This window comes from Actinoallomurus rhizosphaericola (assembly GCF_024055675.1).
GTDB classification, from domain to species: domain Bacteria; phylum Actinomycetota; class Actinomycetes; order Streptosporangiales; family Streptosporangiaceae; genus Actinoallomurus; species Actinoallomurus soli.
On the sequence record NZ_JAMXMW010000024.1, the window covers coordinates 113,762 to 169,212 of the forward strand.

At 70.6% G+C, this 55,451-nt stretch carries 46 protein-coding genes and 1 pseudogene (1 of these 47 cut by a window edge); 27 read left to right on the forward strand and 20 right to left on the reverse strand.

Translation table 11 applies throughout. The features are described 5' to 3' along the window. A protein-coding gene (locus NE234_RS38205) for a gamma-glutamylcyclotransferase (protein ID WP_252785849.1) crosses the window boundary here: on the reverse strand, positions 1 to 80 show its start. The gene continues 373 nt to the left of window position 1, outside the view; the window shows 80 of its 453 coding nt (coding positions 1-80); its start codon is at positions 78 to 80; the stop codon falls past the left edge of the window. A 70-nt stretch (positions 81 to 150) separates the two neighbouring features. On the opposite strand from NE234_RS38205, the gene NE234_RS38210 reads away from it, so the two are divergent. Both NE234_RS38210 and ggt read left to right on the forward strand, forming a co-directional pair. Next, entirely contained in the window at positions 151 to 1,536 is a 1,386-nt protein-coding gene (locus NE234_RS38210) for an NAD(P)H-quinone dehydrogenase (protein ID WP_252785850.1), read from the forward strand. A gap of 283 nt (positions 1,537 to 1,819) precedes the next feature. Next, positions 1,820 to 3,691, forward strand: a complete 1,872-nt coding sequence (ggt, locus tag NE234_RS38215; RefSeq protein WP_252785851.1) for a gamma-glutamyltransferase — start codon at positions 1,820 to 1,822, stop codon at positions 3,689 to 3,691. Positions 3,692 to 3,737: 46 nt separating this feature from the next. Here ggt and NE234_RS38220 read toward each other — a convergent pair whose 3' ends face one another. The 6 genes from NE234_RS38220 to NE234_RS38245 all read right to left on the reverse strand — a co-directional run bounded on the left by NE234_RS38220 (position 3,738) and on the right by NE234_RS38245 (position 10,420). After that, positions 3,738 to 4,496 carry a GntR family transcriptional regulator gene (locus NE234_RS38220; protein WP_252785852.1) on the reverse strand — a complete coding sequence of 253 codons (759 nt, stop codon included), beginning with the start codon at positions 4,494 to 4,496 and terminating at the stop codon, positions 3,738 to 3,740. 35 nt (positions 4,497 to 4,531) lie between these two features. Further along, positions 4,532 to 5,332: a tryptophan synthase subunit alpha gene (trpA, locus tag NE234_RS38225; RefSeq protein WP_252785853.1), complete on the reverse strand. Its 801-nt coding sequence runs from the start codon at positions 5,330 to 5,332 to the stop codon at positions 4,532 to 4,534. Continuing rightward, the gene (trpB, locus tag NE234_RS38230) at positions 5,329 to 6,546 is read right to left on the reverse strand and encodes a tryptophan synthase subunit beta (RefSeq protein ID WP_454923408.1); all 1,218 of its coding nucleotides are present in this window, start codon (positions 6,544 to 6,546) and stop codon (positions 5,329 to 5,331) included. Before trpB ends, trpA begins: the two co-directional genes overlap by 4 nt. 225 nt (positions 6,547 to 6,771) lie before the next feature. Beyond that, positions 6,772 to 7,113, reverse strand: a complete 342-nt coding sequence (locus NE234_RS38235; protein WP_256530106.1) for a DUF5313 family protein — start codon at positions 7,111 to 7,113, stop codon at positions 6,772 to 6,774. Positions 7,114 to 7,125: 12 nt separating this feature from the next. Further along, positions 7,126 to 8,475: a hypothetical protein gene (locus NE234_RS38240; RefSeq protein ID WP_252785855.1), complete on the reverse strand. Its 1,350-nt coding sequence runs from the start codon at positions 8,473 to 8,475 to the stop codon at positions 7,126 to 7,128. Between the two features lie 181 nt (positions 8,476 to 8,656). After that, positions 8,657 to 10,420 carry an acetyl/propionyl/methylcrotonyl-CoA carboxylase subunit alpha gene (locus NE234_RS38245; RefSeq protein WP_252785898.1) on the reverse strand — a complete coding sequence of 588 codons (1,764 nt, stop codon included), beginning with the start codon at positions 10,418 to 10,420 and terminating at the stop codon, positions 8,657 to 8,659. A gap of 345 nt (positions 10,421 to 10,765) precedes the next feature. On the opposite strand from NE234_RS38245, the gene NE234_RS38250 reads away from it, so the two are divergent. Both NE234_RS38250 and NE234_RS38255 read left to right on the forward strand, forming a co-directional pair. Further along, on the forward strand, positions 10,766 to 12,025 hold the full coding sequence (locus NE234_RS38250) for an MFS transporter (protein WP_252785856.1): 1,260 nt from the start codon (positions 10,766 to 10,768) through the stop codon (positions 12,023 to 12,025). 136 nt (positions 12,026 to 12,161) lie between these two features. Next, positions 12,162 to 12,431, forward strand: a complete 270-nt coding sequence (locus tag NE234_RS38255) for a WXG100 family type VII secretion target (protein WP_252785857.1) — start codon at positions 12,162 to 12,164, stop codon at positions 12,429 to 12,431. A 61-nt stretch (positions 12,432 to 12,492) separates the two neighbouring features. Here the strand turns inward: NE234_RS38255 and NE234_RS38260 are convergent, their stop codons facing one another. From NE234_RS38260 to NE234_RS38270, 3 genes are all read right to left on the reverse strand, one after another. Beyond that, positions 12,493 to 13,119 carry an ATP-binding cassette domain-containing protein gene (locus tag NE234_RS38260; protein ID WP_252785858.1) on the reverse strand — a complete coding sequence of 209 codons (627 nt, stop codon included), beginning with the start codon at positions 13,117 to 13,119 and terminating at the stop codon, positions 12,493 to 12,495. A 19-nt stretch (positions 13,120 to 13,138) separates the two neighbouring features. Next, the gene (locus NE234_RS38265; protein WP_252785859.1) at positions 13,139 to 15,295 is read right to left on the reverse strand and encodes a hypothetical protein; all 2,157 of its coding nucleotides are present in this window, start codon (positions 15,293 to 15,295) and stop codon (positions 13,139 to 13,141) included. 63 nt (positions 15,296 to 15,358) lie between these two features. Then, a complete protein-coding gene (locus NE234_RS38270; protein WP_252785860.1) occupies positions 15,359 to 15,715 on the reverse strand; it encodes a lactococcin 972 family bacteriocin in 357 nt (118 codons plus the stop codon). Positions 15,716 to 16,112: 397 nt separating this feature from the next. On the opposite strand from NE234_RS38270, the pseudogene NE234_RS38275 reads away from it, so the two are divergent. After that, positions 16,113 to 16,238, forward strand: a pseudogene (locus tag NE234_RS38275) (helix-turn-helix domain-containing protein); the annotation flags it as partial. Then, entirely contained in the window at positions 16,235 to 17,110 is an 876-nt protein-coding gene (locus NE234_RS38280) for an IS3 family transposase (RefSeq protein ID WP_252785862.1), read from the forward strand. The pseudogene NE234_RS38275 and the gene NE234_RS38280, both read left to right, overlap by 4 nt. 402 nt (positions 17,111 to 17,512) lie before the next feature. On the opposite strand, the gene NE234_RS38285 is transcribed toward NE234_RS38280, so the two are convergent. After that, positions 17,513 to 17,875 (reverse strand): beta/gamma crystallin domain-containing protein, encoded by a 363-nt coding sequence (locus tag NE234_RS38285; protein ID WP_252785863.1) that lies wholly within the window; start codon positions 17,873 to 17,875, stop codon positions 17,513 to 17,515. A gap of 363 nt (positions 17,876 to 18,238) precedes the next feature. Between NE234_RS38285 and NE234_RS38290 the strand changes: the two genes are divergently transcribed. After that, positions 18,239 to 18,490, forward strand: coding sequence for a hypothetical protein (locus NE234_RS38290; RefSeq protein ID WP_252785864.1), 252 nt, complete (start codon positions 18,239 to 18,241; stop codon positions 18,488 to 18,490). 484 nt (positions 18,491 to 18,974) lie between these two features. On the opposite strand, the gene NE234_RS38295 is transcribed toward NE234_RS38290, so the two are convergent. Next, positions 18,975 to 23,300, reverse strand: a complete 4,326-nt coding sequence (locus NE234_RS38295; protein WP_308206977.1) for an FtsK/SpoIIIE domain-containing protein — start codon at positions 23,298 to 23,300, stop codon at positions 18,975 to 18,977. Positions 23,301 to 23,696: 396 nt separating this feature from the next. Between NE234_RS38295 and NE234_RS38300 the strand changes: the two genes are divergently transcribed. From NE234_RS38300 to NE234_RS38345, 10 genes are read left to right on the forward strand one after another with little or no spacing between them, the layout of a single operon-like run. Beyond that, positions 23,697 to 24,545 (forward strand): CpaB family protein, encoded by an 849-nt coding sequence (locus tag NE234_RS38300; RefSeq protein WP_252785866.1) that lies wholly within the window; start codon positions 23,697 to 23,699, stop codon positions 24,543 to 24,545. Next, positions 24,545 to 25,540 (forward strand): hypothetical protein, encoded by a 996-nt coding sequence (locus NE234_RS38305; protein ID WP_252785867.1) that lies wholly within the window; start codon positions 24,545 to 24,547, stop codon positions 25,538 to 25,540. Before NE234_RS38300 ends, NE234_RS38305 begins: the two co-directional genes overlap by 1 nt. Beyond that, positions 25,521 to 26,822, forward strand: a complete 1,302-nt coding sequence (locus tag NE234_RS38310; RefSeq protein WP_252785868.1) for a CpaF family protein — start codon at positions 25,521 to 25,523, stop codon at positions 26,820 to 26,822. The genes NE234_RS38305 and NE234_RS38310 overlap by 20 nt, the downstream gene beginning before the upstream one ends. Beyond that, positions 26,819 to 27,784, forward strand: a complete 966-nt coding sequence (locus NE234_RS38315; RefSeq protein WP_252785869.1) for a type II secretion system F family protein — start codon at positions 26,819 to 26,821, stop codon at positions 27,782 to 27,784. Before NE234_RS38310 ends, NE234_RS38315 begins: the two co-directional genes overlap by 4 nt. A 46-nt stretch (positions 27,785 to 27,830) precedes the next feature. Further along, positions 27,831 to 28,748 (forward strand): type II secretion system F family protein, encoded by a 918-nt coding sequence (locus NE234_RS38320; RefSeq protein ID WP_252785870.1) that lies wholly within the window; start codon positions 27,831 to 27,833, stop codon positions 28,746 to 28,748. Positions 28,749 to 28,786: 38 nt separating this feature from the next. Further along, entirely contained in the window at positions 28,787 to 29,023 is a 237-nt protein-coding gene (locus NE234_RS38325) for a Flp family type IVb pilin (protein WP_252785871.1), read from the forward strand. A gap of 1 nt (position 29,024) precedes the next feature. After that, positions 29,025 to 29,462 (forward strand): TadE/TadG family type IV pilus assembly protein, encoded by a 438-nt coding sequence (locus tag NE234_RS38330; protein ID WP_252785872.1) that lies wholly within the window; start codon positions 29,025 to 29,027, stop codon positions 29,460 to 29,462. Further along, positions 29,459 to 29,953 (forward strand): TadE family protein, encoded by a 495-nt coding sequence (locus NE234_RS38335; protein ID WP_252785873.1) that lies wholly within the window; start codon positions 29,459 to 29,461, stop codon positions 29,951 to 29,953. Before NE234_RS38330 ends, NE234_RS38335 begins: the two co-directional genes overlap by 4 nt. Beyond that, positions 29,950 to 30,390 carry a TadE/TadG family type IV pilus assembly protein gene (locus NE234_RS38340; RefSeq protein ID WP_252785874.1) on the forward strand — a complete coding sequence of 147 codons (441 nt, stop codon included), beginning with the start codon at positions 29,950 to 29,952 and terminating at the stop codon, positions 30,388 to 30,390. The genes NE234_RS38335 and NE234_RS38340 overlap by 4 nt, the downstream gene beginning before the upstream one ends. Before the next feature lie 34 nt (positions 30,391 to 30,424). Further along, on the forward strand, positions 30,425 to 33,478 hold the full coding sequence (locus NE234_RS38345; RefSeq protein ID WP_252785875.1) for a bacterial transcriptional activator domain-containing protein: 3,054 nt from the start codon (positions 30,425 to 30,427) through the stop codon (positions 33,476 to 33,478). 6 nt (positions 33,479 to 33,484) lie between these two features. On the opposite strand, the gene NE234_RS38350 is transcribed toward NE234_RS38345, so the two are convergent. Genes NE234_RS38350 through NE234_RS38360 form a run of 3 tightly spaced genes read right to left on the reverse strand, consistent with a single transcriptional unit; the run spans position 33,485 to position 35,443 of the window. Beyond that, positions 33,485 to 34,678: a YncE family protein gene (locus NE234_RS38350; protein WP_252785876.1), complete on the reverse strand. Its 1,194-nt coding sequence runs from the start codon at positions 34,676 to 34,678 to the stop codon at positions 33,485 to 33,487. A gap of 43 nt (positions 34,679 to 34,721) precedes the next feature. After that, a complete protein-coding gene (locus NE234_RS38355; protein ID WP_252785877.1) occupies positions 34,722 to 35,150 on the reverse strand; it encodes a type II toxin-antitoxin system VapC family toxin in 429 nt (142 codons plus the stop codon). A 2-nt stretch (positions 35,151 to 35,152) separates the two neighbouring features. Then, on the reverse strand, positions 35,153 to 35,443 hold the full coding sequence (locus tag NE234_RS38360) for a type II toxin-antitoxin system Phd/YefM family antitoxin (RefSeq protein ID WP_252785878.1): 291 nt from the start codon (positions 35,441 to 35,443) through the stop codon (positions 35,153 to 35,155). A 151-nt stretch (positions 35,444 to 35,594) separates the two neighbouring features. Here NE234_RS38360 and NE234_RS38365 point away from each other — a divergent pair, with 151 nt between their 5' ends. From NE234_RS38365 to NE234_RS38390, 6 genes are all read left to right on the forward strand, one after another. Next, positions 35,595 to 37,061, forward strand: coding sequence for a helix-turn-helix domain-containing protein (locus NE234_RS38365; protein WP_252785879.1), 1,467 nt, complete (start codon positions 35,595 to 35,597; stop codon positions 37,059 to 37,061). Between the two features lie 592 nt (positions 37,062 to 37,653). Beyond that, positions 37,654 to 38,703, forward strand: a complete 1,050-nt coding sequence (locus NE234_RS38370; protein ID WP_252785880.1) for a WD40 repeat domain-containing protein — start codon at positions 37,654 to 37,656, stop codon at positions 38,701 to 38,703. A gap of 161 nt (positions 38,704 to 38,864) precedes the next feature. Continuing rightward, positions 38,865 to 39,161, forward strand: a complete 297-nt coding sequence (locus tag NE234_RS38375; protein ID WP_252785881.1) for a hypothetical protein — start codon at positions 38,865 to 38,867, stop codon at positions 39,159 to 39,161. After that, positions 39,158 to 40,618 (forward strand): PrsW family glutamic-type intramembrane protease, encoded by a 1,461-nt coding sequence (locus NE234_RS38380; protein ID WP_252785882.1) that lies wholly within the window; start codon positions 39,158 to 39,160, stop codon positions 40,616 to 40,618. Before NE234_RS38375 ends, NE234_RS38380 begins: the two co-directional genes overlap by 4 nt. Positions 40,619 to 40,689: 71 nt before the next feature. After that, complete coding sequence (locus NE234_RS38385; RefSeq protein ID WP_252785883.1) at positions 40,690 to 41,001, forward strand: hypothetical protein; 312 nt, start codon at positions 40,690 to 40,692, stop codon at positions 40,999 to 41,001. A gap of 58 nt (positions 41,002 to 41,059) precedes the next feature. Further along, positions 41,060 to 43,660: a hypothetical protein gene (locus tag NE234_RS38390; RefSeq protein ID WP_252785884.1), complete on the forward strand. Its 2,601-nt coding sequence runs from the start codon at positions 41,060 to 41,062 to the stop codon at positions 43,658 to 43,660. Positions 43,661 to 43,747: 87 nt separating this feature from the next. Here the strand turns inward: NE234_RS38390 and NE234_RS38395 are convergent, their stop codons facing one another. After that, complete coding sequence (locus NE234_RS38395; protein WP_252785885.1) at positions 43,748 to 43,963, reverse strand: acyl-CoA carboxylase subunit epsilon; 216 nt, start codon at positions 43,961 to 43,963, stop codon at positions 43,748 to 43,750. 11 nt (positions 43,964 to 43,974) lie between these two features. Then, positions 43,975 to 45,579, reverse strand: coding sequence for an acyl-CoA carboxylase subunit beta (locus NE234_RS38400; protein ID WP_252785886.1), 1,605 nt, complete (start codon positions 45,577 to 45,579; stop codon positions 43,975 to 43,977). Between the two features lie 155 nt (positions 45,580 to 45,734). On the opposite strand from NE234_RS38400, the gene NE234_RS38405 reads away from it, so the two are divergent. Beyond that, positions 45,735 to 48,311, forward strand: coding sequence for a phosphoenolpyruvate carboxylase (locus NE234_RS38405; RefSeq protein WP_252785899.1), 2,577 nt, complete (start codon positions 45,735 to 45,737; stop codon positions 48,309 to 48,311). Positions 48,312 to 48,433: 122 nt separating this feature from the next. Here the strand turns inward: NE234_RS38405 and NE234_RS38410 are convergent, their stop codons facing one another. Together NE234_RS38410 and NE234_RS38415 are read right to left on the reverse strand one after the other, a co-directional pair. Next, positions 48,434 to 49,042, reverse strand: a complete 609-nt coding sequence (locus NE234_RS38410; RefSeq protein ID WP_252785900.1) for a response regulator transcription factor — start codon at positions 49,040 to 49,042, stop codon at positions 48,434 to 48,436. Beyond that, complete coding sequence (locus tag NE234_RS38415; protein ID WP_252785887.1) at positions 49,042 to 50,337, reverse strand: sensor histidine kinase; 1,296 nt, start codon at positions 50,335 to 50,337, stop codon at positions 49,042 to 49,044. The genes NE234_RS38410 and NE234_RS38415 overlap by 1 nt, the downstream gene beginning before the upstream one ends. Before the next feature lie 133 nt (positions 50,338 to 50,470). On the opposite strand from NE234_RS38415, the gene NE234_RS38420 reads away from it, so the two are divergent. Together NE234_RS38420 and NE234_RS38425 are read left to right on the forward strand one after the other, a co-directional pair. Next, positions 50,471 to 51,220, forward strand: a complete 750-nt coding sequence (locus tag NE234_RS38420; RefSeq protein ID WP_252785888.1) for an ABC transporter ATP-binding protein — start codon at positions 50,471 to 50,473, stop codon at positions 51,218 to 51,220. Continuing rightward, positions 51,214 to 53,577, forward strand: coding sequence for an FtsX-like permease family protein (locus NE234_RS38425; protein ID WP_252785889.1), 2,364 nt, complete (start codon positions 51,214 to 51,216; stop codon positions 53,575 to 53,577). Before NE234_RS38420 ends, NE234_RS38425 begins: the two co-directional genes overlap by 7 nt. Before the next feature lie 229 nt (positions 53,578 to 53,806). On the opposite strand, the gene NE234_RS38430 is transcribed toward NE234_RS38425, so the two are convergent. Further along, positions 53,807 to 54,562 carry a GntR family transcriptional regulator gene (locus tag NE234_RS38430; protein ID WP_308206978.1) on the reverse strand — a complete coding sequence of 252 codons (756 nt, stop codon included), beginning with the start codon at positions 54,560 to 54,562 and terminating at the stop codon, positions 53,807 to 53,809. A gap of 127 nt (positions 54,563 to 54,689) precedes the next feature. Here NE234_RS38430 and NE234_RS38440 point away from each other — a divergent pair, with 127 nt between their 5' ends. After that, complete coding sequence (locus tag NE234_RS38440; protein WP_252785890.1) at positions 54,690 to 55,073, forward strand: ATP-binding protein; 384 nt, start codon at positions 54,690 to 54,692, stop codon at positions 55,071 to 55,073. The last annotated feature ends 378 nt before the right edge of the window (positions 55,074 to 55,451 follow it).

Sequence of the window (55,451 nt, forward strand, 5' to 3'; positions counted from 1 at the left end):
GTGCGCAGGGGCGAGTGCGGAGCCCGCTGCGCCATCTGCGCGGGATCCATGTTGGAGGCGTACGCCGCGTACAAGGCCACGGTCGCCCAGCGTACGGCCTGGGCGGGCGCGGCGGCGTGTCAACCCCGGGAGTGCGGGAGAATGACCGATATGACACGCGTAGCCATTCTCGGAGGCGGCCCCGGCGGCTACGAATCCGCCCTGGTCGCGGCACAACTGGGCGCGGACGTCACGCTCGTGGAGCGCGACGGGCCCGGAGGGGCCTGTGTCCTCACCGACTGCGTCCCTTCCAAGACGCTCATCGCGACCTCGACGCGCATGGCGGTGCTGTCGGAGTCGGCGTCCCTCGGCGTGCGGTTCTCCGGCGGCCCGGACGGCGAGGTCGGCGGGCCCGAGGTCGACCTTCCCCTGGTCAACAAGCGGGTGAAGGAGCTGGCCTGGGCCCAGTCCGCCGACATCGAGAGCCGGGTCGCGGACGAGGGCGTACGGATCGTCCGCGGGGAGGGCCGCCTCGTCGACCCGCAGATCGTGGCCGTCGGCGACGAGCGGATCCACGCCGACGTCGTCCTGATCGCCACCGGCGCGACGCCGCGGGTCCTGCCCGGCGCCGAGCCCGACGGCGAGCGCATCCTGAACTGGCGCCAGCTCTACGACCTGCCCGAACTGCCCGAGGACCTGATCGTCGTCGGCTCCGGCGTCACCGGCGCCGAGTTCGCCGGCGCGTACCTCGCCCTCGGTTCCCGCGTCACGCTCGTCTCATCCCGCGACCACGTCCTGCCGAACGAGGACGAGGACGCCGCGCGGGTCCTGGAGGAGGTCTTCCAGCGCCGCGGCATGAACCTCCTCGCCCGCTCCCGCGCCGCCGGGGTCAAGCGCACCGGCGACGGCGTCGAGGTGACGCTCACCGACGGCCGTACGGTCACCGGCTCGCACTGCCTCATGACGGTCGGCATGGAGCCCAACACCCGTGGGATGGGCCTCGAGGAGGCCGGCGTACGGCTGGACGAGCGTGGGTTCGTGCAGGTGGACAAGGTGTCCCGCACGTCCGCGCCCCACGTGTACGCCGCCGGGGACTGCACCGGCGTGCTGATGCTCGCCTCGGTCGCCGCCATGCAGGGCCGGATCGCCATGTGGCACGCCCTCGGCGAGGCCGTGCAGCCGCTCAAGCTCGGCTGGGTCGCCGCGAACATCTTCACCGACCCGGAGGTCGCCACGGTCGGCGTGTCCCAGGCGCAGATCGACTCGGGCGAGGTCCCGGCCCGGATCGTGAAGCTGCCCCTCTCGACCAACCCGCGCGCGAAGATGCAGGGCTTCCTGGACGGCTTCGTGAAGATCTTCTGCCGGCCGGCCACCGGCATCGTGCTCGGCGGCGTGATCGTCGCGCCCCGGGCCAGCGAGCTGATCCTCGGCCTGTCGATCGCCGTGCAGCAGCACCTGACCGTCGACCAGGTCGCCCACACGTTCGCGGTGTACCCGTCCGTGTCCGGCAGCATCACCGAGGCCGCCCGCCGCCTCATGCAGGAGTCGGCCTACTGATCGATCCGCGGGCGAACTGCCCGACGCTCGGTATGCGGCTTCTTTCGCGGTCGGGTCATAGAGACTCCCAGATCCGCGTCAAGGAATCTTCGCCGTCACTCTCAGTCGATCGGGGAAGACGGCGCCTGAGCTAACGTCCTGTGCTCCGACCATGGCCAAGGTCGTCCAGGAAGGAAGCCCGATGCCCGAGAGCTCGGCCGGTGGAACGCCACGCCGTTCATTCCTGAGAGCAGGCGGCGCCGCGATGGGGCTGGCGGCATTGGGCGGTGCGGTCGATCGAGGCGTGGGGAGTGCGTCAGGCGCGACGCGGCCCACCACCGGTGCCGGAGGCCCGAGCCCGACGCCGTTCGGCCGGCCGACCGATGCGATTCCCAATCCGGGGGCCCGGATCACGGCCGTACGCGGAGACCGCGCGAGCAACTGGCCGAACCAGACCCGATCAGAGGTCGTCGCGCGGCACGGCGCCGTCGCGACCAGCCAGCCCATCGCCGCGCAGGCGGGCCTGCGAATCCTGCAGCAGGGCGGGAACGCCGTGGACGCGGCAGTGGCGACCGCGGCCGTCCTCGGATTGGTCGAGCCCGAGAGCGCGGGACTGGGCGCCGACCTGTTCGCCATCTACTATTCGGCGGAACACCGGAAGCTGTTCGGGCTGAACTCCAGTGGCTGGTCGCCCGAAGCCTGGGACCTCGACTATTTCCACGCCCGTGGTTTCGACGAGAAGACCGGGATGCCGGAGCGCGGCGTGAACAGCGTCAGCGTGCCCGGCGCCGTCGAAGGCTGGCATCGGCTGCTCGAGCGGTTCGGCACCCGCGGCTTCGACGTCGTCCTGGAACCCGCCGTGACGCTCGCCGAGCAGGGCTTCGGAGTCACCGAGCAGATCCACACCGACTGGCAGGACGGTGTGGACGTGCTGAAGACCGACCCCGACTCGGTCCGGGTGTTCCTCCGCGACGGCAAGGCCCCGCCGCTCTACGGCGTCTTCCGCAATCCGGATTTCGCACATGCCCTCCGGGTCCTGCAGAGAAAGGGCCGTGACGCCTACTACACCGGCGAGATCGCGGACGCCATCGTGGCCAAGGTCAAGCGGCTGAACGGAGCGATGACCGCGGCGGACCTCGCGGAGTTCCGCGCCGAATGGGTCGACCCCATCAGCGTCGACTACCACGGCTACGACGTGTACGAGATCCCGCCGAACACCCAGGGCTTCGCCACCCTGGAGATGCTCAACATCCTGCAGCAGTGCGGGCCCGTCCTCGGCCTGAACCTCGCCGACCTCGGGCCGCGCTCACCGGAATTCTGGCACCTGCTGGTCGAAGCCAAGAAGCTCGCCTACGACGACCTCAACACCTACAACGGCGATCCGAGATTCACGTCGGTTCCGCTCGACCGGCTCCTCTCGAAGGAATACGCGATGGCCCAGTGCGAGAGGATCGACCCACGCCGGGCCACGCCGCCGCGCGTCAGGGCGTCGAATGGTTCGGGGACCGTGTATCTCACGGTGGCCGACCGGTGGGGCAACATGGTCTCGTTCATCTACAGCCTCTTCGAACTGTTCGGGTCGGGCATCACGGTTCCCGGCTACGGATTCCCTCTTCAGAACCGCGGGTCACAGTTCTCCCTGGACCCGTCGTCGCCGAACGTCGTCGCCCCCCGTAAGCGCCCCTTCCACACGCTCATCCCCGCTTTCGTGATGCAGGACGGCCATCCCGTCATGGCGTTCGGGAACGTGGGCGGCAGTGAACAGGCCCAGGCGCAGGCCACCGAGATCGTCAACATGGTCGATCTGGGAATGAACCCCCAGGCCGCCGCCGACGCGGCGAGGTTCAGCCATGACCAGAAGACCGATGTCCTCCAGCTGGAACCCGAGCTGTTCGACCTGGTGGGCAAGCGGCTCTCCGCAATGGGCCATCACGTCACGAGGTCGACCGGCAGCGCCATGGGCGGATTCCAGGCGATCGTGTTCGACCGGGAGATCGCCGGCGACCGGAGCGATCAGACCCGAGCCCAGGCGCAGGTCCAATCCCAGGCGCAGGGCCAAACGCAGATGCAGGCCGCCGGGCGGGCGGCGACCGGAGGGGCCTCGCCGTCCCCGGTCAACGGTGTCTACCGGGTCGCCTCCGACCACAGGAAGGACGGCAGCGCCGTCGGCTGGTGAGCGCACCTCCTCCGAGCCGAGGAACCGCGGGTGAACACGGAGGGCACTAGCGGCCCGTGGCACCCCACGTCAGGGACAGGCCGGTCGCGGCGCGGTCGGTGCTGATCTCCATCATGCTGCCGAGGATGGTGGCGTGGTCGTCGACGATCGCGGTGCCGTCCAGCGTGTACGTGATCCGCTCGCTCGTGAACACCGGGCTGCCCGCGGGCTCCTCCAGGTGCCGCGCGAGGGCGGCGTCCAGCAGCCCGGGGCGGATCGTCTCGGCGGCGCGGGCCACCGCCACCCCGGCGTCGGCGAGGGCACCGTACAGCGAGACGCCGGTGAAGTCCCGGTCGCGCACCGCCTCGGCGTGCGGCTGCCGGACCCAGGACACCTGGTGGATCGCGGGGCGCCCCGCGAACTCGCGGAGCCGCTCCAGCCGCAGCGCCGTCTCGCCGGGACGGCTGCGGAGCCGCGCGGCGACGCCCGCCGGAACCTTCCGCACCGACCGCCCGAGCACCACCGTGCGCACCTCGTGGCCCTGCTCCCGCAGGTCGTCGGCGAGGCTTCGGAGCGACCCGAGCTGGTACGCCAGGTGCGGCGGCGCGACGTACGTCCCGCGCCCGTGCCGCTGCACGATCAGCCCTTCGTCGCTCAGCCGCCGCAGCGCCTGCCGGAGCGTCATCAGCGTCACCCCGTACGAGGCGCTCAGCTCGCGCTGCGGCGGGAGGGCCTCGCCCGGGGCGTAGTGACCCGCGCGGATCTTCGCGGCGAGGTCGGCGGCGATGGTGCGGTACCTCGCCTCGTGGCCGGTGTCGCGGACCATCGCCCTCCCTCTCCTCCGTGCGGTTCGCCCTGCGCTCAGGTCTCCTCGTCGAGTGCTCGGCGAATCTTAGCCAGGAAGGCCCCGACGTCGTCCGGCCCGGACCCGTCCAGCACCTGCCGCATCAGCGCCGCGCCGATGACGACCCCGTCCGCGCCGCGGGCGGCCGCCACCGCCTGTTCGGGGGTCGAGATGCCGAACCCGAGGAGCACGGGACGGTCGGTGCCGCGCCGGATCCGCTCGGCCGTCGTCGTCGCCGACGCGGCGAGTGCGGACCGTTCGCCGGTCGTGCCCATCAGCGAGACGGCGTAGACGAACCCGCGGCTGCGCCGGCCGATCTCCGCCAGCCGTGGTTCCGGGGTGGCCGGGGAGGCGAGCAGCGCCAGGTCGACGCCCGCGGCGGCCGCCACGTCCGTCAGCTCACCGGCCTCGTCCACCGGCAGGTCCGGGACGATCAGCCCGGTGACCCCGGCCTCCCGCAGCGCCGCGCAGAACGCCTCGGGCCCGTCCCGCAGGACCAGGTTGTAGTAGGTGCTGGCGACCAGCGGCACGGCCGGCTCGCCCAGCGCGGCGAGGTCGGCGAGGATCCCGCGCACCGAGGTCCCGCGCGCCAGCGCCGCGTTCGAGGCCTCCTGGATGGTGGCGCCGTCGAGGGTCGGATCGCTGAACGGCAGCCCGACCTCGATCGCGTCGGCCCCCGCCTCAGCGAACGCCCGCAGGTACGCGGTCCAGTCCGGGGTGATCCCGCCGGTGAGGTACGGCATCAGCAGCGTACGGCCCGCGTCGCGGCGTGCCCGCAGGCGCCGCTCCAGCGACCCGAGCGTCGTCGTGCCGGTCATGCCATGACCTCCATCAGCGTCGAGATGTCCTTGTCGCCCCGGCCCGACAGCGTGAGCATCACGGTCGCGCCGGGCGGCAGCTCACCGTCGCCCGCCGCCCGGATCACCCACGCGACCGCGTGCGCGGACTCCAGCGCGGGCACGATCCCCTCGGTGCGGGCCAGCCGTACCGCCGCGTCGACCACCTCCGCGTCGGTGACCGTGACGTACCGGGCGCGGCCCAGGTCGCGCAGGTGGGCGTGTTCCGGGCCGACCCCGGGGTAGTCCAGGCCGGCCGCGATGGAGTGGGCCTCGGTGATCTGGCCGTCGTCGTCCTGCAGGAACAGCGAGCGGAAGCCGTGCAGCACGCCGGCCCGGCCACGCGTCGCGCCGGCGCCGCCCTCGGCCTCGACCCCGACGAGCCGCGCGGGGCCGTCGGCGAACCCGGCGAAGGTGCCCGCGGCGTTCGACCCTCCTCCGACGCAGGCCACGACGTGGTCCGGCGCGCCGGAGGGCAGTTCGGCGGCGCACTGGCCGCGCGCCTCGTCACCGATCACCCGCTGGAACTCCCGGACCATCCACGGGTACGGGTGCGGCCCGACGACCGAGCCCATGCAGTAGTGGGAGTCCTCCAGCGCGCCCACCCAGTGGCGCATCGCCTCGCTCGTGGCGTCCTTGAGCGTGCGGCTGCCCGTCGTCACCGGGACCACCTCGGCGCCGAGCAGGCGCATCCGGAAGACGTTCAGCGCCTGGCGCTCGATGTCCTTCTCGCCCATGAACACCGTGGCCCGCAGGCCCAGCAGCGCCGCGGCGGTCGCGGTCGCCACCCCGTGCTGCCCGGCGCCCGTCTCGGCGATCAACCGGGTGCGGCCCATCCGGACGGCCAGCAGTGCCTGCCCCATCACGTTGTTGATCTTGTGGGAGCCCGTGTGGGCCAGGTCCTCGCGCTTGAGCAGGACCTCGACGCCCAGCTCGGCGGACAGGCGCCGCGCCCGCGTCAGCGGCGTCGGCCGTCCGACGTGCTCGGCCAGCAGCGCCGCGAGGGCGGCGCGGAAGGCCGGGTCCGCCCACGCCGCCCGGAAGGCGTCCTCCACCTCGCCGCACGCCGCCACCAGCGACTCCGGCACGTACCGGCCGCCGTGACCGCCGAACCTGCCGCGCACCCCGGGATCGCCCATCGCCGTGCCGCGGGGGACCGTCTCCCGCGCCGGCCGCGGCCGTACGTCCGTCGCCATGTCGCCTCCTCTGAGATGTAGAACTCGGGCAATGAGTTCTATAACTCTTCGAGTGTGGCACAGGACGCGCCGGACGCGCCAGCGCGTTACGCGGGCGGCGCGGTCCGCGGGAACGCGGGCATGACAAAGACCCGGCCGGGAATCGGCCGGGCCTTGGGGAAAAGTCGTCCACAGGTTGTGGACAGGTGCTGTGGACGAGCCCTGTGGATTACGCGTAACGCCAGGTCAGTGCGGTGGATGACCGCGCCGCGGGTCGTCGGGTACAGGCAGGCCGTGCTGCCGCAGCCGGGCCTGCCGGATGTCCGCCGAATTGATCGCGACCACGAAGGTGCTGCTCAGCAACGCCAGCGCGACGACCGCCACCCGGATGCCCCACTCGGCGGGCAGCAGCGCGAGCACCACGCAGACCGGGGCCATGAGAGCGAGGTGGCGGATCATCATGCGACCACGCCACCCCGCGTCGGTCAGGTCGTGCCGGACCCAGCTGAGGTTCTCCGGAGGAAGCCGGAACCCCATGGTGTAGCGGACCCGCCGAAGCGGGCCCGGGTCACCGGGTAGCCGGGTCAGCGGGAACCCCCATCACCAGTCGCCGCCGCCACCGCCGAAGTCACCACCGCCGTCGAAGCCTCCGAAGTCGCCGCCGCCGATGTCGAAGCCGCCACCGCCGCCGTCTCCACCGCCGAAGCCCCAGTCGCCGTCGTTGTCGTTGCCGGCCTCGTACCCGGCCATGTAACCGGCGTCGTAGCCGCCGTGATCGCCCCAGCCCCCGCTGAACATGGAGCCGAGCGCGGTGCCGATCAGCAGGCCGCCGAGCATGTCACCGCCGCCGAAGCCGGAGTAGTAGCCGCCGGCGTACGGCGCGTACATCGGTCCGGCGTCCCAGTACGGCCGGCGCTGACCGCCGATCGTGACCAGGCGGGCGTCCGGGTCCATGCCCGACAGCACCCGCTGCGCGTCGGCCGCGCAGGCCGGGACCGACCGGGGCGCGCCGCCCGCGGGCGCCCACATGACGTCCTGCACCGACGGGCCGTGCTGCGGGTTGAAGAAGCAGGGAGCGCGCCGCTCGGGAACCGGCCGGCCGTCCAGGCGGGCCCGCACCGCGGACATGGAGTACCGGCCGTCCGCCAGAGCCTCGGTGACCCTGCTCATGTCCTGCGGGCGACGCGCCTCGTCGACCGCGGCCTTGGCCCGGTCGTAGGCGTCCATGGCCCGCTGGTAGTCGTCCCGGGCGGCCGGGTCGAGGTTCGGGTCCATCACGTTGAGGTTCAGCCCGGTGATGTCCTCACCGAGCCGGGTGACGTCCTCGTAGACGTTCTCCTTGAGCTCGGCCAGCTGCTTGGCGTCCCGCTCCTTGCGCCGCTTGCGCGCGAAGAAGATCAGGCCCACGATGCCGAGGACGATGAGGACGAGGACGCCCAGCACCACGAACCCGGCCGTCGCCGAGCCCGACTTCTTGTCGGAGATCGCCTTGTCGAACCGCTGGTTCAGGTTGAGGATCAGGTCCTTGAGGTTGGACGAGTCACCCCGCGCCTGCGTCACCAGCTGCTGGACCTTGCTACTGCCCAGGCCCTCGTGGGTGCCCGCGAGGATCCGCCGTCCGGTGCCGTCGAGCAGGATGAGCGTGCCCTTCCGGCCCAGGGCGCTGTCGAGCTGGCGCAGGCCCGAGGAGGAGACGCGGTCCTGCTTCACCACGGCGATCCGGATGGTCGAATCGTCGTCCTTCAGCGCGTTGATCACTGATTGCTGGTCGGAACCGGACATCGACGCGCCCGCGTCCGAGGACAGGTAGAACCCCTGGCTCTTCAAGCCCCGGACCACGTTCTGGAACGGGTCGGCGTTCGCCGGAACGGCGAACGCGAACAGCAGTGCGACGACGGCGGCCATGGCGGCGAGAATCGTCGAACGGCGAAGCTTCATGGCGGCCTTCATGTGATCAGTGTGAATGCTTGGACTACCTTCGACGAATCAGCGCTCGAGATGGTTCCGCGCACAGGCCACAGCGCGCGGCACCCCGGGCACCAGGACGTCCCAGAGCCGAGCGTAACCGATGGCGAGCATCAGGTTACGCCCCGCTCGGGTCCCGTCTCTCGGGTAGGCCCCGGCCGCCGGCTCAGGCGTCCTTGATCTCGCAGATCACGGCGCCGTTGGAGACCGTCTGACCGACCTGCGCGGCCAGGCCCGTCACCGTGCCCGCCTTGTGCGCCGTCAGCGGCTGCTCCATCTTCATCGCCTCGAGGACCACGATCGTGGCTCCGGCCTCCACCGCCGTACCGTCCTCGACGAGGATCTTGACGATGGTGCCCTGCATCGGGCTGACCAGCGCGTCTCCGCCCGCCGCGGCCCCTCCGGCCTTCTTTCCGCCCTTGCGCCGGGCCGGCGCCGCCGCGCGACCGGCGCTCGGGCCGGGGTCGCCCGCCGAGGCGCCCAGCCCCGCGGGGAGCACCACCTCGATGCGCTTGCCGCCGACCTCGACGGTCACCCTCTCGCGCTCCGACGGTTCGGCCGCCTCGACCGTCGCGTCGTACGGCGCGATCCGGTTGTCGAACTCGGTCTCGATCCAGCGCGTGTGCACCTGGAACGGCTCATCGACGAACGCCGGGTCCTCGATCACCGCGCGGTGGAACGGGATGACCGTCGGCATGCCCTCGATCTCGAACTCCGCGAGCGCGCGCCGGGACCGCTGCAGCGCCTCCGTACGGGTCGCGCCGGTGACGATCAGCTTCGCGATCATCGAGTCGTACATCTGCGGGACGACCATGCCCTGCTCGAACCCGCTGTCCAGGCGCACGCCCGGACCGCTCGGCGCGCTCCACCGGGTGATCGTCCCCGGAGCGGGCAGGAAGTTGCGCCCCGCGTCCTCCGCGTTGATGCGGAACTCGATCGAGTGCCCGCGCAGGACCGGGTCGTCATAGCCCAGCTCCTCGCCCTCCGCGACCCGGAACTGCTCCCGTACGAGGTCGACGCCCGCGACCTCCTCGGTGACCGGGTGCTCGACCTGGAGCCGGGTGTTCACCTCGAGGAACGAGATCGTGCCGTCCTGGCCGACGAGGAACTCGCACGTGCCCGCGCCGACGTACCCGGCCTCACGCAGGATCGCCTTGGAGCTGGAGTACAGGGTCGCCAGCTGCTCCTCGCTCAGGAACGGCGCCGGGGCCTCCTCCACGAGCTTCTGGTGCCGGCGCTGCAGCGAGCAGTCACGCGTGGAGACGACCACGACGTTCCCGTGCCGGTCGGCGATGCACTGGGTCTCCACGTGACGCGGCCGGTCGAGGTACCGCTCGACGAAGCACTCCCCGCGCCCGAACGCGCCCACCGCCTCACGGACGGCCGACTCGTACAGCTCCGGGATCTCCTCCATCGTGCGCGCGACCTTCAGCCCGCGTCCGCCACCGCCGAACGCAGCCTTGATCGCGATCGGCAGCCCGTGCTCCCGCGCGAACTCCACCACCTCGTCGGCGTCCTTGACCGGGTCCTTGGTGCCCGCCACCAGCGGAGCGCCGACCTTCTGCGCGATGTGCCTAGCCTGCACCTTGTCGCCCAGCGCCATGATCGCGCTCGGCGGCGGCCCGATCCAGGTCAGCCCGGCGTCGATCACCGCCTCGGCGAACCCGGCGTTCTCGGAGAGGAAGCCGTAGCCGGGGTGCACGGCGTCGGCGCCGCTCTCCTTGGCGATCCGCAGCAGCTTGTCGATGTCGAGGTAGCTCTCCGCCGCGGTCGACCCGCCCAGCGCGTACGCCTCATCCGCGACCCGGGCGTGCAGCCCGTCCAGGTCGGGTTCCGAGTAGACGGCGACACTGCCGATTCCCGCGTCCCGGCACGCCCGCGCGATACGGACGGCGATCTCACCCCGGTTGGCGATCAGGACCTTGCGCACGTACGACTCCTCGCTCTTGCCGATCAGCCAGAGTCTAGGCAACCCCGCTCTTCTCGCGCTCAAGGGCCGCCCGGTTGTGGCGATCTCCAGGGTAACCAATCACTTGCTACGGTGCTGCGGAGGCCCTGTCACCTGGCCTTCGGCGTCAGGTGGGCAAGAATCTCGGATATTCGCCACCTCGCGGCTGATTCGTGCGCCTTCATCCGCCTCGGATCCGAGACGCATGCCCGTTGGCCGAGACCTCGGTTCACTCGTCCTCGCGCTCATCCACCCCGGCCACGGCCCGTCGAAGATGGTCATCGTGATCGAACCGGGGCGAACGGCGTGCGGCGAGAGGGCGGGGTCATGAGCCCCGCGCCCGGGACGGCCCTCGCCGTCCTCAGAGAACGGCAGTTCCGGCGGTACTTCGTCGGCCAATCGGCGTCGCTGCTCGGCGACGGCATGATCGGAGTCGCCCTGGCGTTCGCCGTCCTGGACCTCACCGGGTCACCGGCCGACCTCGGCTACGTCCTGGCGGCCCGGACGATCCCCATGATCGCGGGCCTGCTCGTCGGAGGGGTGATCGCAGACCGCCTGCCCCGGCGCCGGATCATGGTCGCCGCCGACCTGGCGCGCTTCCTCGGCCAGGGCACGATGGCCGCCCTCCTGATCGGCGGCCACGCGACGATCTGGGAGCTCGGCGCGCTCCAAGCGGTGCACGGTACGGCGACCGCCCTGTTCAGCCCCGCCTCGACGGGCCTCCTCCCCGCCATCGTCACCGGTCCCCGCCTCCAACAGGCCAACGCGCTGCGGGGCCTGTCCCTGTCGATCGGCAAGATCGGCGGCCCGGTCCTGGCCGGTCTCCTGGCCGCGACGGCGGGCCCTGGATGGGCCATCGCCGCCGACGCCGCCACGTTCGCGATCAGCGCGGCCACGCTCTCCCGGCTGCGCCTGCCCGCGCAGCGGCCCGCGCCGGCGCAGTCCTTCCTGCGTGACCTGCGCGAGGGCTGGACGGAGTTCAGCTCCAGGACCTGGGTCTGTGCCCTCGTCGCCACGGCGTCCCTCACGAACCTGCTGTTCGCGGCCTACTACGTCCTCGGCCCGGCGACCGCCGAACGGTCGTCCGGCGGCCCCGCCGGCTGGGCGGCGATCCAGGCCCTGCTCGGCGTGGGCTCGCTGGTCGGCGGTCTCGCCGCGCTGCGCGTTCACCCGCGCCGCCCCCTGCGGACGGGCGTCCTCGCCCTCGCGTGCTGCGCCCTGCCCACCATGGGCCTGGCGGCGGGCCTCTCCGTCGTCACGGTGTCCGCCCTGGCCTTCCTCGGCGGCGTCGGGATGACGCTCTTCAACACGTTCATGGAGACGGCCATTCAGCATCACGTCCCGGACAAGGCCCTGTCCCGCGTCAGCGCGTACGACTGGTTCGGATCCTTCGCCGTTCAGCCCATCGGCCAGGCCACGGCCGGCCCGCTCGCGGCCGGTGTCGGCACCCACCCGGCCCTCTGGCTCGCGGGCGCCCTCCAGTTCCTCGTCGCCCTCGCCGCCCTGGCCGTCCCCGCCATCCGCCACCTCCCGGCCGTCACCGAGAAAGCGCCGACTTCTTCTGATTCGTCCGCCGCGCCGACGTGACCGCCGATCATTTCGCACGGCCACTTAAGAATCTTGTTCGGATGGATGGCCGGAAGCGGACAAGGGGAGGGGTTCCGCCAATCTCCTGCCGATGCTTGATTGCACAGACGGGTCGACAGCGAACGGAGAGAATTCAATGGGCGGCATCTACGGTGGCGATCCCGACGCCATGAAGAGGCTCGCCAGCCTCTTCCAGAAGCACGGCCAGGAGCTCGACCAGATCATCCGGGACCTCAACGCGAACACCCAGAGCAGCCAGAGCATCTGGCAGGGCCCCGGCGCCAACCGGTTCCGCGAGGCCTGGGCGCAGGCGAAGCCGTCGTTCGACAAGATGGTCGTCGCCTTCCAAGAGGCCCACCGGGACATCAACAGCCGCGCCGAGGGCTTCCGCAACGTCGGCAAATAGCCCTGGCTGTCACACGGCCGGGACCTGCGAGTCCCGGCTGTGCGCACGGTACCTCGCCGGGTCAGAACGTGCTGACATCGAAGGCCGCGTCGCATTCGCCTTGAATGTAGTCGCTGTGCGTCGCGATGATCACGGCGCAGCCTGAGTTGCTCATCTCTTGCAATGTGTTGATGACCATGGCGGCGTTGGCATGGTCAAGGGCTCCTGTCGGCTCGTCGGCCAGGATGAGGGATGGCCGCTTCACCAGCAGGCGGGCGAGGGCGACGCGTTGCTGTTCACCGCCACTGAGGTGATGGATCTTCTCGTTCTCCCGCCCTGCCAGGCCCACGCGTTCGAGTGCATCACGGTAACGGGAACGTCGATCCCGCCGGGTTGTGACCGCGACCTCGAGATTGTCGGCGACCGTGGCGTTCTCAATGAGCGCGTAACTCTGGAACAGGTAGCCGAGGACGTCGCGGCGGAAGCGGCGTCCTCTTCTCCTTCCGAACCGGGTGATGTCCGCACCGTCATACATGATCTGCCCGCTGGTCGGCGGTTCGAGCAGGCCGATGCAGTTGAGAAGGGTGGATTTGCCCGACCCGCTGGGACCGGTCACGGCGAGCATTTCGCCGCCCTTGACGGTGAGGCTGAGGTCCGACCACAACGTGCGGCGGCCGAATGACTTGGACAGGCGATGGACAGCGATCACAGTCGGGCTCCCGGCTTGATCAGGCATCGGCGGCGTGTTCCTTGACGACGCGGTGGTGGGCGAAGGACAGCGCAGCCACCAGCAGGGCCGTCGCGAGCAAGGCCACCCCCGTGGCGGGAGCGAGTTCCCACCAGTCGGCCGGCGGCAGGTTCGGCGGCGGTGGAACCCCGCGGTCCGTGAATTCTCTGAGCGTTTCGATCCTGCCGCGGATCTCCCAGCCGGCCCAGGCGACGAGTCCGCCGGCGACAAGCGCGTCCAGCAGAAATAGCCTCCGGTGGGTCGCCCAAAACGACCAGCCGCTGACGTGCTTGGCGAATATGGCCTGGGCATTCTTCTGCGCATAGATCGTGCACACGCCGATCCCGGTAATGAACAACACAGTCACGGCCATTGACAGGCTCAGCGCGTTGATCCGCAGCCTGCGTGCCGCTTGTGCGTATCGCGCTGCGGCGTGCTGGGCGACCGGGGTCAGCTCGGTGATGTCTTCTTTCGGCACCTCTCGTCCGATGGCAGCCAACACGTCTTGGGGATTCTTAAAGATGATCCCATCATGGGTTGCCATCGCCGTGTAGGCGCCGTCAGAGATCAGATGCGATCCGTTCGGTACGACGATGAGCACCGGGTCATGCACCAGCGACCTGTCCTGCTCGGCATTGTCGTCGTCGCCGGCGTTGAACGTGAAGACTGTCTGGCCGTCGCGAGCCCACACCTGGTCGACACCGGCCCGGCGCACCCGTTCCCCTCCATCCACCGGGCTGATCTGCGCGGGAACGTTCTCGGTGATGTCGCCGGCATGTTCGCGGAACTTCTCGGGGACGATGACGCGTACCCGGCCCCGCGGATCGGCGCCGTACCGCCCCCCTGACGGACCCACGATCGGCTGGTCGGCAAGGAAGGTGTCGTTGACGAGGAGAAGATCGCCTTCAGGAAGCCCGGCCGCCGGAGGAGCGAGCTGCTCCAGAGGCCACCGATAGTCGGCGATGATCTGTCCGCGGCTGTCAGCGCGGCGCAGCCATCGGCCGACCTGATGCGACATGATCTCAGCGGCGTCCGGCGTGCGGCTTCCAGCGAGAGCGATGTAGGTCGCGCCGCCCAGGGAGGCGAATCTCGTCCGGCTCGCCTCCCTCCGTGTGACGTCCTGCCACGACACCAGGGCGGCGCCGCCGATGACGAAGATGAGCAGCGCGGCGGCGATCCGGACCAGGTAGGCGCCCGCCATCGCCGGTCCGGCCGCCACCTCGCCCTTCAGACCGCGCAGAATCCCGGCGCGGGTGACGAGAGCGAGCGCGCCGGTGTGCGCGATGACCGCCAGGATGCTCAACGCCCCCGCCAGACCGCCTGCGATCAGTGCGAACAGTCCCAGGCGGGCGAATCCGTTGTACAGGCCGAGGAAGATCAATGTGACGGCCGTGACACCCACGGCGGCGATCGACCAGAAGAACGCCAGGCGACGAAGATCTCGTCGGATGATCGTCAGGAACGACATGCCGTGCAAGCGGAGCACGCCGTAGCCTTTGGCGCTCATCAGTACGCTCGCACCCACGGTCAGCACCACGCTGATGGCGATCACATAGAAGGCCGACGTCAGGGGAGGTCGTGAGTGACGGTGGATCTGATCGCCGAGCCCTGGACGATAGATCAAATCACCGGTGAGACCCGACCTGGCGAATTCGGCGCGCAGTGCCTCGACCCCGTCGTGGGATCCGTACACGTGGTACAGACCCCTTGGGTCGGGATACCCGATCTGTTCGAGCGCGTGCGTTCGGACGCGAAGACCATGCCCGAACGGGGAATACCCGTGTTTTAACCAGAACGCGGGAGCGGATCCGGGTTCGCCCGCGGCGATGTAGAGATGCGTGAGCCGGCCGGGATCCCGGAAGTCATCGACCTTCCGCACGATCGAGATATGGTGGGCACGCGCGAATGAGGTGACCATTCGCGCGGTCTCGGCGCCGTTCACGGAGCCATGAGTCTTCATTATCCAGATCGTAGCCGTCTCGCCCAGTGTCGGCTCGCTGTCGAGATCCTCCAGCACCAGAAAAGCGAGCATCGTTGATGCGGCGAAGATGACAACATGAACGATCTTTATGGCGCGGTGACGCAACAGGGTATTCCCCTCGAACCAGATGTCGTTCCCCGATGCACAAGGGTGACGTGAAGAGTCTGTGCTCCCCACGTCACCCCCTGCCGGCGTTGCTCACGTGAACAGGTGAGCGAGCATGAAGCCTCTCACCGAGGCTCAGCAGGTGTTCCTCCAGTACGCGTAGATCGAGGAGGTGCCGTCTCGCGGGATCTTCGTGATCGCCCAGTTCCCTGCCCGGACGCCCCAGTCACGCTTGTACTTGTCGCCCGAGTTTATGGATGAGCCGTGGCACTTCTTTTCGTGAAGGTAGTTCGAGTAGCCATAGGTGGCGTGGGTGCCGTAGTTCCACGTGCCACCGCCGACATTCTTGAGGTCGCGGGTCGCGACGCCGGAGTCCGGGGACAACTTCGCCCATCCGCCGTCCGCGGTGTCGGCACCGGCGCCGGCGCCACCGAGGACAACGGCGCCGGCTGCGGCGGCCATCACCAGGCCGCGTTTGATCGTTTCTTGCACGGATCCTCTCCCTTGCTACGGACATGACATGCACCGGTCGGAGGAGTGCTCTGGGAGTGCATGTGAACCCGAACGCGGCGGCCATCCGGCCGCCGCGTTCGGGTTCTCTCAGGGCCAGGAAAGCAGCTAGATAATAACAAGCTATTGTGATCGTTAGTCAGGTGATGAGTCGACGTCCAGTAGAGAGCCGTCTTCCTCGGAGTCCCGCACTCGGCTTCGGAACTGATGCAAAGCACATGACGGCGGTACAAACGCGCGTACTTTCGCCGCATTCCGGCCATATCGCAGCCGGTCTCCATTTGTACCGCCAGCCGTCGTCCGGGGAGCTCACGGCGGGGAGGACGCCGGTGCGGGGACCTTGCCCAGGAGCTATCCCCCTAGCTAGTTCCGTCGTAAGGTCTTGGACCTGTTGAAGGCCGGCCGGACCGTCCAGCAGGTGGCCGCAGACCTGCAGATCAGCGACCAGACCATTGACAACTGGCGCCGCCAGGGCGGATCGATGCCGGTCTTGAGCCTGGTGTGACCTCCTCAGATCAGGCCGAGCTGGTCGCGGCCCGTCGCCGGATCGCCGAACTGGAGACCGAGCTGGCCGTCACCCGCCGGGCGATCGAGCTGGTAAGAGAGGCGGTTCCCCCAAAGGCGGTTCGAAGCGCCATCGAGGTGATGGCCGCTGAAGGCCTGCCGATTCGAACCTGCTGCCGCGTGCTCAACGTCTCTGAATCAGGGTTCTTCGCCTGGCGGACCCGCGCGCCGTCGGCACGTACGCTGCGGCATGCCTGGTTGCTCGAGCAGATCCGGAAGGTGCACGCCGCCTCAAGCGGCGTCTACGGCGGCCGGCGTGTCCACGCCGAGCTGACCCTCGGCCGCGGCATCGCCGTCGGTCACGGCCAGATCGAGCTGCTGATGCATCGAGCTGGCATCAAAGGCCTGCCCGGGCACAAGCGCCGCCGTCCGGTCCACCAGACGCCGACGGCAGCCGACCTGGTTGACCGCAAGTTCGCGCGCGAGCGCCCGGATCAGCTGTGGGTCACCGATATCACCGAACACCCCACCCGTGAGGGCAAGGTGTACTGCTGCGTGGTGCTGGACACCTACTCCCGCCGCGTGGTCGGCTGGTCGATCGACTCGTCCCAGACCGCGACCTTGGTGACCAACGCCCTGGGCATGGCGATCCACAACCGCCGCCCCGCCGCAGGAGCGGTCATCCATTCCGATCACGGGGTGCAGTTCACCTCTTGGGCCTTCACCCGCCGCGCCCAAGAGTCCGGGCTGGTGGCATCGATGGGCTCGGTCGGAGACTGCTTCGACAACGCCGTGATCGAGTCGTTCTGGGGCCGGATGCAGACCGAGCTACTGAACCGGCGCCGGTGGAAGACCCGCGTCCGCCCGGCATAAAAGCCAACCAACACGGCTCTACGAAAACCGGGGCACATCAATTGATCAGACGCCACGGCTCGCTGCGTGCTGCTGGGCGTCATCCTCAGCCTCGTCACGGCCCAAGTAGCCCAACGCCTCCTGGCACCCTTCAAGACACAACAGCCGCGCGGCCGCGTGCAGCCGCCCCGCATCGGAACGGAGATCGCTACGGATCTCTCGGGCATAAGACTCCAACACGTCTGCTGGCGCGGGAGGTAGAATACTACCCGCCACCTGATCGGCACGAAGTACGGCTGGTCGCTACACGACCACTACACGACCCGACCGGCCTCACGAAAGATCGAGGTAAGAGTCGCACTCTTTGCCGTACTCACGCATTTGGAGCACGACGAAGAGCACGTGAAAGTCGCTGAGATCACCTCAGAGAATAGTCAGGTGGTTCGTCGCCATCGGACGGTTGGGGTAGGTCACGATGTTCCATCGCGAGATGTAAACTTCGGTTCCGTTATCGTCATGGATTATCACGTCGTTATTGCCGGTGGACACCTTGTCGATCCAGCGGATCGTGTTGTGGCCCCACGGGAAGATGGTCCCCGCATTCGCGAAGCACAACGACGTGTACGTATGCTCGCCGTCGTGGTACCAGATCTGCAAGAAATCAGAACTAACGCAATCAACCCCGTTGATTGCGAAAGCTGGCCCTGAAATAAGGGACATGAACAGTGCGGCTGCTCCGGCGATGATTCCGGCGCGCTTGATCGGCTTTCGGCTGACGGAAAGCACTTGACCACCTCACCTTGATGTAGATCGGCCCGACCTAACGATTCTCCCATCGCCGCAGGCTGTCGAGATATCGGTAACGTTGCCTATTTAGCCTTCATAGGTAATGCCCGCCGCTGAAACGTTGAGAGACCGAAGGCGCCGACGACGCTCCGGAGCTGTCGTTCGACTACACGTCAGGGAGTCTCCGACGGCGAGTCCGCCGGGTGCGCATTGCCCGCTCCCCGGAGGGTGGGCCGACAGGAGACGGGATGACCAGGCAGCGGGCTATGTGGCCGAAGCAGCAGCTCACAAGCCCAGGCCGCGACGTGGTACAAATTGCGGGTGACTGACACGCCCGACGTTTAGAAACCGCGCCAGGACTCGGTGGAAGGTTTGGTGCCCTTCCTGCCTGCGGGCAGCGAGATTCGCCAGGCGTTCGTCGCCCAGGTTGCGCCGAACTTCGGCTTCTTCGTCATCACGTATCTTACGGGCCTGACGACGTTCTGGATCAAGTACCGCTGTGTGGCAGTTACCAAGGACGCCATCTATGTGCTGGAGAGCAGCAAACTCTCGGATGGTGCTAAGCCGCACGCTTCCATGACCAGGTCACTGCCGCTGACCGTGAGGCCGACCTGACGTAGTAGCACTCCTGATCGTCAGGGCTTCCTGACGATGAGTCTTCCCGGGAGCGGTTGAGTTACGACAGTGACGGCAACGCCGACGGCAACACCAGCAGACTGGCCGAAGACCAAGACCCGGAAAATACGCGGAATGCGTCGGTGGCCCGTCCCGAAATTTCCGGACAGCTGCTCAACGGTTAATTCATGCTGCGAACTGCCGGTTCTCGTACTCGTTGCCGCAGGACCTGTAGCGGGGTCCGATAGTCGAGTCCTCGCGGTGGCTTGTGACTACAACCCCGAGCATGCGCCCGGCGGAAAGCGTCACGGGAGCGGAGGCCCCGCTCCTCCATCGCATCAGCGGGGGAGTAGCGCCAAGATCCATGGCGTCCTATAAATCCGCCGGCGGTCGGCGCTCGTCCACCGCGAACTGACTCAGGGCAGACGATCGGCCGGCATGCTGCTCCGCTCGGATCGTGGGGGTGATGAGTGATTCGGGTGCCTTACCGATGGTTCGATCGCCGGTCGGTGGGGGAATGGACGGCCGCCTGCACCGCGAGGATCTGTCCGAGGTGGACGTAGAGGCCGCGGCCGGTGGGGCCCTCCAGGGCGATCTGGCGGGGGAGGCGGAGGTTGAAGACGTCGCCGTCGTCCGGGGAGGTGACGGCGAGGAGGACGCCGGTGCGGGAGCGGCGCGTCTCGGAGATGAAACCGCTGTAACCGCGTGCCAGGTCCTGGGTCGTGCCGGCGATGACGACGGCCTGCTCCGCGTCGCGGGCCGCGCGCAGCGCGCGGACCAGCACGTCGTCGAACGAACCGCCGTCGAGCAGCTCGGCGTCGTCGACCACCACCACGTACCGGCTGTGGCCCTCCACGATCTCCTCGAACCGGTACGCGTCGTCCGGGCCCTCCAGGACGGCGAGCACGCCCGGCTCGCCGCGCAGGTCCCGGAGCGGTGAACGGCGCGGGCAGACGAGGACCACCGGCACGGTGCCCTCGCCGATCCGCGGGTCGAGCAGCGACCTCACCATCGTCATCAGGACCGTCGAGCGGCCGGAGCGGGGCGGGCCCGCGACGGTGAAGCCGGGGCCGTCGGCGAGGAGGTCGACGCCGATCGGGCCGAGCTCGTCGCCGCCCGCGCCGACGAGCGCCCACAACGGGGACGGCGCGACGAAGTCGGGGTCGAAGGCCAGGGCCTCCGCGTAGGTCACGTGGACCGGCAGCTCGTCGACGTGCAGCGGCCGCTGGGCGCGACCCGGCCGGTCGTACGCGCGCTCGGCCTCTCTCGCGAGCCGCTGCAAGGCGGCGACCTGGGCGGTGCCGGCGGCGACGTCGGTCAGGAGGGCGATCTGGGACTCGCGCGGCGAGCCGTCCGGGCCGACCGGCTCGAGGACCCGCCCCGGCGGCATGTCGGACGGGACGTGGCGTTCGTCGATGCCCGCGTAGGCGTAGTCGTTCGGGTCGGCCATGCGCAGGATCAGGCGGCCGTCGAAGACCGTGGAGACCTGGCCCGTGAGGCCGGAACGGTCGCCGGTGAAGACGGCGCGCAGGCCGACGGCGGCGCCCTCGCGCAGGAGGCGCAGGAGGGAGTCGATGAGGCGGCCGTAGTCGTAGTCCTCGAACGCGGCGACGTAGCCCTCCCAGCGGTCGAGCAGGAGGAGCATCCAGGGCAGGCGTTCGGCGGGCGCGGCGGCGGTCCGCTGTTCGGCGAGGGAGGAGAAGCCGGTGGCCGCGAGGATCTGCTGGCGGCGGCCGACCTCGGCGTGGAGGCGGGTGAGGAGGCGTTCGAGGCGTTCGGTCTGGTCGCGCGTGACGACGGCGCCGCAGTGCGGGAGGGAGACGAGGGGGAGGAGGGCGTTCCCGCCGCAGTCGATGGCGTAGAGGTGGGCGTCGGCGGGGGCGCAGGTGGCGGCCAGGGAGCCGGCGAGGGTGCGCAGGACCGTGGTACGGCCGGAGCGCGCCGAGCCTGCGACGTACAGGTGGCCGCCCTGGACGAGGTCGAGGGCGAGGACGGAGCGGGTCTGGGCGGACGGCAGGTCGGTCAGGCCGAACGCGAGCGGGGCCACGTCGTCATGGTCGGTGAACACGGCGGGCAGGTCGCCGAGGGTGACGCGGGCCGGGAGCGGCTCCAGCCACGGGGGCGGCTGGTCGTCGAGACCGGCGCGGTCGGCGGCGTCGCGGATCGCGGCGACGAGGGCCTTCAGGTCGGTGAGCGTGGCCGTCTCGTCGTCGGCGGGGCCGGCGACGGGGAGGGGGCGGCCGAGACCCTGCCAGGGGAGGGGGAGGACCTCGGCGGGCGTGGCGGTGAGGGCGCCGGGGCGGCGGCCGCCGATGCGGGCCGACTGGACGGCGTGCGGCGCGGCGGCGCCGGACCGTACGTAGCAGCGGCCGGGCGTGGCCTTGGAGATGCGGGCGGCCGACGGGTCGTCGATGACGTCGGTGGACTCCTCGGCGGCGGTGACGCGCAGCGCGATCCGCAGGTTGGTGTTGGCGCGGATGTCGGCGGTGACGACGCCGGCGGGGCGCTGGGTGGCGAGGAGCAGGTGGACGCCGAGGGAGCGGCCGCGGCGGCCGACGTCGACGAGGCCGTCGACGAAGCCGGGGAGCTCGGCGGCGAGCGTGGCGAACTCGTCGATGACGAGGACGAGGCGCGGCATCCGGATGGAGGCGCGCGGGTCGCCGTCGTCGTGGAGCTCGCAGTAGTCCTCGATGTCCTTGGCCCCGGCGTGCAGGAGGATCTCCTCGCGGCGGCGCAGCTCGGCGCCGAGGGATTCGAGGGCGCGTTCGGTGAGGTGGCCGTCGAGGTCGGTGACCACTCCGGCGACGTGCGGCAGCGCCGCGCAGTCCGCGAACGCGGCGCCGCCCTTGTAGTCGATGAGGACGAACGTCAGCTCGTCGGGCCGGTTCGCCACGGCGAGCGACGCGATGACGGTCTGCAGGAGCTCGGACTTGCCGGCGCCCGTGGTGCCGGCGATGAGGCCGTGCGGCCCGTCGACGCGCAGGTCGACGGTGAACACGCCGTCGGCCGACAGGCCGACCGGGACGGCGGTCGTACGGCCGCCGGCGGCCCAGATCGCCTGGACGTGGGCGGCGGTGGGGTTCGGCATGCCGAGGACGTCGAGGAGCCGGGCCTCGCGGGGGACGGCCGACTCGGCGTCGTCGCGGGAGACGTCCCGTACGGGGGCGAGGGCGCGGGCCATGCGGTCGCACCAGCCGGTGGAGACCTGGTCGGCGAGGATCGGGCCGAGGGAGTCGAGGCCGTGGCCGCGCAGCCGTACGTGCGCGGGCCGGTCCCAGTCCCACACGGCGACGGCGGTGCACTCCTCCGGGAGGAGGCGTTCGTCGTCGTCGATGCAGATCGCGTGCAGCCCGTACGACGGGCCGGCGGACAGGACCTGCGGCATGCCCGGCATCCGGCGCAGGCGCCGCGCGCCGTCCATGACGAGGAGGATGTTGTACGGGCCGGAGCCCTGGGCGGCGCCGCCGAAGAGGCCGCCGGCGGACCGGTCGGCGGCGCGGCGGCGTTCGGTGATGCGGATCGCCAGCTCGGTGATGCGGTGGGCGACGGAGTCGGGGTCCGCGCCGATCAGCGCGACGCACTCCTCGCCTTCGCGGGGGGACGAGTGCGGGAGCCAGCGGACCCAGTTCCAGTGCTCGCCGCCGTCGGGGTCGGCGGAGAGCACGACGATGGCCAGGTCGCGGGGGCTGTGCAGAGCGGCGGCCTGGGCGACGAGCCAGCGGGCGAGCGCGCGGGAGCGGTCGCGGGGGCCGGCGAGCCCGATGACGCCGAGGTCGGCGAGGGGCAGCGAGACGGGGACGGCGTGCGCGACGGGCGGCTCGGGCATGACGGGGTCGGCGTCGCCGCCGCGGCCGGGGACGAGCTCGACGTCCGCGGGGAGGTCGGCGAGGCCGACGCGCAGGTACAGGGTGTCGGCGTCGGAGCGGCGGCGTTCCCAGAGCCGCCGGCGCGGGCCGGTGGCGGTCAGGAGCACCTCGGCGGCGTCCGGCGCGAGCGCGCGGCGGTCCTGTTCGTCGGCGTGGCGCAGGTGCTCCAGCGCGGCGTCGAACTCCTCCTTGGCGTGCCGGTAGTCCTTGATCGCCTTCTTGTAGGACGTGCGGCCGTACATCCGGTCGGCGATCCACTCGCCGACCTGGATGACGGGGTAGGCGAGGGCCATCAGCGCCCAGTACCACTGGCCGGTGACGACGGCCATGACGACGCCGGCCGCGGCGAACAGCAGCGAGCCGACCAGCCGGAGCCGTTCGCGCTGCGTCTTCGGCGGCTCCTGTGGGACCTCCAGCCTGGAGGGCCGCTCGGGCGGCAGCAGGCGGGGCGGCCGGTTGTAGGCGAGCCCGCCGTCCTCCAGGGGTGCGAGGTGGGCGTCCGGGGCGGAGGCCGGGACGTAGGTCAGCACGGAGGACCCGACGGTCAGCATCCCGCCGGGAGCCCACTGGGCGGTGCCGTCGAGCGGGGCCCCGTCGAGGAGGGCGTCGCCGGCGGCGGCGACCGTGACGGAGACGGTGACGCGGTGGGACTCGACCGTGACGGTCAGGGCGTGCGCGGGAACGGACGGGTCGCCGAGGCGCACGTCCACGTCGGGACCGCTGCCGACGGTCGTCTCACCGATGCCGACACGGTGCACCGCGCCCGCGGCGGGGCCGCCGGCGACACGGATCTCGGCACTTCCGGCGGGCTCGGCCAGGACCGTCGCGACGGCGCCGGCGGGGTCGAGGGCCACGAGGGCGCCGTCGCGCAGGACCCGTGCCGCGGGGACGGCCGGATCGAGCATGCGGCCGCCCGCCCACAGGGGCGGCGCGGATTCGGCCACCCAGCGTGCGCTTGGTAGGTGTACGACTTCCGCGAGGGCCTCTTTGACCGGCTCGGTGTTGAGCGCCGTAATTAGTGATCTCGCAACGGTTTCTACCGTCATATCGGAATCACCGTTGACCACGACGTCACGGGGACCGTGATCGGTCATCACCGTGAGCGAGATTCGCATTACCCCTCCGGATTCGCCGTCTGCCGGACCAGGATAGAGAGGGTTCCGGGGTCTCTCCAGCGGCTCCGCCCGAGTGCAGTCTTGATCACTTAACTGGCCGGCGACATCCGGGACGAAACAATCTGTCGATGCCGCATTGACGCGGAGCGGTAAGGACGGAACGATGGTTCGCCGCGTCCCGTCAACGCCGACAGTCCGCAATCCCCCGAATTGGCGGAGTATCCAGTGACGACGAGCAGTGATCGCAAGAGCGTCGCCGACACCCCAGGGCGGCCGTCGCTCGCGGTGGCGGCCGGCCACCGGATTCCCGTGCCGCCCCGGGAGCGCAAGCCGGCGATGGCGGCGCTGGCCGTTCTGCTCATCGTCGGAGGTGCGCTGGTCAGCGCCTATCTGGTGATGGTCAGCGGGCAGCGGGTCCCGGTCATCCGGGTGGCCAAGCCGGTCGCCGCGGGGCAGCGGATCCCGGCCTCCGCGCTGGAGGAGGTCCAGGTCTCGGCGGCCGGCGGCCTGGACTACATTCCGTGGCGGGACCGCGCGAAGGTCACGCAGACGTACGCGACCGTCACCCTCGTCAGCGGATCGCTCCTGACCAACGGGATGATCAGCACGGCCGCCTCGGCGGCCAAGGGCACCGTCGTCGTCGGGCTCGCGCTCAAGCCCGGTCAGCTTCCGGCGGGCGGCCTGCGCCCGGGCGACCGCGTCGCGGTGTACGCCGTGGCGGTGGAGGGGCAGACCGGCATCCAGGCCGGGGCGGTACTCGCTCCGGTCGCGATGGTGTACGACGTCGCCGGGCCCGGTCAGAACGACATCCAGAGCGACCAGGTCCAGGTGTCGGTGACCGTGCCCACGGACGAGGCCCCGCTCGTCACCCAGGCCGCGTCGGCGGGCGCGGTCGCGGTGGCCGTCCTCGCGCCCGGCGAGCAGGCGTCCGGCAAACGGGCGCACGCCGTCACCGTCCCGAGCGCCGTCCCCCCGACGCCGCAGCAGTCGGAGACGGCCCGGCAGCCGGCCCCCGACCGTACGACCCGCCGGCCGGCCTCAGGGGCGTCCGGCGGCCCGACGGGCAGGCCCTGATGGGGCTCATCGTCCTCGCGGCCGACAAGGGAGCTCCGGGCGTCACCACCGCCGCCGTCGCCATCGCGGCGGTGTGGCCGCGCCCGGTGCTGCTGGCCGAGTGCGACCAGGCGGGCGGCGACCTGGTCTACCGGCTGCCCGCCGAGGACGGCGGCATGCTCAACCCCGCGCGCGGCATGCTCAGCCTCGCCGCCACCGCGCGGCGCGGACTGCGCGCGGACCAGGTCTGGGAGCACACCCAGCGGCTCGTCGGCGGCCTGGACGTCCTCGTCGGCCTCGCCAATGCCGAACAGGCCCAGGGGCTCACCTGGCTGTGGGGCCCGCTCGGCCGCGCCTTCGCGAGCCTCGGCGTCCCGGCCCCGTACGCCGACGGCGCCGCGCACGCGGCGAACGGCGTGACGAACGGCATGACGCCGAACGGCGGGTACCCCGTGCCCGGCGCCGGCCACACGGGGAACGGCACGACGCCGAGCGGAGGGTTCCCGATTCAGGGCGGTCCGCCCGTCAACGGAGCGGGCACTCCCGCGATCCAGACGCCCGTCGACGTGGTCGCGGACTGCGGTCGGCTGGGCGCCGGATCGGCCGTGACCGACCTGCTGCGCGAGGCGTCCACCATCGTCCTGTTCACCCGCGCGACCCTCGAACACGTCGCTCACCTGCGCGAACGCATTAACTCGCTCGCCACCGAACTCGGCGGTCACGCCGCCCCGCCGATCGGTGTCGTCGTGGTGGCCGATCCTCGCGAATACCGCACCTCCATCACCGAGGTCGGCCGCATCATTTCCAATGCCGAATTGCCCGCGAGTGTTCTGGGGGGTTTCGCGCTGGATCCCAAGGGTGCTGAAATGCTGAGGGGACGTTGGGGCGGGAGGCTTGACAGATCACTGCTGATTCGTTCGGCCCGGCAGATCGCGGGCGATCTCGCCGCGCGGGCCGCGGGCGGCCCGGAGGGCCGCGAGGCGCAGGGAGCGGCTAGTGGATCACAGTCTCGTTAAGCGACTCCGGCAGGAGGTCGGCGGGCGGCTCGCCGACCAGCGCCGGCTCGACGCCGCGAACGGCATCGCGCCGATGAGCTCGGAGGACGAGCGGCAGTTCGCCCGCGCCCTGATCGGACAGGTCCTCGAGGAGTACGCCCGCGCGGAGATCGCGGCGGGCCGGCGCCCGCCGAACGCCGAAGAGGAAGAGCAGCTCGCGGCCGGCGTGCACGCCGCCCTGTTCGGCGTCGGACGGCTCCAGCCCCTGCTCGAGGACCCCGAGATCGAGAACATCGACGTCAACGGCTGCGACCGGGTGTTCATCGGGTACGCCGACGGCCGGGAGGTCATGGGCGAGCCGGTCGCCGAGTCCGACGAGGAGCTCGTCGAGCTCATCCAGATCCTGGCGGCCTACAGCGGGCTGTCGAGCCGGCCGTTCGACTCCGCCAACCCGCAGCTCGACCTGCGGCTGCCCGACGGGTCCCGGCTGTCCGCCGTCATGGACGTCACCGTACGGCCCGCGCTGTCGATCCGGCGGGCCCGGCTGGGCAAGGTGTTCCTGTCCGACCTCGTCGGCAACGGCACCCTCAGCACCGAGGTCGGCCTGTTCCTGCGGGCCGCCGTCGCCGCGCGCAAGAACATCATGATCGCCGGGGCGACCAACGCCGGGAAGACGACCCTGCTGCGGGCCATCGCCAACGAGATCCCCGCCGCCGAGCGCCTCATCACCGTCGAGCGCGCCCTCGAACTCGGGCTCGACCAGTTCCCCGAGCTGCATCCGAACGTCGTCGCGCTGGAGGAGCGGCTGCCGAACTCCGAGGGCCAGGGCACGATCACGATGGCCGAGCTCGTCCGCCGGTCCCTGCGCATGAACCCCTCCCGCGTCATCGTCGGCGAGGTCCTCGGCGACGAGATCGTCACGATGCTCAACGCGATGACGCAGGGCAACGACGGCTCCCTGTCCACGATCCACGCGAACTCCTCCTGGGAGGTGTTCAACCGCATCGCGACGTACGCCCTGCAGTCCGACGAACGCCTGCCGATCGAGGCGACGCACATGCTCATCGCAGGTGCGATCGACTTCGTCATCTTCATCGAGAAGCGCAACGACTACGCCCAGGGCGGGCGGCTGCGGCGCTTCGTCTCCAGCATCCGCGAGGTGACCGGCTGCGACGGCCGGGTGCTCTCCAGCGAGATCTTCGAGCCCGGTCCGGACGGCTCCGCCGTGCCCGCCGCGCCGATCGCCTGCGTCCAGGAGCTCGTGCCCTTCGGCTACGACCCGGCCCACGGGGTCTCCTGGTGAGCGCCGGCCTCACCGACGTCACCGCGCTGCCCGCCATCCTCGCGGGCGCGATGGTCGGCGGTGGCGTGTTCCTGCTCGTCCTCGCGATCCGCGGCGTACGTCCCCGGCCGGGCAGGCCGTCCGGGCGCAGCCGAGAGGAGATCATCCGCACGCTGAGCACGCGCACGGCGCTGGCCGTCATCGTCGGCGTCGCCGTGCTGATCGTCACGCGGTGGCCGGTCGCCGCGCTCGGCAGCGGCCTGCTCGTCCTCGCCTGGAACACCGTCGGCGGCGGCGCGGCCGAGGAGCGCCGCGCGATGGCCCGGCTGGAGGCCCTCGCCGCGTGGACCGAGTCGCTGCGCGACACGATCGCCGGCGCGGTCGGCCTCGAACAGGCCATCCCCTCCTCGCTGCGCGCCGTCGCCCCGGTGCTCGAACCGCACGTACGGACCCTGGTCGACCGCCTGCACACCCGCGTGCCGCTCGCCGACGCGCTCCGCAGGTTCGGCGACGACCTGAACGACCCGTCCGCCGACCTCGTCGTCGCGGCGCTCATCCTGAACGCGCGGCTGCGCGGCCCCGGCCTGCGCGACATGCTCGGCGCGCTGTCCACCTCCGCCCGCGCCGAGCTCGACATGCGGCGCCGCGTCGAGGCGAACCGCCGCACCACGCGCCGCAGCGTCCAGATCGTCGTCGGCGTCTCGGTCGGCACGGCCATGGTGCTCGCCGTCTTCAACCGGTCCTACGTGAAGATGTACGACACGGTCACCGGCCAGCTCGTCCTCGGCGTGGTCGTCGGGCTGTTCGCCCTCGGGTTCATCTGGCTGCGCCGCCTCGCCAAGTACGAGATGCCGCAGCGCTTCCTCGGCGGCGCCGACACCGACCGCCCCGGTGTGCCCTCCGAGGTCCCGGAGACGGTCGCGCGCTGGCAGGGCCGTACGGGCACCGGCCCCAACCCCACGGTCAAGGGAGGCACCCGATGACGACCGCACCGCGGGCCGGGGGCCTCCTCGGGCGGGGAGGAGCGCGATGACGACCGCACTACTGGCCGGGGCGCTCTTCGGTCTGGGCGGGTACCTCCTGTTCCGGGCGCTGTTCCCGCCCCGGCCGGGACTGGCGGCGCGCCTCGCGGCCTTCGACGCGGCCCGCCGGCGCGGCGAGACCGGGCCGGAACGCCGCCGGCCCTCCGGCGACTCGGGCCGGTTCCCCGGGCTGCGCGCCCGGGTCGGCCGCTCCTTGGCCGCCTTCTACGAGGCGCGGGGATGGCAGCAGCGCTCGGCCCGCGCGGACCTGGCCCTGCTGGACCGGTCGTTCGAGGGGTTCCTCGCGACGAAGTTCCTGCTGTCGGCGGCGGCCATCGTGTTCATCCCCATCCTCGCCGGCTACTTCGCCATTCTGGGGCTCGGCGTCGCGGTCTCCGTCCCGGTCTGGGTCGGCCTGTTCTTCGCGCTCATCTTCTTCCTGCTGCCGGACCTGCAGCTGCGCCAGGAGGCGGCGGCGCGGCGGCGCGACTTCCGGCACGCCGTCAGCGCGTTCCTCGACCTCGTCGCGATGAACCTCGCGGGCGGGCGCGGCGTGCCCGAGGCCCTCATGACCGCCGCGAACGTCGGTGACGGCTGGGCCATGCGCCGCATCCGCGACGCCCTGTCCAACGCGCGCATCACCGGCATCACGCCGTGGCAGGCGCTCGGGCGGCTCGGCGAGGAGATCAGCGTCGACGAGCTCCGCGACCTGTCCGCGGCGCTCGCCCTGGTCGCCGACGACGGGGCGAAGGTGCGGCAGTCGCTGTCCGCCCGCGCGGCCAGCATGCGCAGCCGCGAGCTCGCGGACATCGAGGGGAAGGCAGGTGAGCAGTCCCAGTCCATGCTCGTCGCCCAGCTGCTGCTGTGCGCCGGTTTCTTGATCTTCCTCGCCTATCCGGCGGTGATGCGGGTCATCGCCACATGACGACGAAGAACCGTCCTCCGAATCACCCGAGGTGTTCCATGCAGTGGTTGAATCCGATGAACGACCCGGTCGTCGTCTATGTGCGGTCCCACGTCGAGGCGCGCATCGAGCGGCTTCGCGAGGACTCCGAGCGGTCACGCGGTGCGTCCGCGATCGAGTGGGCGATCATCACCGGCATCCTCGCGCTCATCGCGATCACCGTCGGCTGGGTGATCTTCCGCCGGGTCAAGTCCGCCGCCAACAAGATCAACGTCGACAACGGTCCCGGGGGCTGAGGTGCGCTGCCGCACCGTACGGGAGGGCGCCACGGCGGACGACGGCGCGAACACCCTCGAACTCGCGTTGCTGACGCCGATCCTCCTGCTCGTCATTCTGCTGGTGGTCCAGTTCGCGATGGTCTACCACGCCCGGCACGTCGCGCTCGCGGCCGCGCAATCCGGCGCCCGCGTCGCGCGCGAGAGCGGAGCCGCCGACTGGAAGGGAGAGGCGGAGACGAAGGCGCGCGAGTACGTCCAGCAGATCGGCCCGGCGCTGCTGACCGGCGTGACACCGCAGGCCGGCGGCGACCAGAACTCGCGGTGGGTGACGGTGACCGGCACCGCGGTGCGGGTCGTGCCCTTCATGACCTTCCACGTCAGCCAGCGATCCGGCGGGCCGATCGAGTGCTACCGGCCCGACGTCGGCGCTGGCACGACCTGCGAGGCCCGGCCATGAGACCTGCGGCGGCCAAGCCTCCGAGGAACGCGCCGGGACCGGCGACGGAGCACACGCCGGCGGAGGACGCGGGGTCGCCGGTGGCGGTCCCGGACCGGGGCACGATGGCCTTGGAGATGGCGATCCTCACCCCGTTGCTCGTGGCGTTCATGATGCTGATGGTCGGGCTCGGCCGGATCGTGGAGGCGCACGGCCAGGTGGACGGCGCCGCGCGTGACGCGGCCCGGGCCGCCTCGGTGGCGCGCGATCGGGTGAGCGCCCGCTCCGACGCCGAGCAGGCGGCTCAGGCGACCCTCAGCGGTTCCAAACGGTGCCGGGGCGGACCGCGTACGGAGCCGGACTTCCGCGACTGGCGTCCGGGCGGCCAGGTCACCGTCACGGTGCGGTGCGACATCGACCTCGGCGGCCTGTCGCTCATCGGGCTGGCCGCGTCCAGGACGATGGTCGGCACGGCGACCGCTCCCCTCGACACGCTGCGGAGGATCGATTGACGCGGTGGCACCGGGCGGTGGCCGACGACCGCGACCGCGGGACGGTCGCGATGTTCACCACGATCTTCGCCCTGTTCGTGATCGTGCTGGCCGGGCTCGTCGTCGACGGGGGCCTGGCGATCCACGCGCGCCAGCGGGCGGCGGACATCGCCGAGCAGGGCGCCCGCGCCGCGGCCGACGAGATCGACCAGGACGTCCTGCGGCGGACCGGGCAGGCGCGGATCACCGATCCGCGCGCGGCCTGTGCCCGCGCCGAACGCCTCGTCGCCACCTACCCGGAGGTGACGGGGCGGGCCCGATGCCAGATCGAGGGCGGCCGTACCGCGCGCGTCGTCGTACAGATCAAGGTCCGGCTGCAGCTGCTCGGCATCATCCCCGGCTTCAACGACTTCACCATGACGTCGGCGGCCACCGCCCACCCTCAGGAGGGGATCTGATGAGGCTGGTCACCTCTCCGACGAAGGAGGGCGCATGAGCACGATTCGGCGGCCGCCTGTGCGGATCGACCGCGGGCGCGGGCCCGGTGACGTGGCCGTCGGGGTGCTCGCGCTCGCCGCCATCGCCGCGCTGCTGGTCGGCGTGCCGTTCGCGCTGGTCACCTTCTTCGGCTCGCCGATCCCGAGCAGGCCCCCGTCGATGGAGACGCTGACGCAGCGGCTGGACACCTCCGCGCTGATGCGGATCCTCGTCATCGTCGTGTGGCTGGCCTGGCTGCAGCTGGCGGCCTGCGTGCTCGTGGAGGTGTACGCGGGGATCCGCGGGGTCGGCGTGCCCGCCCGGGTGCCGTTCGCCGGTGGTCCCCAGGCCGTGGCGCACCGGCTCGTCGTCGCGGCCCTGCTGCTGTTCACCGCCACGACGGTGGTGGTGCCCGCCCTGACCGCGCCGCGCGCGACGCACGTCCAGGTCAAGGACCCGCCGCGGCAGCAGCCGCGGCCGGCCGAACACCCCGAGGCCGTGGCCCGGCAGGCTCCGGAACCGGACACCGCGCCGACGCCCATGGAGCAGAACGCCGTACGCAAGATCTACCGGGTCCGCCCGCCGGAGGGACGCCACCACGAGAGCCTGTGGGAGATCGCGGAGAAGTGTCTCGGCGACGGCCGCCGTTACCGGGAGATCTACGCGCTGAACAAGGGCAAGGTGCAGCCGGACGGCACCCGGCTGACGATGGCGAGCCTGATCCGGCCCGGCTGGGTGCTCGACATGCCGGCCGACGCGACGCACGTCGAGGTGGTCCAGCGAGGTCCGCACGACGGGCAGCACGAGCACGGCGTGCCGCACTCCCAGGTGCCCGGCGGCGTCCACCACCGCGGCGGCGTCACCACCGAGAAGCAGGCCGTCGACGCGGCCCGGCGCGCCGCCGAGCAGGAGGCGCGGGACCACCGGACCGGTCACGAGGCGGGCCGGGGGAACGACCAGGGGACGGCCCATCAGGGCGGTGCCGAGGCGAGTCGCCCGCCGGCCGCGCAGCCGCCGCACGCGACCTCACCGGGTACGGCCCCGTCGGCACGGCCACCCGCTCACGCGGCACCGCCCGCTCACGCGTCGCCGCGCGCCGAGCATTCCGCGCCGGCCCGGCCGGAGCATTCCGGGCAGCCGTCCGAGCGGCATCGGCCGCCCGCCGAACAGCATCGGCCCGCCGAGCGGCAGCCCGCTCACCTGCCGGACTTCGGCTGGCCCGAGGAGCTGGCGGTGGCGTCACTGCTCGCCGCCGGAGTACTCGCCGTCCTCGGGCGACGACGGCGGGAGCAGCTGTGGCGGCGGGCGTTCGGCACCAGGATCGCCCGGCCGGACGGGGAGGCCGCGCTCGCCGAGCAGGCGCTGCGCATCGGCGCGGACACCGACGCGACCCGCCTGCTCGACCTCGGTCTCCGGCAGATGTCCAAGGCCCTCGCCGCCGAGGGGCGCACGCTGCCCACCGTGTACGGCGTGCACCTCGGGGCCGACAGTCTCGACCTGTGGATCGCGCCCGCCGACCGCAATCCGCCGGCGCCCTGGGAGGAGTACGACAACGGGCAGGTCTGGCGGCTGAACGCCGGCGCCCTCGACGGGGTGGCCACCGCGGACCTCGCCGACGTCCTGGCGCCGTACCCGGGGCTCGTCTCGATCGGCACGAACGACACCGGCCGGATCCTCATCGACCTGGAGACCGCGCACGGGCTGATCTCCCTGCAGGGCCCGGACGAGGCCCGCCGCGCCGTCCTTGCGGCCGTCGCGGTCGAGCTGGCGACGAACCGCTGGTCCGACCATATGCGGATCACGCTCGTCGGCTTTGGCGAGGAGCTCTCGCTGATCGCGCCGGACCGCATCCGGGCCGTCGCCACGCTCGGCGAGGCGCTGCCGGAGCTGGAGAGCCGTACTGAGGAGGTGCGGCAGGCCCTCGCCGCCTCGGGCGTCGACTCGGTCCTCACCGGCCGCTGCCGCGGCGTGTTCGGTGAGGCGTGGATGCCGCACTACCTGATCATGGCCGACCCGCCGACGCCCGACGAGGCCGAACGCCTCGTCGCCCTGGCCCGTACCGGTCAGCGGATGGCGGCCGGGTACATCGTCGCGGGGGAGACGCCCGGCGCCACCTGGACCTGGGACGTCACGCCCGACGGCCGGCTCCGCGCCGGGGTCCTCGGCTTCGACGTCGAGGCCCAGCTCGTGCCCGAGCGGCACTACCGCGCCGTCCTCGAGCTGTTCCGTACGGCCGGGCGGGCGGACGGCGTCCCGTACGGCGGTCTCGACGAGGAGCCGGTGCCGGCGCCCGCGATGGGCGAGGTACGGCCCGCCGTCGACATCCGGATCCTCGGCCCCGTCGAGGTGGACGCGCCGGGCGTCGTCGAGGAGAGCCGCCGGGCGCTGTGCACCGAGGTGCTCGTCCACCTGGCCACCCACCCCGAGGGCGTGCACCCGACCGTCCTGAGCGGCGCGGTGTGGCCGCGCGGGGTCTCGGCGCCGGTGCGCGACGCGACCGTCGCCCGGGTCGCCGACTGGCTCGGCCGCGACTCCCGTGGCCGCCCCAACCTGTACTACGACGAGCGCGGCCGGATCCGGCTGGGGTCGGAGGTCCGGGTCGACTGGGAGATGTTCCGCTGGCTCGTCTGGCGGTCCGCCGCCGAGCCGGCCTCCGAGACGGCGTACCTCACCTACGCCCTGGACCTCGTACGGGGCCCGCTGCTGGAGGGCCGTCCGCGCGGCCGGTACTCCTGGCTGGCCGCCGAGGACCTGGAGTACGAGGCGACCGCGCGTGTCGCGGACGTCGCGCACCGGCTCGTGCTGATGCGCCTGGACGACGGCGACTCCCGGGGAGCGGTGACGGCGGCCCGCGCCGGCCTTCGGCTGGCGGCGGACGACGAGGGCCTGTGGCGGGACCTGCTGCGCGCCACCCACGCGACGGGCGACCGGTCCGCGGTCTACGAGGTCGTCGACGAGCTGAGCGAGCGCGTCGGCGCCGACCCGTTCGCCGCGCAGCTGCAGCCGGAGACGGAGGCGCTGGTCGAGGAGCTCGTACCCCAGTACCGCGTCGCCGAGGGCGCGGGCTGAGGATCCCTACCGGTAGTTGCCGGTGTGGCCCAGGGAGAACCGGCCGGGCTGCGGGAAGACGCACAGACCGTGCGGGGCGGGTCCGGCGGGCAGCCGCCGGATGATCCGCCCGGTGCGCGTCGAGACGGCGACGACCGTGTCGGCCTGCCGGGCGGACAGCCACAGCACCCGGCCGTCCGCCGACACCCCGCCCATGTCGGGCGCCACGGGGAGCCGCCACCGGTTCACGAGGCGGTGGTCGGCGACGGAGATCAGCGAGACCGTACGCGCGGCGCCGTCGGTGACGTAGAGGGTGGCGGCGTCGCGGCTGGGGTACAGCCCGTGTGCGCCGCGCCCGGTGGGGATGAACTCCGCCGGCCGCAGGCCCGCGGCGTCGACCACCCACACGCCGCCGCGCCCCGCGTCGGCGACGAAGAAGGCCGTGCCGTCCGGGGACAGGCGGACGTCCTGGAGCCGCGCGTCCGAGGCGAGCCGGCCCGTCGCCGTGGCGGACCGCCGTTCGAGGTCGACGCGGACGAGCCGCCCGCCGGCACACGCCACGGCCATCGTCGATCCGTCGGCCGACAGGTCCGCCGCGGCCGGGTCGGGGCAGGGCAGGCGGACGGTGGACCGGAGCCGCAGGGTCCGCGGGTCGCGGATCTGCAGGCGGCCCGGCCGTGCGCCCAGGACCAGGGAGGACCGGCCGTCGAGGGTGAAGTACAGGTCGACGGGATCGGGGACCGGCACCGTACGGCCGAGCGCGCCGGTGCGCGCGTCGATCGGCACGAGGCCGGCCGCCTCGGCGACCCACAGGGTCCGCAGATCCCACGATGGGATGACCTGCCGTGGCACGCGGCCGACCGGGATGCGGCGGATCGGGCGGTACGTACGGGCGTCGACGACCTCGACCGCGGTCCCGCCGCTGACCGGGACGTACACCCGTGGCGGCAGGCGCCGCGCGGCGGGCCCGAGCATCCCGGCCCGCGTCGCGGCGTAGACGCCGGGCCGCCGGTCGGGCGAGGGGGCGGGGCGGCTGAGCGGCGAGGGCGGCGGCGTGACGGTCGGCCGGACGTACGGCGCCGGCCCGCCGAGCGCCAGGACCGGCGAGTCGGGCCCCGGCCGGCCGCGGAACGGCACCGACTGACACCCGCAGAGCACCGCGCACCCGACGGCCCATGTCGCCGCGACCACGACGCGCGGCACCGCTCTGCACCCCTTCATAGGCGCCGAACCTAGCCCCCGAGGGCGGATCGTGAGCGGATAATTACGAAGAGGTTGCCATCGGCTCGAACGGGTCGAGCGTGCGCACCCCGGTCCGTTCGACGTCCTTGACGTTCCGGGTGACGAACGTCCAGTCGTTGAGGTAGGCCGTCGCCGCCATCAGCCCGTCGACGACGGGAATCGGGGACGCCGCCTGCCACCGTCCCCAAATGATCGCTGCGGCGGTGTCGACCGGGATGATCCGCGAGGCGTAATGCTCCTTGATCCCGGTCAGCCAGGCGGCCAGCCTGGTCGCTTGCGGAAGATCGCGCTTACTGAGCTGATGAATGCCGCGCGTGAGTTCACCGATGACGAGTGAGCTGAGGTACTCGGTGGAGCCTTCGATCGAGTCGTACCAGACACATACGTTCGGGTCACATCCGCGCTGCTTCCCGAGTTCGGAGACGACGTTCGTGTCCAGGAGGTAGGCCACTCTCACTCCTCGAAGAGGAACGACACGTCTCGTCCGTAGTCCTCGTCGCGCTTGATGAGGTCGTCGAAGTCGTCCGGGAACGGAGGCCCGGACCGCAGGTAGTCATGGAAGCTCATCTTCTTCGCCTGCGTGTGGCGGTATTCGCTCATGTCGATGATGACCGCCACCTCTTCTCCGTGCCTCGTGATGATCTGGGGGCCGTCGTCGTGGGCCCGACGCAGGACCTCACTGAAGCGTTGCTTGGCCTCTTGGACCTGCCAGTGCCGCGCTGGTCCGCGATCGTTTGCTGTCACGCGATGCCTCCTCTGTCCAGACAGTCTAGACCGACCGTCTCCGTGCCTCCGTGTTCACTATGCGTTTAAGGACCACTTGTCCCGGCGGCACACGATGCCGCATGCTGCTGGTCGTGCGTCGGGCTATCCGTTGCGGCTGGGGGCGCGGACGATGACAGCCATCCGAGATGAGCATGGGTACGTTCTGGTGAACGCCGCCGAGGACCTCCGGAGGATGCACCGGGAGGCGGCCTCGGCCGACGGCCTCGAGCGCCTCTTACGGTGGCTGGCGAGGCGCGTTGAGGGGACGGTCGTGCTGCTCGACCGGTACGGCACGCCGCTGCATGCCTTCCCCGAAGTTCCCGGGGACATCCTGCGGCGCGCGGCGGGAGAGGTCGACAGGGTCGTCACCGGCGAGGTACGGGCCGCCGTCGCCGATGTCGGCGGCGGCGTCGTCCACCTCCAGCGAGTCGGCGTGGACGGTGACGACTCGACGCTGGTCGTCATCCGGCGGGAGCGCTTCACCGCGGACGTACGAGTGCTGATCGGCGATGCGGCCCAGCTGGTGGGTCTACGCCGGCGCGCGGATGCTCTGGACCTTCGGTACCGGCGCGTGGACAGGGCGGAGCGGCAGGCCAGGGAGGCGGTCCTCGACCTCCTCATGGCCGGCCAGTTCGATGCCGCCCGCCGGATCGCCGCGACTCTCGGCCCCGCTCTCGCCGACCGGCTCCGGGTCTTCGTCGTGGAGGGTCCACCCGCCGCCCGAACCCGCACCGCCGACCACTGCGAGCAGGCATCGGGCGGCCGGGCCTGGATCGTACGGTGTCGGGTCTACAGCCGGCATGTCATCGTCCTGGCCCCCGCATCGGCCGAGCCGGACGACCTCGGAGACGCATTGGGCGAGTTCGTCGACGGAGCGGGCGGCGTCAAAGTCGGCGGTAGTGACGCCGTCGCACTCCGGGACTTCCTGACGGGGTACGAGCAGGCCTTCCACGCGCTGGCGGTGGCCCGGAACGGCAACGAAAGGTTCGCGCGGTTCAGCCGGCGCGGTGAGCTGGCGGCGCTCGTGCGCCCCCGCGGATACGCCTGGGCGGCGGCGACGCTGGAGCCGCTCACGGGCCACCGGCCCCAGCGTGCCCAGGATCCCGACGCCGCCGCCCTGACCACCACCCTCGGGGCCTGGCTGGACTTCTACGGAGGGGCTGCGCGGCAGTTGAAGATCCACCGCAACACGCTGGCCGCGCGGCTGCGGTACATCGAAGGGCTGCTGCGTCGGCCACTGGACAGCCTGGACACCCAGGCGACGCTCCGTCTCGCGCTGCGCATCCTCGGCGGCCCCGCCGGTGCCGGCGGCCCGGCCACCCTGGAGGAGCTGCTCGACGATCCGGAGGTGCGCCGTTGGGCGGACCTGCAAGTGGCGCCTCTGCTCCGTGCAGGCACGGAACCGTTCATGACGACGCTCCGCGTGTGGCTCGCCAGCGACGCTCGCCTGGATACCACCGCCTCCACGCTGGGAATCTCCCTCTCCGGCGTGCGCAAACGGTTGCTCCGGACGGAGTCGATCCTGGGACGTTCGCTGCTCAACGGCCCGTCAGCGCGCTACGACCTGTGGTTGGCCCTGAAGGTCCTGCACACCTGAGTCAGGAACTCACGCAGCGTTCCCTCACCGGGCGGCGGCTCCACTGTGCAGAGTGAAACTGGTCTCCCCGTCGCGCCTTCCCTACCTTCGACGGCGGGGCGGCACCTCGGCGTCGCGCCGCCCCACCGCCAGGAACGACATCGCCTGTCCGGCCGGCGCGGCCGGCCCGGTGAGCATCGTTCACGGGACAGAGGAGGGAGAAGATGCACGTCGACGGCTCCGACCCGACCCGGGCCACATGGTGGAGCGGGGGCGCACCACGTACGGCCCCAGGCGCGGTCGAGCCGCCGACGGCCCCCGTCGGAGAAGCGTCGGATCCAACGGGTTTCTTCGCCGCGGCCGCAGGGCCGGTTATCGAGGCACTGACCACGGAGCAACCGGTTCCTTCGGGAGGCGGACGGGTGGGGTGTCCGGTCAATGTCGCCGGGCGAAGGCGCACGCGCGGGATCTGGCGTTGTTCTGCCGGTTCTTTTCAACTCGGCGAGCATGTGGCATTGACAAGGTCATGACTTCAGTAAATGCGAAGCGACGTAGACCTCTTCGATCGGCTTACCTGCGATATAGGTGGCTGCTCGTCGCAGTGATCGGAGTAATGGAGGCTGCAGCGTTCTTTGATCTGCATTCGCGGTCGGCCGATTCCCGGGACGTGGTGACCATTCACGCTGGCCTGTGCTCCATCACCGCCGACATGGAGTTCAGTCCGGATGGGAGAAGACTCGCCGTTTGGGATTCCTTCAGTGGCTCCCGAGTGGAGTTCTTCGACACCGTGAACGGTAGCCGGTCTGGTATCTCCAGCCCTATCACCGGCGGCGTGAGTGGAGCTTTGGGCTCATCCCCTGTCGCCTTCGACCGTGCTTGGAGGACGCTCGCGATCGTGAGCGCGTCGCCCACATCATTCACAAAGGCGGCTATCCCTTCCGCCGGAAACAATGTTCAATTGCTAGACCCCGTTACGGGGGGTGAGGTCGTTCGCCTGCGTGATGAGTATCCAAGCCTCGGCTTCAATGCCGTGGCACTCAGTCCCGATGGAAGGTACGTCGCGGCGAGTGAAGTCGACGATGTAGGTGGCGAGATTTTGATGTGGGACGTGATCACACGGAAGTTGGTTGCCCGTCTGCTTCCTTCCTCCACGGTCGATTCCACGCAGTTCGACACGGTCACCTTCAGCCCGGATGGAAAGATCGTTGCCGCGGTCGCCCTCGCAGACAACGTCGTTCACCTATGGGATGTCAACACCCATGCGAAGGTCAGTACGTTCAGGATTCCGACCGATTGGGCACGAGCCATCGTCTTCAGCCCGGATAGCCGGATCCTTGTGATCGAGACCGTCAGTGACATCCAAGTATGGGATGTCAACTCCCGGAAAAAACTGAGGACGCTGAGCACGGATTTCGGAATGGAGGTTCAGAACATAGCACTTGGCTCGGACGGGAGGATTCTTGCCGCCAGTACCCGCGATAGCACTGCGGGGGAACTACTGTTGTGGGACATCGGCAACGGTAAGCGGATCACCGACCGGCACTATACGACGGCACTCGGTGGCGTGGCGTTCAGCCCTGATCGAAAGACTCTCGCACTATGCGCCGATTCGGGCACCATATCGCTGTACAAGGTAGACCGTCTGCGGCAAGCGCATGATTAAGGAGTCAAAGGATCCAGATCGACCGATTCAATACTTACGGGCGTGTGTGAACTCATGAGGCCGCGCGACGTTGATTAAGTACTTCACTAAACGCAAATCGGCGGTCTCTCCTTGGTTTATTCGTAGCGTGAAGCGGTTGGGGGCTCGTGCGAGTGAAACCCGTGGTCGAGGCGATCAGTGACGGGGTGCGTCCGCAAGTGCGGCTCCTGGCGATCAGCGCTGTGCTCGGCGCGGTGCTGCTGGGTGTGTCCCTCGTCGTCAGTTTGGCCGGGCTCAACGATCCGGAGAGTCCTAAAATGCCGGTGCTTCCGACGGAGATCCCGACGCTCCCGTCCAAGGTCCCGCTCTTCCCTTCAGGGCCGTCCGGGCCGCCGATCCGGCTTCCCACGAACTTCCCGTCCGATCTGGCGACGCGCATGCCCACGAGCGTGCCCTCCTGGCCGGGAGGCCGGCCATGAGTGATGTGTCGGCCGGTCAGCCGTTCGTGCAGGACCAAGCGCAGGCGAGGGCGCGGGCCTTGCTGGTCGCCAGGCTGGCGATCGCGCTCTATCTGCTGGAAGTGCTGCTCAACCTGTTCAGGCCGCGCGTGCTGCCGAACGAGCCAGCATTGTCGATCTTCTACAAGCTGCCGAGACTGTCGGGCTCGCTGGGCCGGATGTTGTCCATGCCCCGGACCGTCTTCTGGGCGGCGCTGGCGGGCGTCCTGATAGCCGCGGCGGTCCAGGGGCTCGCGGCGATAACGCGGGCGGACGGCCGGCGAGCACTCCTCCTCACGTGGGTGACCCTCATCGTCCTGGTGAGCCCGTTCACCCTGCTCTCCCTCACCATGATCACCATGTATCCGTTGACGGCACTCGCCTGCGTCCCCAGTGCGCTCTTCGTCCTGTTGCTGCTGGGGGCAACCGGGATGCGGTGGCGAGCGCTACTGGCCGCCTTTGGCTGGGGCGCGTTGATCGTCTACGGCGCAGGACGCGCCTACAGCGGTCTGGCGTACGGCACCATCAACGCATACCTGAGCACGGCCTCCTCCGCTGACCTCGGTGCGGCGCTCAAGGCGGAGTACCGGGGGCTCGACCTTCTGACTCTGCATCTGAGCATCGTGAACACCCTGGCCGTGGCGGCCGGCGTCCTCGTGCTGCTGCTCTTGGTGCGGCATCGCGTGACCGACATCGTCACCGGCCTTGCCCTGGGTGCGGTTGTCGGGCTTGGGTACAGCTTCGTGGACAGCATCGTGTTCATCCGCCTGTTCGGATCGCTGACCTTCGTCAACGGCGCCACCGGCGGCTTCGAGTACTGGATCCGGCAGTCGATCGGCCTACTCGGAGGGCAGGTGACGTTCGGGGCGCTGGCCGGGGCCGGGATGGGAATCGCCCTGCGGACGCGCGAGCGCCGGCGACGCCGACTGGTGAACGCGGCGGCCCTCACGGCCGCGATCGGCGGTTCCGTCGCAGCCGAGGTCCTGTCGGGCTGGTTCTCGAGTCTGCTCCATGAGCATGTCGGCTCCGGCGGAACGCTCGACACCCTGGTCATCTCACCGTTGCTGTGGCTGCTCCCGCAGGCACCGTTCATTCTCATCGCCGTGCTGCTCCTGCGAGTCGGCATGCGCGCGCGGGCCTCGGCGGCGAGAGCCGCGATCGAGGCCGAGGCGGCGGACGGTACGGCGATCAGCCCAGCGGAGGCCCGGTTCCTGACCAGCCCGGCGCTGCGGCTCTGGTCCCTGGCGAGCACCTGGCGCCGATACGGACGAGCCACAGCGCTGACGTTGCATCGGCTACAGACCGCCCAACTGGACCTGGTCGCCTGGCGCGCGCAGGCGGACGAGCCGTCGGCTGGCGAGGGGGAAGGCACTCGACTACGCGCCAAGGTGATCCAGCTGAAGACCAATCCCGAGAACCGCACGGCGGCGACATCATGACCGGCCACACACACGCACTCCCGAGGCGTGCGGCCCGCCTCCTCACAGGAGCAGCCCTACTCGTCTGCATCGTGCTACCGATCACCCCCCAACGCGCCTCAGCTTGCGACATCGGAATCGGCTACCGCACGCCGCTCAACATCAACAAACCCGATATGGGCCGCAGCAAGCCCTGCTCCACCGGAGCCTCTCTCACCGGCGTGGCCGTCGTCGCCATCCTGACGATCGGCTCCCTGGCCACCGCCGGCCTGATCGCCTTCCGGCGAGGCATCGACACCGCAAGACCCGATCAAGCCTTGACCGACTACCTGCATGCAACTGGCCTGGTCTCGCCGGCCGCCCACGTCTCAAGCGAGGCTAGCGACACAGACCCGAACACGTGAACCCCCGAGGCCGGCATGCCTGCGGTGATGTCACACTGCGCTGCGAAAGGAGCGCCTGATGAATACGCGTATTTCGCGGTACGCGTTGGGGAACGTAACGAGTGCCGCGCGACGTGAGCCTAGGACACGGTCCCTCATCGCGCTTCTCGTCTTCCTGGTCTCATTTCTTACTCCTCCCGCGACGGCGGCTAGAGCCTCCAACGCCACGGTGCGAGAGACGGCCACCGCCGACTCCACCACCGACAACGCTGCCTTCGGCGACAGCTCCGTGCTCGAGACTGAGCGCGGAAAGATCGTGATGTCGGAGGTAATCGCCGCCGGCGGACTCAAGGACTTAAGCCGCAACTTCGCGGGCGTTTGGGAACCCATCAACGTGCCAACACCGGAGCTCAGGAAGAGGTTCGCGGAACTCCTGGAAGCCAACTGGGGCGACCGGGAAGAAGGCTTCATCAAATTCGAGGTCCTGAATCCGTGGACACTTGAACGCAGCAATCCAAAGCTATATCGAGAATTGACCTCAAAGACGGCCATAAAGCCTGGCGACATAATACTTCAAGGAGTCGGCCACAACGCACCTCAAGTAAAGAAGAATGGAGATAAGGGGGAGGAGATAGAGACCCCAAAGGAGGGGTTCAAGGCACTCCATACCGAAATAATTCTTCTCAAGCTAACGGTCAAGGCTAAATACATTGCCGACTCGATAAAGGCTGGTTCGTCGGATGTATCGATCGACAAGTCACTGAAGAAGCTCGAACGAGAACTGACGAGTCTGGGAGAGGGTAACGACTACCGTGACAGGCTCGCGCGGGCGGTTACCCGCAGCGGCAACTCCACGACGCTGTCGCCCACCGGGCTGACCGTGAAGCAGCCCTGCGGCAGCATTTCTAATGGCAGATGCAGCCCCATCGCGAGAGCCCTCGACTTTGCCGTCCCATACGGCAACAGCAAGGAAATAGAGATCTCAGCGGTCGTGACCGGCCTGGTGTACGGAAAAGTGCTTCTCCGGTACCTGGCCGATGCGTTGCAGGCAGGAAACCGAGCGGACGCCACAACATACGCCTCCGGTCTCGTGGACATCGCAGCGGCGGTGCAGAGCCGCTACCGCGATAAAGTGAGCAACGCCCCTAGTTGGAAGCAAAATGCCCTGCTGAAACCGATGAGAGCAGTGCGGGCAAGGTTGCGGCAGGACCTTTACAACCAAGAGATCAAGCTACGGATGCTAGACGAGAAAGAACTCGCCGATACCGTTCATGGGGCGTTGTTGAAGGTCAACAGTCGCGCTCTGTCGCGCAAAAAGATGCAGGAGATTGCTGACGAGTCAAAAGAGGGCAACGAAAACTTGGGTGTGCCGGGCTGCTCCAAGCCGAGGGCCATGGGGCGGCCGGTGGAGGGCCATGGACTCGTGTCGATGGCGCTGCTACCGATGGCCGTTCCATGCCCCGGTAAAGCCTCGGACGGACTGACTAAGGCGCTTGCATCGAACGACTATGGCGGTGTGGACTTCTCCACGGTCCAACTGCGCTACCTGTCGGATGATCCCGGATCCGGCGTGCGTTACTCTCTCTCGGGGCGGGCGGCCCCGCCTGGACTCCAGCAGGATATGGACTCCAGTATTGACGCAGTCGTTAACAGCACCGCAGACTTGCGGACGTGGTTGGTCTTAAGTCCAGACAAATTCTGGGTCAATCTAAACCCCGACGAACCGGACAGAATCATCGATCCGGACTTGGGGCAAACCAACGCCGGTAGGGCGTTGCTCGAAGCGGACCAGCAAATGAAGTACACCGCGAGCAAGCTGATGAATCCACAGACCGATTTCGGTGCACAATACTGGGATGCTATCGCCGGCTCCTCGGGTAAGGCATGTTTCACCTCCAGATTGTGGATCGTGCCGGGGGATGTCGAGGTGCGCGAGGACGGCTCCTCTCTCTACATCCTCAAGGCCACGCTCGCGGTAAAGACCCAGGCGACGCACGTCGCCATGCCATCTAGGTGGTTCTCGTGCCGATCGAATCCGCAGGTCGACGCCCGGAGTGAACACATCAATCGGACGATGCTGGTGCCGAAGATCACCCAGGCGATTAATACGGCGCCGGAATATGCAGCGATACGCCGCGCCTTCGTCGCTCGGATTGTGGCACAGTGGATCCGTAAGCGACACCAAGAGGGTCACCATACGTCTTTCGACGGTCTCATCGATTCGGGAAAGCTCGGCCCGTCCAAGCTCCAGAACGGATGGAGACCTCAACAGGTCTACGACGTGATGCTCCGCATGTATCAGAATGGCGGTTTCGCCTACAAGCGCACGGTCCGCAAAGGTGGAACCGTTGTCACGTCCACGGTGATGACGGGTGGCGTCGACTTCAGCAATCTGTACCCAAAGAGGCTCAGCGCCTCGGCGACGAACCGGCAGTACCCGCACCTGCCACAAACCGCGAAGTCATCGACGCATCGGCCTACGACGGCATCGGACGGCTCGATCTGGCTCGGAGTGTCGACCGAGTCACCAGGCAGCACCGTATGGACCAGGACCATGGGCACGACCTGGGATTTCCTCACCGGACGCGTCGGCGTCCTGATCCTGCTGTTGGTGGCGCTCGGTCTCCTCGCATTCGGGATCCGAAGCAACCCCAGTCGCAGGCGGCGGAAGATCTCCTGACGCCGCCCAAGGCCGGCATGCCCAAGATATGAAAGCCGGAGCGGTGTGCGCCAACCGCGTACCTGAGGGCGCTCGCTACCTCCGCCCTTACGGCAGGGCGCTGGTGCGCCAGGTGCCGGGGCCGTGGGGGAGGGGGCGGCGGAGCTGTCGGGAGCGGTCGGCCCAGGCCGAGCGGCGCTGCGGGGGCGCCCCCCGTGCGGCCGCGGCGGCCCGGGCCCGTGCGGTCAGCACCGCCACCAGGGCGGCGATCTCCTCCGGCGTCGCGTCTCCGCGCACGACCTGCAGGAAGGGGCGCTCGCTCATCAGGTCCTCTCCTACAGCGGGATGTTGCCGTGCTTCTTGGGCGGGAGGGTCTTGCGCTTGTCGCGGAGCGCGCGCAGCGCCTTGACCACCTGGCCGCGCGTCTCGGACGGCTTGATCACCGCGTCGACGTACCCACGGGACGCGGCGATGTACGGGTTGGCGAGCGTGTCCTCGTACTCGGTGATGAGCTCGGCCCGCCGGGTGTCGGGGTCCTCGGCGGCGGCCAGCTCGCGGCGGTACAGGATGTTCACCGCGCCCTGCGCGCCCATCACGGCGATCTGCGCCGTCGGCCACGCCAGGTTGATGTCCGCGCCGAGGTGCTTGGAGCCCATGACGTCGTACGCGCCGCCGTACGCCTTGCGGGTGATCACGGTGACGAGCGGCACGGTGGCCTCGGCGTAGGCGTACAGCAGCTTGGCGCCGTGCCGGATGATGCCGTTCCACTCCTGGTCGGTGCCCGGCAGGAAGCCGGGGACGTCGACGAAGGTCAGCACCGGGATGTTGAACGCGTCACAGGTGCGGACGAACCGCGCGGCCTTTTCTGACGCCTCGATGTCGAGCGTGCCGGCGAAGTGCATCGGCTGGTTGGCGACGATCCCGACCGACCGGCCCTCGACGCGGCCGTAGCCGCAGATGATGTTCGGCGCGAACATCGCGTGGACCTCGAGGAACTCCCCGTCGTCGAGGACGTGCTCGATGACGGTGTGCATGTCGTACGGCTGGTTCGGCGAGTCCGGGACCAGCGTGTCGAGCTCGAGGTCCTCGTCGGTGATCTCCAGCTCAGCGGCGGCGTCGTACGCGGGCGCGTCGGACAGGTTGTTCGACGGCAGGTAGGACAGCAGCGCCTTGACGTAGTCGAGCGCGTCCTGCTCGTCCGAGGCCTGATAGTGGGCGACGCCGGACTTGGTGTTGTGGGTGTGCGCGCCGCCGAGGTCCTCGAACGTCACCTCCTCGCCGGTGACCGTCTTGATGACGTCCGGCCCGGTGATGAACATGTGCGAGGTCTGGTCGACCATGACGATGAAGTCGGTGAGGGCGGGGGAGTACACCGCGCCGCCCGCGCACGGACCCATGATCAGGGAGATCTGCGGGATCACGCCGGAGGCGTGGGTGTTGCGCTTGAAGATCTCGGCGTACAGGCCGAGCGCGACCACGCCCTCCTGGATGCGGGCGCCGCCGGAGTCGTTGATGCCGATGACCGGGCAGCCGGTCTTCAGCGCGTGGTCCATGACCTTGACGATCTTCTCGCCGAACACCTCGCCGAGCGAGCCGCCCGCGACCGTGAAGTCCTGGGAGAAGATCGCCACCGGCCGGCCGTCGACCGTGCCGTGGCCGGTGACGACGCCGTCGCCGTACGGGCGGTTCTTCTCGACGCCGAAGCCGTGCGCGCGGTGCTGCGCCAGTTCGTCGAACTCGACGAAGGATCCCTCGTCGAGGAACGCGTCGATGCGCTCGCGGGCGGTCATCTTGCCCTTGGCGTGCTGCTTCTCGACCGCACGCGCGGAGCCGGCGTGGACCGCCTCGTACCGGCGGCGCTCCAGGTCTGCGATCTTGCCCGCCGTGGTGTGGATGTCGATCTCGTCCGCGGGCAGGGGCTCGGGAGCTTGCGTGGCCATGGAGATCAGGTTAGCCAGCGAACGGAACGGCCCGCCAGGAGGGGCACGATCTCCGCCCTCCCTGCGGCTTCTCACCAGGCGAGACGGACTCGGATCGCCTTGCGGGACGAACTACCCTGAGGTGCGTGTCGACACGAAACTCAGCTCGGCAGGAGATGCCCGAGCCACTGCGCCGTGACGTCCGGTTGCTCGGTTCACTCCTGGGCAACGTTCTCGTCGAGTACGGAGGACAGAGCCTGCTCGACGACGTCGAGGCCCTGCGCCACGCGGTCTTCGCCGCGCGCCGGGGCGAGACCTCCGTCGACGACGTCGCCGCGATCGTCGGCGGCTGGGCGATCGACCGCGCGGAGCTGGTGGCCCGCGCGTTCACCGTGTACTTCCACCTGACCAACCTCGCCGAGGAGCACCAGCGGATCCGCACGCTCCGGGAGCGGGACACCGGCGAGACGCCGCAGCGCGAGTCCATCGCCGCCGCGGTCGCCGAGATCGGCGAGGACCGTGTCCGTGAGCTGCTGGAGGACCTGGAGCTGCGCCCGGTCCTGACGGCGCACCCGACGGAGGCGCGCCGCCGGGCGGTCGTCACCGCGATCCTGCGGATCAGCAAGCTGCTCACCGACCTGGACGACCCGCGCGCGGGCAGCGGGGAGCGCGAGGAGATCACCCGCCGGCTGGTCGAGGAGATCGACCTGCTCTGGCGCACCTCGCAGCTGCGCCGCACGAAGCCGGACCCGCTTGACGAGGTCCGCACCGCGATGGCGATGTTCGACGAGACGATCTTCCGGGTGGTCCCGGCGATCTACCGTTCGCTCGACGCCGCGCTGGCGCCCGGCACGGGCGAGCGGCCGCCGCTGGCCAAGCCGTTCCTGCACTACGGCAGCTGGATCGGCGGCGACCGCGACGGCAACCCGTTCGTCACCGCGCAGATCACCCGGGAGGCGATCGGCGTCCAGGCCGACCACATCCTGCGCGCGCTGGGCAACGCCTGCACCCGGATCGGCCGCACGCTGACCGTGCACGAGACGACGACGCCGCCGTCCGAGGCGCTGCGCGGCGCGCTCGCCGCCGCCCGCGCCGCACAGCCCGAGCTCATCGCCGAGATCGGCAAGCGGTCGCCGGGCGAGCCGCACCGCGTGTTCCTGCTGTACGCCGCCGAGCGGATCAACGCGACCCGGCTGCGTCACGCCGACCTGGCGTACCGCGGCCCCGACGACCTGCTGGCCGACCTGCGCATCGTCCAGGAGTCCCTGGTCGCGGCGGGCGCGCGGCGCCAGGCGTACGGCGAACTGCAGCACCTGATCTGGCAGGTGGAGACCTTCGGGTTCCACCTGGCCGAGCTGGAGGTCCGCCAGCACTCCGCGGTGCACGAGAAGGCCCTCGCCGAGGTCCGCGCCGGCGGGCCGCTCAGCGAGCAGACCGAGGAGGTCCTCGACACGCTGCGGGTCGTGTCGTGGGTGCAGGAGCGGTTCGGCGTGGACGCCTGCCGCCGCTACGTCATCTCCTTCACCCGCACCGCCGACGACGTCGCCGCCGTGTACGAGCTGGCCGAGGCCGCCGCGATCGGCGGCCGGGCGCCGGTGCTGGACGTCGTGCCGCTGTTCGAGACGGGCGAGGACCTCGACCGGTCCCCGGCCGTGCTGGACGGCATGCTGCACCTCGCGCCGGTACGCCGCCGCCTGCTGGAGACCGGCCGCCGCATGGAGGTCATGCTCGGCTACTCCGACTCGGCCAAGCAGCTCGGCCCCACGACGGCGACCCTCAAGCTGTACGACACGCAGGCCGCGCTCGCCGCCTGGGCGGACCGGCACGACGTGCGGCTCACGATGTTCCACGGCCGCGGCGGCGCGCTCGGGCGCGGCGGCGGCCCGGCCAACCGCGCCGTGCTGGCGCAGGCGCCGGGCTCGGTCGCCGGCCGGTTCAAGGTCACCGAGCAGGGCGAGGTCATCTTCGCGCGGTACGGCCACGCGGAGATCGCCCAGCGCCACGTCGAGCAGGTCGCCAACGCGGTCCTGCTGGCCTCGACGCCGGCGGTGCAGGAGCACGCGGTCGCGGCGGCGGAGCGGTTCCGGCCGCTGGCCGACAAGATCAGCGTCGCCGCGGAGCGGACGTTCCGGTCGCTGGTGGAGTCGCCGGGCTTCCCGGAGTGGTTCGCCCGCGTCAGCCCGCTGAACGAGCTGGGCAACCTCCGGCTCGGCTCCCGGCCGTCCCGCCGCAAGGCGACGACCTCGCTGGACGACCTGCGGGCGATCCCGTGGGTGTTCTCCTGGACGCAGACGCGGGTCAACCTGCCCGGCTGGTACGGCCTGGGCAGCGGCCTGGCCGCCGCCGAGGACATGGACGCCCTGCGCGAGGCGTACCAGGCGTGGCCGCTGTTCGCCGCGCTGCTGGACAATGCCGAGATGAGCCTGGCCAAGACCGATCGCGCGATCGCCGAGCGCTACCTCGCCCTCGGCGACCGGCCGGAGCTGGCCGAGACGGTCCTGGCCGAGTACGACCGCACGAGCTCCCTGGTCCTGGAGGTCACCGGGCACACCCGGCTCCTGGAGAACCGCCGGGTGCTGTCCCGCGCGGTCGAGCTGCGCAATCCGTACGTCGACGCGCTGTCCCACCTCCAGTTGCGCGCGCTGCAGGAGCTGCGGGCCGGGGTCGACGACGACGCCGAGCGCGAGCGGATCGAGGACCTGCTGCTCCTCGCCGCCGCGGGAGTCGCGGCCGGCCTGCAGAACACCGGCTGATCAAGGAGACCCGACGGTACGCCGCCGGCCACGCCCCCAGGGGCGGGCCGGCGGCGTTCGTTCTTCGACCGGCCGCGCCGGCCGTGCTGCTCGGTCCGGGTCGTCGTGGGTGTCCGCCGGGTTCAGGAGCGGAGGAAGGTGAGGACGGCCAGCACCCGGCGGTGGACATCGGCGTCCGGAGGAAGGTCGAGTTTGGCCAGGATGTTGTTGATGTGCTTGCCGACGGCGGCGGGTGAGACCGTGAGCGCCTGGGCGATGGCGGTGTTGGAGTGGCCTTGCGCCATCAACGCCAGCACCTCGCGTTCACGGGGGGTGAGGCGTTCCAGCGGGTCGCGGCGGCGGCCCAGAAGGTGGCGGATCACCTCCGGGTCGATGATGATGCCGCCCTCCGCGACCTTGTGGACGGCGTCGGCGAAGTCGGTGACGTCGATGACGCGGTCTTTCAGCAGGTAGCCGACTGCGCGGGCGTCGGTGGAGCCGAGGAGTTCACCGGCCGAGGCCGTCTCGATGTACTGGCTGAGCACCAGCACCGGCAGGTCGGGGTGGCGCTCGCGCAGGGCGATCGCGGCGCGCAGGCCGTCGTCGGTCTGGGTGGGAGGCATGCGCACGTCGGTGACGACGATGTCGGGCTTGTGCGTCTCGACCGCGGCGGCGAGCGCCGGCGCGTCCCCGACCGCCTGGACGACCTGGTGTCCGAACCGGGTGAGCACGGCGGTCAGGCCATCGCGCATCAGGGCGCCGTCTTCGGCGAGGACGACGCGGAGGGGACGGGCTCCGGACACGGCAACTCCACTTTCAGCACGGTCGGGCCCCCGGGCGGGCTGGACAGGGTGAGGACGCCGCCGATGACCGCGAGCCGGTCGGACAGGCCGGTCAGGCCGCTGCCGCCGGCCGGGTCGGCGCCTCCGACGCCATCATCGCCGATCTCCAGGAGCAGCGTGCCGGCGCGGTGCCCGAGGGTGATCCAGGCGCGGTCGGCGTCGCTGTGCCGGGCGATGTTGGCCAGGGCCTCGCAGACGATGAAGTACCCCGTGGCCTCCACGGGGGCGGGTAGGCGGCCGGTGAGGTCCAGGGCGAGGTCCACCGGCAACGGCGAACGGTCCGCGGCGTCCTGCAGGGCGGCGGCCAGTCCGTGCTGAGTCAGGACCTGCGGATGGATGCCGTGGATCAGCTCGCGCAGTTCGGTGAGCGCCAGCCGGGACTGCCGGTGGGCGTGCGCGACGTGGTCGGCGGCGGGCCCGGGCGGCAGGTCGAGCAGGGCCAGGCCGAGGCTGGTGGCGATCGCGACGAGCCGCTGTTGGGCACCGTCGTGCAGGTCGCGTTCGATGCGGCGGCGCTCGGCCTCGAAGGCGTTGACCAGCCGGGCGCGGGACCCGGTCACCTCCGCCAGCAGCCGTGCCGCCTCGTCGGGACGCGGGCTCAGCAGCCGCCGGGTCAGCGCCGCCCGCCCGGCCGCCGCCGCGGTGATCAGGTAGGCGCCGGCCGCCAGCAGAATGATCCCGGCGGGCAGCGCCGCCAGCGCCTGCGCGGGGCTGTGGACCGCCACACCCGGCGCCAGCCCGCGTCGTCCGCCCGACAGGACGGGCATCCACGCGGTGAGCAGCGCGACCGGCAGGGCGGCCCCCGCCGCGGCGACGGCCAGGTCCATCGGCCACAAGACGGTCGCGAGCAGCACCGTGAAGCCCAGCTCCCGCCAGGTCGCGGGCTCACGGACCCGGGTCGCCAGCCACGTGCCGACGCCCGGCCCGTCCGGGACACGGTGCGGGTCGGCCACCGGCTCGGTGTCCACCAGGCGCAGCCGCCACCGCTCGAACGCCGCGACCGGCACGCCCGCGAAGGCCAGCGCCGCCAGCATCGGCAACCCGACGAGCGCCGAGGCCAGGGTTCCGCCGACGATCAGCACCGCCGCCACGATGGTCAGCGCGAGCGCTCCGGGGACCGAACTGGTCACCAGGTACGCCAGGCTCCGCCACGGCCACGCCGACGCCAGGAAACCGCGCCGCCGCAGTGCCGTGATCACTTCCATCGCGTCAGGATAGAGACGGTGCTCGGAGGCGGACCATCAGGCGCGGGTGACGGCGGGGGTAAGGCCAGGCATACCCCGCACACGGTGGCCCGGGTGATCGACTCGGCCCCGGCCGCACCGGTTGCCTGGAGCCATGGACATCGTGCGGCTGACCGCCGTGAGCAAGATTCATGGGACGGGCTCCGGCGCCGTGACCGCCCTGGACGAGATCTCCCTGGGATTGGCGGAAGGTTCGTTCACCGCCGTGATGGGTGCCTCGGGGTCGGGCAAGTCGACGCTGCTGCAATGCGCCGCCGGGCTGGAGCGGCCGACGGCGGGCACGGTCTCGCTGGCCGGCAAAGACCTGTCGCGGCTGCGGGAGTCCGCGCTGACCAGGCTACGGCGCGAGACCGTCGGCTTCATCTTCCAGTCCTACAATCTGCTGCCCGCGCTGACGGCCGAGCAGAACGTCGGGCTGCCGCTTCGGCTGGCCGGGAAGCGCCCCGATGCCCGGGCCGTACGCGCCGCGCTGGGCGCCGTCGGCCTTGACGACCGGGCGCGGCACCGGCCCGCCGAGCTCTCGGGCGGGCAGCAGCAGCGCGTCGCGATCGCCCGTGCCCTGGTCACCGAGCCGCGCGTGCTGTTCGCCGACGAGCCGACCGGGGCCCTGGACAACACGGCCTCGCACGCGGTGCTGCGGATCCTGCGGACGTTGGTCACCGACCGCGGCCAGACGATCGTCATGGTCACCCACGACGCGGTCGCCGCCGCGTATGCCGACCGCGTCGTCTTCCTGGCCGACGGTCGCCTCGCCGGGAGCCTGGAGCGCCCCGACGCGGCGACCGTCGCCGCGCGGCTGGCCGGCCTGGAGGCCGCGGCGGCCGGGGAGGCGACGGCATGCTGAGCGTCGCAGCCGCGGGCCTGCGGACCCGCTGGGCCTCCTTCGCCGGACCGCTGGCCGCGCTCGCGCTCGGCGTCGCGGTGATCGCCACGATGGCGCTGGTGCTGGGAGCGGCCTCCGACGATCCGCACCGGCTGCCGCGGCGCTTCGCCGCCGCCCCCGCCGTCGTCCAGGCCGACCCGAACCTGCGGCTACGGGACCGCTACGGGACGCCGACCGCCGTGCCGTTCGCCGAGCAGCCCGCCCTGTCCGCCGCGGTCCTCGCCCGCTTCCCCGGCGCCGCGCTGGACCGCACCTTCCCCGCTCGGCTGCCCGGCGGCCCGGCCGACCAGGTCGGCCACGGCTGGTCCTCGGCGGCCTTCGCCCCCTACACGTTGACCTCTGGTCGCGCCCCCACCCGTCCCGATGAGCTCGTCACCTCCGGCGGTGCCCGGCCGGGGCAGCGGGTGATGGTCCGCGCCGCCGGCCGGGACGGCCTCTACACCGTCGTGGGCACCGCGCGGCCTCCCTCCGGCACGACCCAGGTCGAGCACGCCGTCTTCTTCACCGACGCCGAGGCGGCCCGGCTGTCACCGCCCGTCGACGCGCTGGTGCCCACCGACCGGGCGTCCGCCCGGCGCGCCGCCGACATTCCCGGCGTGCGGGTCCTGACGGGCCGCGACCGGGCCCTGGCCGATCCCGGGGCACTGCGCGACCGCGCCGACCTGACGTCCCTGACCTCCTTCCTCGGCGTCGCCGCGCTGCTGTCGGCCTCCGTCTCGCTGTACGTCACCGCCGGCGCGTTCGGCCTGGCGGTCGCGCGCCGCCGCCGTGAACTGGCGCTGCTACGGACACTCGGCGCCACACCGGTGCAGGTCGTCCGGGCGGTCGGCATCGAGGCGGTGCTGGTGGGGCTGGCCGGGTCGACCGCCGGGTGCGCGCTCGGTCTGTTCGGCGGGCCGCTGCTGGCCCGATGGCTGGCCCGGCACGCCATGGCCCCGGCCTGGTTCACCGTCCCGCGCACCGCCGCGTGCACCGCGCCGCTGACGCTCGCGTTCACGGCCGGTGTCCTGGTCGCGGTGCTGGCCGTGGTGGCCGCATCCGCGCGGGCCGCGACCGTCCGCCCGGCCGAGGCGTTGCGCGAGGCGGAGGTCGAGCGCCGCGGATCAGGTCTGCCGCGGCGACTGCTGGGCCTGGCCGCGCTCGGCTGCGGCTCGGTGCTGCTGCTCACGGTGGCCGCCCTGATGCCCGGCACCGCCCTGGACGCCAAGACCGACGTCGAACTGGCGCTGCTGATCGTCGGCGGCGCGGCGTTGCTGGCCCCCACCCTGCTCCCGCCACTGGTCAGGATGCTCACGTGGCCGCTCACCCGCGGCGCCGGTCCCGGCGGCCTGTTGACCCGCGAACGGGTGACCACCGGCTCCCGCCAGGCTGCGAGCACCGTCGTCCCGCTCATGATCACCCTGGGACTCGCCCTGGCGGTCCTCGGCGCGACCAGGACCGCCCAGACGGTCGAGAACCGCGGCCTGCACCGCCAATCGGCACCCGCCGACCTCGTCGTTCTGCCCACGGACGCCTCCGGACTGCCCCCCGCGCTGGTCGCCCGTGTCCACGCCGTGCCGGGCGTGGCGGCGACCACCGTCACCGATACGAGCGTGCTCACCCGCGAACCCGCCCTGACACCGTTCCATCTGGAGGCACCGGCCCCCGTGCCGTTCCCCGCCATCGCCATCGACTCCCCGGCCGTGCTCGGGGTGCACGTCCGCCAAGGCTCACTGGGCGGCCTGAACGACGCGACCGTGGCGCTCGATCGCTCTTGGCACGAGCACGTCGGGCAGACCATCCACCTCTGGCTGGCCGACGGCACTCCGGCGACCCTGCGGGTCATCGCGGTGTTCGACGCCGAACCCGGCGGCCCGCGCCTCGTCCTGGGCCCCCATCGCGCCGGTCGCGCCCAACCCGACCGCATCTACCTGCGCGCCGGCCGCGCAGCCGCCGCCGCGGTGCGGGCCGTGGTGCGCTCTCCCCATCGGGTCACCCCGCCGGGCACCCGCGGCTTTACCACGCCGGACGTCACGGTCGTCGCCGCCTCTCGGTGGGCGGCCACCGTCACCGACCGCCAGGCGGACCAGACCCGCGTCGGTCTGCTGGTGATGATCGGCATTGCCGCCGTCTACGGACTGATCGGCGCTGTGGCCACGGCGGCCACGGCGATCTCCGGCCGACGCCGCGAAGTGGCCCTGCTCCGCCGGATCGGAACGACCCGTCTGCAGGCGGTCGGTTTCGTCTGCCAGGAGTACGCGTTGCTGACGGCCGCCGGCGCCCTGACGGCCGTGGCGGCCGCGGCCACCGTGCTGATCGGCCTGCACCTGGCCGTCTGACCGAACCACGGCCGAACGCGAGGACCCCGATCCGGGACAGCCTGCACCGGCGTTCGTCGTGTACGGGGTGCCGACCCGGGGACGTGGACATTCGCGCCGAACCGGGTGCCCGGGTGGGTGTGTGTCTTCAGCGCGTGTCCCGTCAGGAGCCACTTTGTTCCTTGTGAGGGGACAGCGTCCAACGCGATGGGCCACCCCCCGGTGAGGATCCTCCAACGTCCGAGGGGACTCAATCACCCTCGACGGGGATGACATACAGCAGTTCGTAGCGGTCGACGGGCACGACGATGTCGGCTGTCTCCACCGGTCGCTCATCGGTCCAGTACGTCCGCTGGATGACCATCACGATGGTGCCCGCGCTGACATCCATGGCGGCCGACTCGTTCTGCGTGGCGGGGCGGGCCGTCACGACTTCGGTCGCTGTCACGATGTGCTGCCCGATAGCCGACATGCGGTCCCGGACGCCCTGGCCGGCGTACGGGCCGCGTTCGGGCAGCATCACCGGTGTGCCGCGCGTCAATTCCAACGGCTCGTAGGACGTGCTCATCATGACCGGCTCGCCGTCGGAGGTGAACACGTAGTCCGAGCGCATCACCGGCGCGTCGGCTGCGATGCGGAGCCGCTCGGCGATGGTCGGCGAGGCGGTCGTGGTCTTGGATTCGCAGGTCCAGTCCGCTTCGTGGCCTTGGGCCTGGATGTCGGCGCGGAAGGGCGATCCTTCGCGCTGCTCGCGGTACCAGGAGCGAGTGAGCCGGCGTAGCTGCGGACGTTGCCGGACGGTGGGCCGGGCACCGGTACGGGTCTCGATGAGCCCTTCGGCCATGAGGACGTCGATCGCTCGGCGTACGACGTTCTCACTGACGTGGAACTGTTCGGCGAGTTGGGCGCGTGAGGGAAGCCGTGATCCGGCGGTCAGTTCGCCGTCGATGATCTGGCGGCGCAAATCGTCCGCAACCCGCGGGTAGAGCAGATTTTCAGTCGGCACTCCGGCGGTCTCCCCTCGAAAGTCATCTTTCGATCAAGGTCCATCGTAGGGGAGCCCTTGACATCCTGGAATCCAGGCAACAACCTGGATTCCAGGTTTGATGACTGAGGGTGAGTGGATGTGAGCCGTGAGTGAGTGGGCGTTGGAGGTCGCAGGTTCGCCGTCGATGGTGCCCGGCGTCCGGCACTGGGTGCGTGAAGTCCTCGGCGATTTCCCCGAGGACGCTCGTGACCGCATGGAGATCATCGCCAGCGACTACGCGACGAACTGCGTCCGCCATTCGACGGCGGCCGAGGGCGGGCACATCCGCCTGCGGCTGACCGCCGATGGCGAGAGGATTCGCCTCGAAGTCCGGGATGAAGGCCCTCGACGGGGAGCCTCGGACGTCTGGGCGGCGGATGAAGCCGCCGACTTCGGCCGTGGCCTGCACATCGTGACCCAGCTCGCCGACGTCATGGGCGACGAAGTGTCCAGCGAAGGCCGCTTGGCCTGGGCCGAGGTGAAGGCGTGACCAGCCGAGCGCCGGAGTACCACCGAACACACGGAAGTGTCCGCCGTCCCATGGATGATGTTCGAAGGCGCCGGCGAACCCGCGCACCTCGGAGCGGCGCTGGACGTCACGCGGACGCCGGCCCAGGCACAGCGGATTCGAAGCGCACGGCGATCCGTTCATTCCTCGCAGGGCTTCTCCGGCTGTTCCGAGCTAGACCTGTACATGCCGCGGGGGTCGGAGACACGATCATCGACCTCCCTGTCGCCCGCCCTAATGGGAGCTACCGGGTTGGCTGTTCGGGCAGACTCGGTGCCTGGTAGCCGCCGGTGAGTGAGCACTGCGCTCGCCTGGACCTTGAGTCCTAGGGTCAGATCGTGCCCTCGCCGGTGGTCAGGG

What these genes read in the sequence shown, in the direction of transcription:
- NE234_RS38415 (WP_252785887.1), bottom strand. Translation starts at nt 50,337, where the DNA reads ATGGAAGTGATCACGGCACTGCGGCGGCGCGGTTTCCTGGCGTCGGCG.
- NE234_RS38400 (WP_252785886.1), bottom strand. Translation starts at nt 45,579, where the DNA reads ATGGCCACGCAAGCTCCCGAGCCCCTGCCCGCGGACGAGATCGACATC.
- NE234_RS38250 (WP_252785856.1), top strand. Translation starts at nt 10,766, where the DNA reads ATGAGCCCCGCGCCCGGGACGGCCCTCGCCGTCCTCAGAGAACGGCAG.
- NE234_RS38345 (WP_252785875.1), top strand. Translation starts at nt 30,425, where the DNA reads ATGAGCACGATTCGGCGGCCGCCTGTGCGGATCGACCGCGGGCGCGGG.
- NE234_RS38365 (WP_252785879.1), top strand. Translation starts at nt 35,595, where the DNA reads ATGACAGCCATCCGAGATGAGCATGGGTACGTTCTGGTGAACGCCGCC.
- NE234_RS38370 (WP_252785880.1), top strand. Translation starts at nt 37,654, where the DNA reads ATGGAGGCTGCAGCGTTCTTTGATCTGCATTCGCGGTCGGCCGATTCC.
- NE234_RS38395 (WP_252785885.1), bottom strand. Translation starts at nt 43,963, where the DNA reads ATGAGCGAGCGCCCCTTCCTGCAGGTCGTGCGCGGAGACGCGACGCCG.
- NE234_RS38350 (WP_252785876.1), bottom strand. Translation starts at nt 34,678, where the DNA reads ATGAAGGGGTGCAGAGCGGTGCCGCGCGTCGTGGTCGCGGCGACATGG.
- NE234_RS38255 (WP_252785857.1), top strand. Translation starts at nt 12,162, where the DNA reads ATGGGCGGCATCTACGGTGGCGATCCCGACGCCATGAAGAGGCTCGCC.
- NE234_RS38305 (WP_252785867.1), top strand. Translation starts at nt 24,545, where the DNA reads ATGGGGCTCATCGTCCTCGCGGCCGACAAGGGAGCTCCGGGCGTCACC.
- NE234_RS38220 (WP_252785852.1), bottom strand. Translation starts at nt 4,496, where the DNA reads ATGGTCCGCGACACCGGCCACGAGGCGAGGTACCGCACCATCGCCGCC.
- trpA (WP_252785853.1), bottom strand. Translation starts at nt 5,332, where the DNA reads ATGACCGGCACGACGACGCTCGGGTCGCTGGAGCGGCGCCTGCGGGCA.
- NE234_RS38390 (WP_252785884.1), top strand. Translation starts at nt 41,060, where the DNA reads ATGAATACGCGTATTTCGCGGTACGCGTTGGGGAACGTAACGAGTGCC.
- NE234_RS38410 (WP_252785900.1), bottom strand. Translation starts at nt 49,042, where the DNA reads ATGCGCGATGGCCTGACCGCCGTGCTCACCCGGTTCGGACACCAGGTC.
- trpB (WP_454923408.1), bottom strand. Translation starts at nt 6,546, where the DNA reads ATGGCGACGGACGTACGGCCGCGGCCGGCGCGGGAGACGGTCCCCCGC.
- NE234_RS38420 (WP_252785888.1), top strand. Translation starts at nt 50,471, where the DNA reads ATGGACATCGTGCGGCTGACCGCCGTGAGCAAGATTCATGGGACGGGC.
- NE234_RS38405 (WP_252785899.1), top strand. Translation starts at nt 45,735, where the DNA reads ATGCCCGAGCCACTGCGCCGTGACGTCCGGTTGCTCGGTTCACTCCTG.
- NE234_RS38335 (WP_252785873.1), top strand. Translation starts at nt 29,459, where the DNA reads ATGAGACCTGCGGCGGCCAAGCCTCCGAGGAACGCGCCGGGACCGGCG.
- NE234_RS38210 (WP_252785850.1), top strand. Translation starts at nt 151, where the DNA reads ATGACACGCGTAGCCATTCTCGGAGGCGGCCCCGGCGGCTACGAATCC.
- NE234_RS38325 (WP_252785871.1), top strand. Translation starts at nt 28,787, where the DNA reads ATGCAGTGGTTGAATCCGATGAACGACCCGGTCGTCGTCTATGTGCGG.
- NE234_RS38240 (WP_252785855.1), bottom strand. Translation starts at nt 8,475, where the DNA reads ATGAAGGCCGCCATGAAGCTTCGCCGTTCGACGATTCTCGCCGCCATG.
- NE234_RS38320 (WP_252785870.1), top strand. Translation starts at nt 27,831, where the DNA reads ATGACGACCGCACTACTGGCCGGGGCGCTCTTCGGTCTGGGCGGGTAC.
- NE234_RS38380 (WP_252785882.1), top strand. Translation starts at nt 39,158, where the DNA reads ATGAGTGATGTGTCGGCCGGTCAGCCGTTCGTGCAGGACCAAGCGCAG.
- NE234_RS38425 (WP_252785889.1), top strand. Translation starts at nt 51,214, where the DNA reads ATGCTGAGCGTCGCAGCCGCGGGCCTGCGGACCCGCTGGGCCTCCTTC.